This is a genomic window from Bacillus swezeyi (assembly GCF_030908325.1).
In the GTDB taxonomy this organism is placed as follows: Bacteria; Bacillota; Bacilli; order Bacillales; family Bacillaceae; genus Bacillus; species Bacillus swezeyi.
On the sequence record NZ_CP133085.1, the window covers coordinates 745,001 to 802,375 of the forward strand.

Here is a 57,375-nt window from a genome sequence, read left to right on the forward strand (position 1 = left end):
CACGCTTCGGATATGGAAGCCATGTATGAAGAAATGAGCAAACTGGCGAAACTATATCGAATGGATTTAATCGGCGGTGATACCGTCTCGACCAAAGGACAGATGGTGATAACCGTTACGGTGATCGGCGAGATCAAAAAAGGCAAAGCTTGTCAGCGAAGCCACGCACAACCGGGAGATGTCGTTTTTGTGACAGGAGAACTGGGTTCATCAGCTGCGGGCCTGTCGTTTTTATTGGAGAAAACACCGATAAAGGATAAGGCCCAGGCGCAGTATTTTATCAATCGGCATAAAAGACCGACTCCGAGGGTGGAAGCCGGTTTGATCTGTTCACGCTATCACCATGTGGCGCTTAACGATATCAGTGACGGACTTGCCAGCGAATTAAATGAAATTGCTGAAGCAAGCCGTGTTTCCATTGACATATATAAAGATTTAATCCCCGTACATTCGGATTTACATACACTGCATACCAGGTGGGAAGAGTGGGTCCTGTTCGGCGGCGAAGATTTTGAGCTAGTCGGTTCGATTTCAGGCGACCAGTGGGAACATTTTTATCAAGACTGCTCCGTTCACCGAATCCCGATTTATCAGATCGGCCGCATTCATCAATCTGGAGATGCACAAGTTTTCTATCATAACGGACAAGACTCCGTTCGGCTAGAGAAAAAAGGATACAATCATTTTAAACAAGACAGGTGACATAAAGGTGAAAACAGTAGAATGGAAAACGACAGAACCTGAACAAACAAAGGATATTGCCAGATTGACCGCCAGATATGTTCAGCCTGGGGATGTCATTACATTGGAGGGCGATCTTGGAGCCGGCAAAACGACCTTTACAAAAGGGTTTGCGGAAGGACTCGGCATTCAGCGGGTTGTCAGCAGTCCGACCTTCACCATCATAAAAGAATACCGTGACGGTGCTCTTCCACTGTATCATATGGATGTCTACAGAGTGGAAGATGAGGCGGAAGATCTCGGATTAGATGAGTACTTTGAAGGAGAAGGAGTCTGCCTCGTGGAATGGGCTCATCTGATCGATGAGCAGCTTCCAAAGGATCGCCTTGAAATTGTCATAAAACGGCTTGGCGATGATGAACGAAAGCTGACCTTTTCTCCAAAAGGCAGCAGGTACGAAAATCTTTGCAAGGAGATAAGTAAACATGACGATACTTGCGATTGATACATCAAACTTAACACTTGGGGCTGCTTTAACCAGAGATGGAAAAGTGATAGCCGAGCATATATCCCATCTGAAAAAAAATCATTCTGTCAGGGCGATGCCGGCAATTGATGAGCTTCTTAAAGAATGCGGACTTCAGCCTGGCGATCTGACCAAAATTGCCGTGGCGAAAGGACCGGGATCTTATACCGGGGTTCGGATTGGCATCACGATCGCAAAAACGCTTGCATGGTCGTTGAATATTCCGGTTGCGGCCGTTTCCAGCCTTGAAGTGCTGGCTGCCAACGGCCGTTTTTTCCCCGGCTTGATTTGTCCGTTGTTTGATGCCAGGCGCGGGCAGGTTTATACAGGACTTTATCGCTATGATGACAATAGCAGACTTCAGGCTTTAGAAGAGGATCAAAATATTCTGTTTGAAGATTGGCTTAAAAAGCTGAAAGCAATGGAACAGCAAGTCCTGTTTTTAGGCAATGATACTGAAATACACAGGGACTTGATCAAGCAGATACTCGGCGAGCAGGCTGTGATTGCAGGGCCTGCCCTTCAGCTTCCTCGGCCTTCTGAATTGGCGTTGATCGGAGAAACTAAAGAGCCTGAACCTGTACACGGCCTTGTTCCAAACTATATTCGCCTGGCTGAAGCGGAAGCCGTATGGCTGGAAAAACAAAAGTGAACGGGTGAAGCCATGAATACTCAAATGGTCATACGCGATATGGCGCCAAAAGATGTGGATCAAGTGTTTGAAATTGAAAGAATCTCTTTTTCATCTCCGTGGAAAAAAGAGTCTTTTCACCATGAGCTTGATCACAATATGTATGCGCATTATCTTGTTCTCGAAATAGAAGACCAAGTCATCGGCTACTGCGGGATCTGGATTGTGATGGATGATGCACAGATTACCAACATTGCTGTGTCACCTGCATACAGAGGCCGCCATTTAGGGGAAGCTCTTCTAAAAGCCGCCATGAAGCTGTGCCGGATGAAGAAGGCAGTCCAGCTTTCTTTAGAGGTGAGGGTATCAAATCATATTGCGCAAAGCTTATATCAAAAACTCGGTTTTCAGCCGGGAGGAATTCGGAAAAATTACTATACTGACAATGGAGAAGATGCATTATTAATGTGGGTGAGACTAAATGAATCATAAACAAGATCTGTATGTATTGGGAATTGAGACAAGCTGTGACGAAACCGCCGCCGCCATCGTTAAAAACGGTACAGAAATTGTCGCAAACGTAGTTGCGTCTCAAATTGAAAGCCATAAACGATTTGGGGGAGTCGTCCCTGAAATCGCGTCCAGGCATCATGTGGAGCAGATGACGATTGTGCTGGAAGAAACCTTTTCACAGTCGGGAATGACTTTTGATGATATGGATGCAATTGCAGTAACCGAAGGACCCGGCCTTGTCGGCGCTTTGCTGATCGGCGTAAATGCTGCAAAAGCGCTGAGTTTTGCCCGCAATATTCCGCTGGTGGGCGTTCACCATATTGCCGGACATATTTATGCCAACCGGCTTGTCCGGGAAATTGATTTTCCGACGCTTGCGCTAGTCGTCTCAGGAGGACATACCGAACTCGTGTATATGAAAGAACACGGATCATTTGAAGTCATTGGAGAAACGCTCGATGATGCGGCAGGCGAAGCGTATGATAAAGTGGCAAGAACAATGGGTCTGCCTTATCCGGGAGGCCCGCACATTGACAAACTCGCTCAAAAAGGCGAAGCAAACGTGCCATTGCCGCGCGCATGGCTTGAAGAGGGGTCGTATCATTTCAGCTTCAGCGGCCTCAAATCGGCGGTTATCAACACGCTTCACAATGCTTCACAAAAGGGAGAAACCATTCCCCCGGAAGATTTATCCGCGAGCTTTCAAGAAAGTGTCATTGATGTCCTCGTGACAAAAACGGAACGTGCTGCAAAGGAATACGGCGTCAAGCAAGTATTGCTTGCAGGAGGGGTTGCCGCAAACAAAGGGCTTAGGACGGCTCTTGAGAAGACATTCAGCAGCTATCCGGATATTCAGCTCCTGATTCCGCCCCTTTCGCTATGCACAGATAATGCGGCGATGATTGCAGCTGCAGGGACCGTCGCTTTTGAAAAAGGCATCAGGGGAAGATATGATATGAACGGCCAGCCCGGCTTAGAACTGACTTCCTATTAGAACCTCACAAAAAGTGGGGTTTTTTTACGAAATACATGTTACTAACATATTATTAACATGTATCCACAGGCCTGTGTATAATATTTTAAAGCTTGTTCTATAGAGCTTTTTTACCTGTTAACATTGTGTATAAACATTATATTTTTGTGGATAATGTGGGTAAAACGCTTTCTTTGTTTTTAACAAAGGGTTTGTTTTGTGGACAAAAAACCGCTTCATTCCAGAAGCGGTTTTTGGATTTATTCATTTGTAGAAAGTGCTTCCCATTCTGATAATAGCTGTTCGAGCTCATCATTCAATTCTTCATTTTCGGCGTGGATATCCTGGACTTTTTCATGGTCTTGAAAGATATCCGGTTCGCAAAGAAGCTCTTCGTTCTGTTCAATTTTACCTTCGATGGCCGTAATTCTTGTTTCGATTTCTTCTATGCGGCGCTGACGCTGGCGTTCTTTTCTTTTCCACTCTTTTTCTTCTTCATAGCTGCGTTTTGTTCCCGCCTTTTCTGATACAGATTGATTCCGCTCTTCCGCTTGTTGTTTTTCCAATTCTTCAAGCTCCAGCTGCTGTGCTTTTTTTTCTGTATAATAATCGTAGTCCCCTAAATATTCTTCGACTCTTTCAGGAGAAAGTTCAAATACTTTTGTTGCGATGCGGTTGATAAAATAGCGGTCATGAGAGACAAATAAAATCGTTCCCGGATATTCGATCAAAGCGTTTTCCAATACTTCCTTGCTGTCTAAATCGAGATGGTTTGTCGGCTCATCAAGAATGAGAAAATTGCCTTTTTGAAGCATCAGTTTCGCAAGTGCGAGCCGTGCTTTCTCTCCGCCGCTTAAAGCGTGTACCGGCTTTAACACATCATCTCCAGAGAACAGAAAGTTGCCGAGACAGGTTCGGATATCTTTCTCATTCATTTCCGGATAGTCGTCCCAAAGTTCGTCAAGCACGCGTTTTGACGAGGTCAGCTCAGTCTGTTCCTGGTCATAATAGCCGATGGAGACATGTGAGCCTGTCGAAATCGATCCCGTTACAGGCTTCAGCTTCTGAACCAGCGTTTTTAACAGAGTGGATTTGCCGATTCCGTTCGGGCCGACGAGCGCCACGCTTTCCCCGCGCGCAATATGAAAAGCCAATGAGCGGAGGAGCGGGGGCTGATCCTGATAGCTGATCGTCAAATCCTCAACCCGGAGCACATCGTTTCCGCTTTGTCTTGCAATGTCAAAGCGGAAGGACGCCGACTTTTCATCTCCCAATGGTTTGTCCATGACTTCCATTCGTTCAAGCTGTTTTCTTCTGCTCTGCGCGCGCTTTGTCGTTGAAGCCCTGGCTAAATTGCGGTCGACGAAGTCCTGCAGCTTGGCGATTTCGTCCTGCTGCTTTTCATAAAGCTTCGTTTCTTTTTCAAGTTGTTCCGCCTTCATTTTAAGATAAGAGCTGTAGTTTCCGCTGTATTTTTTGCTTTGGGATCGGGAAATCTCATAAACCTGGTTGACAACTTTATCGAGAAAGTACCTGTCATGGGAGACGATTAAAATCGCTCCGCTGTAGTTTTGCAAATATTGCTCCAGCCATGTCAGCGTGTCGATGTCCAGGTGGTTTGTCGGTTCATCGAGAATGAGCAGATCCGGCTTTGTCAGAAGCATTTTTCCGAGAGCAAGCCTTGTTTTTTGCCCTCCGCTCAAGTCCTGTACGCGGGCCGAGTCGTCAAATCCGGCAAATCCAAGCCCGTGCATCACTGATCTGACTTCAGCTTCATATTGATAGCCGCCTTTGTCTTTAAACTCCTGCTGCAGTCTGTCATATGTTTTCATTAAGGATTCCAGCTTGTCTGGATCAGCGTGCGCCATTTGTTCTTCTATTGAACGCATCTCTTTTTCCATCTTTTTCAGAAAATCAAATACCGACAGGAGCTCTTCTTTAATTGTCAGCTTGGAATCAAGCCCTGAATGCTGATCAAGATAGCCCATCGTCAAATCCTTCGGCTTGATGATTTCTCCTTCTTCATAAGACAGCCGTCCGGCAATAATTTTTAAAAAAGTAGATTTTCCGGCACCGTTGCGTCCGACGATTGCAATCCGATCCCGTGATCTGACTTCCAGCTTTATATTCGTTAAAATAGAATCGGCTCCAAATGATTTTGAGAGCTGATTGACTTGTAAGATCATCATGATATTTCACCTCTTGTTTGCTAGTTTAAGTGTAGCCTATCAGATAGCAGTCAGCAAACAATTAAGCGGGGTCTGGAAGATTTTAACCAAAAGAAAAAGACAGAACGAAGAAAATAGTGTATGATCGTTATAAGGAGAGTTATGATCATGAATGAATTTACACACTTTAATGAACAAGGCAGAGCCAAGATGGTTGATATAAGTGAAAAGGGAGCTTCAGTCCGCACTGCTGTGGCCATTTCAAGCGTGTCAATGAACAGAGACGTGCATGAAAAAATCAAGAATCAAGAAATGGGAAAAGGCGATGTTTTGGCAGTGGCGCAAGTGGCCGGCATCATGGCTGCAAAACAAACATCAGTTATCATCCCGATGTGCCATCCGATTGCCCTCAAGGGAGTCGATATTGCCTTTCAATGGGAGGAAAAAGAACAGAAAAGCATTTTGCACATTCAGTCTAAAGTCAAGACAAAAGGGAGCACAGGTGTGGAAATGGAAGCGTTAACTTCTGCTTCCGTATGTGCGCTTACCGTCTATGACATGTGTAAAGCGGCGGATAAGGGAATGGTGATAGGCCCGACCTGTCTTGCAGAAAAGACAGGCGGAAAAAACGGTGACTATAAAAGGGAAAAAGCTGATGTAGACATGGAGGATCGCTTATGAACATGGATCATTCAAAAATTCCGCAAGCGACAGCGAAGCGGCTGCCGTTATATTATCGTTTTTTAAAAAACCTTCATGCATCCGGGAAACAGCGTGTATCATCCGCAGAACTGAGCGATGCCGTAAAGGTCGATTCCGCGACAATCCGCAGGGATTTTTCGTACTTTGGCGCGCTCGGTAAAAAAGGGTACGGCTACAATGTCAATTATCTGCTGTCCTTTTTCAGAAAGACGCTTGATCAGGATGAAATGACAAACGTAACGCTCATTGGCGTGGGAAATTTAGGGACAGCCTTTCTCCATTACAATTTTATCAAAAACAATAATACTAAAATTGCAATGGCTTTTGATATCAATGAGCACAAAATCGGGACGGAAGTTGGCGGTGTTCCCGTCTATGACTTAAACAAGCTTGAAGAGCATATGACAGATGATATACCCGTCGCCATTTTGACGGTTCCGGCCCAAGCCGCGCAATCCATTACAGACAGGCTTGTTGCGCTGGGCATTAAAGGCATTCTTAATTTTACGCCGGCTCGTTTGAATGTGCCGGAACACATTCGGATTCATCATATAGATTTGGCGGTTGAACTTCAGTCACTCGTGTATTTTCTGAAACATTATTCAATGAATGAAAAGTAAAACGGGAAACTTAAAAATAAAGGAAAGGGGGCAGGCTTTATGCCGATCGGTCCTGGAAGCTTTATTTTAATCGTCGTGGTGGCGCTTTTGATTTTCGGCCCGAAAAAACTTCCCGAGCTTGGAAAAGCGGCGGGAAATACGTTGCGGGAATTTAAAAATGCAACAAAAGGGTTAGCAGATGACGATTCCGATAAAAAGAAAGAAGATCAGTAGGATAGGATGACATTTATGAAGGGAAAAGAAATGTCGCTGGTAGAACATATCACAGAACTTCGAAAACGGTTCGTGATCATTTTTTTCTTTTTTGCCGTTTTTGTTGCAGCAGGCTTTTTTTTGGCAAAGCCGTTGATCATTTATCTGCAGCAGACGGATGAGGCGAAACGGCTGACGCTTAATGCGTTCAAGCTGACAGACCCTTTATTTGTGTATGTGCAGTTCGCCTTCATTATCGGCGCTGTCTTGACTTCGCCGCTTATTTTATATCAGCTGTGGGCTTTTATCAGCCCGGGGCTGTATAAGAAAGAACGCAAAGTGACGCTCAGCTATATTCCGGTATCGATCATACTCTTTTTAGGCGGCATTGCCTTTTCTTACTTTATTTTATTTCCGTTTGTCGTTGATTTTATGACGAGAATCTCCGATGATTTGCATGTAAATCAAGTCATCGGAGTACATGAGTATTTTCAGTTTCTGCTGCAATTAACGCTTCCTTTCGGCTTATTGTTTCAGATGCCTGTGGTCATCATGTTTATTACAAGGCTCGGACTGGTGACGCCCATGTTTTTGGCAAAGATCAGAAAGTATGCTTACTTTGTTTTGTTTGTCATTGCGGCGCTCATCACACCGCCCGAGCTTTTGTCTCATTTAATGGTTTCAGTGCCTTTATTATTCCTATATGAGGTCAGTATCGTGATTTCCAGAATATCTTACAGGCAGGCGCAAAAAACAGTTATCCAAGAGGAAAATCAAGCGTTTTTAAAAGACCAAATCAAATAAAGAGCCATCCTCATATTCCGAGAATGGCTCTTTTCTATCAGTACAGGGTTATTGATCTTTTCGTTTCAGTTTGCTCGACAAGGCGAACATTTTAAAGGAAATGCTGATATTATAGGCAGCGAAAAGCATCAGAAGAATGGTGTAAAAAGACCACATGTTTCCCGGTGAGGTAGCTGCCAGATATGTAAACAGCACGCCTGTCAACAAATAAATCAATCCCCAAAACTTAGGGCTTCTCATCATAAAAATCCTCCAATAATCAACTGCAATTTCTCCAATCGCTCCAAATATTCTTCAATCGGCCCTCGGAAAGTCTGCAGCAAGACAACAAGCGTATTCATGGCGACATGGGCGAAAATGGGAACGATAATCCGGTTTGTCCTGACGTATAAAAAGGCGAATGTGAATCCCATTGCCGTGTAGATTAAAAGGTGTGAGAAATCCATATGGACAACCGAGAAGATCACGGAACTAAAGAGAGCGGCGATGAAAAAATTAGTTTTTTCGTAGATCGCGCCGAATATAATCTTTCTGAAAATGATTTCCTCAAGGATCGGACCGAACACAGAAGAGACAAACATCATCAGCGGCAATGTGCTGATGATTTCCATGATGCGCTGTGTATTTTCCGATTCCGGGTTGACCCCGAACAAGTTCATTTCGATCGAAGCGGCAATCGATTGGGCAAACAGGGCAAGAAAAACACCGCCGACAGCCCATCCGATAGATGCTCCAACAGATGCTTTCGAACCGTTGCGAAGCGTTGTTTTCGGCACCGTCCTCAGGATCAGCAGCACGATGACAAGGCAGAGGGGAAAGGCGATGACCGACCACACGCCTGTCAGTGTAAGCTTTGCTTCGGCGGGCGCCATGCCTCTTCCCACGCCCAAAAAGTACAGCAGGGGAAGGCCGACAGCAGCCGACAACTGCATGAGGACATATGTCAAAATAATAAACCAATATTGTTTTCTCAAGCCGTATGTACTCCTTTTCTAAAATGTAATACAGACTATGTTTATTGTAACACACCTCTTTTTAAATTATAGGGCGATAAGGATGAGCATTAAAAAATGTAAGCGCAAAAAATTTTAATCTTATCACTTGAAATTGCCTGGGAGATTCTTTATTATAATAATTGTGTTAGCACTCAACAGATGCGAGTGCTAAAATTACATATGAAAATATTGAGGAGGTTGTTTCATTGTTAAAGCCATTAGGTGATCGCGTTGTCATTGAGCTCGTTGAGTCTGAAGAAAAAACTGCTAGCGGAATCGTACTTCCTGACTCCGCAAAAGAAAAACCCCAAGAGGGTAAAGTGGTTGCTGCCGGTTCAGGCCGTGTATTAGAGAGCGGAGAGCGCGTTGCATTAGAAGTTAAAACAGGCGACCGCATCATCTTCTCAAAATATGCAGGTACCGAAGTGAAGTATGAAGGTACTGATTACTTAATCTTGCGTGAAAGCGACATTTTAGCTGTTATCGGCTAAGACATAAATAAAATCAAATCTTTACACAATCCTGAGGAGGTTTGAATAACATGGCAAAAGATATTAAGTTTAGCGAAGAAGCCCGCCGTTCAATGCTGCGCGGTGTAGATGCATTGGCGGATGCAGTAAAGGTAACTTTGGGACCTAAAGGACGCAACGTCGTTCTTGAGAAAAAATTCGGTTCTCCACTTATCACAAACGACGGTGTAACCATCGCGAAAGAAATCGAACTTGAAGATGCTTTTGAAAACATGGGTGCAAAGCTTGTTGCTGAAGTTGCGAGCAAAACAAACGATGTGGCCGGTGACGGTACAACAACAGCGACAGTTCTAGCCCAGGCGATGATTCGCGAAGGTCTTAAAAACGTAACAGCCGGAGCCAATCCTGTGGGCGTCCGTAAAGGAATTGAGCAGGCTGTTGCCGTGGCGGTTGAAAGCCTGAAAGAAATCTCTAAACCAATCGAAGGCAAAGAGTCCATCTCACAGGTTGCTGCGATTTCAGCGGCTGACGAGGAAGTCGGAAGCCTGATTGCAGAAGCGATGGAGCGCGTCGGCAACGACGGTGTCATCACAATCGAAGAATCCAAAGGCTTCACGACTGAGCTTGAAGTGGTTGAAGGTATGCAGTTCGACCGCGGATATGCGTCTCCATACATGGTGACGGATTCTGATAAGATGGAAGCGGTTCTTGAAAATCCGTACATCTTAGTGACAGATAAGAAAATCACAAACATTCAAGAAATCCTGCCGGTGCTTGAACAAGTCGTTCAACAAGGCAAGCCGTTGCTTCTGATTGCTGAAGACGTTGAAGGTGAAGCTCTTGCAACACTTGTAGTCAACAAGCTTCGCGGAACATTCAATGCAGTAGCTGTTAAAGCTCCTGGATTCGGGGACCGCCGCAAAGCGATGCTTGAAGATATCTCTATTCTGACAGGTGCAGAAGTGATCACAGAAGATTTAGGCCTAGACCTTAAATCAACTGAAATCGGCCAATTGGGACGCGCTTCTAAAGTCGTTGTCACAAAAGAAAACACAACAATCGTTGAAGGCGCCGGAGATGCAGAACAAATCGCGGCACGCGTCAACCAAATCCGCGCTCAAGTTGAAGAAACAACTTCTGAGTTCGATAAAGAAAAATTACAAGAGCGCCTTGCTAAACTTGCCGGCGGTGTAGCTGTCATCAAAGTCGGTGCTGCGACTGAGACAGAACTGAAAGAACGCAAGCTTCGCATCGAAGACGCCCTGAACTCTACTCGCGCTGCGGTAGAAGAAGGAATCGTATCAGGCGGAGGTACAGCTCTTGTCAATGTATACAATAAAGTAGCTGCTCTTAATGCTGAAGGCGACGAACTGACTGGTATCAACATCGTTCTTCGCGCTCTTGAAGAGCCGATCCGCCAAATCGCGCACAATGCCGGTCTTGAAGGATCTGTCATCGTTGAGCGCCTGAAAGGCGAAGAAATCGGTGTCGGCTACAACGCTGCAACTGGCGAATGGGTCAACATGATCGACAAAGGCATCGTCGACCCGACAAAAGTGACACGCTACGCTCTGCAAAACGCAGCATCTGTAGCAGCGATGTTCCTGACAACTGAAGCAGTTGTCGCTGACAAGCCTGAAGAAAACAAAGGCGGCGGCGCAGGAATGCCTGACATGGGCGGAATGGGTGGCATGGGCGGCATGATGTAAGCCCCCAGCCGCTGAAACCCCTTGAGAAATCAAGGGGTTTTTTCTTTTTTACTCTATCAATCGTTTAAATTCCCGAACAGAGCCCGGTGTTGCAATGTGTTTTAAAAAAGTGATTCACAGTGAAACATTTCAAAATACCGCTGAAATTGAGGGCAGATCTGTATAAGCATTACGCTATTTGCTGACAAAATCCGTCATTATGGAGGTGGCAAACAAAAATTGCCCGCCCGTGAGTGAGCGATTCAAGCAAGCTTGCGGTATTTCGCAAAAAAGTCCATAACTTGCTCGGGAATAAAATCGTTTCAAAAATAACGACATCCACGAAGCAAGACGAGAAATTCTGCAGGGACTATCTTGAAAAAAGGTTCATCCAAATCTGAAGTCAAAGAGTTGCAAAAACGTCTGATTGCTGCAAGCTGAGGGACGATGCCCATGGCTCTTACGGAAACGAAACTGTATAAGCCGTTAAAGCCCTTTAAAAGAAATCCGGAATAGCGGTTGATGGCATTTATGGCCCGGCAACCGAAAAAGCTTTTCAGGACATTGAAGAGAAAAAGTCACCTTCAAGCGGTAAAAATCATCTTACAAGTTGCCGACCGGAATCTATAAAGTGGAAAACCTGATGATTAAAGGAACAGCTGTGCGGCAGTTTCAGGAGGTGCTCGCTGCTCTTTATTTCTATCCAGACAAAGGAGCCAAAAACAACGGCACAGATGGTTATTACGGGCTGAAAACGAAAGCGAAACTTGAATCGTTATTGAAATAAAAATGGCCCCTGAGGATTCAAGGGACTAGTAAGTGATTATAAAGCTTTGATATTGTTTTCTATTTTTTGAGTAACTTGTTTAAGCCAAATCAATGGAGATACTTCATAACTAAGGAAATCTACACCATCGGCAGCTTCCTCTATAAAATCATTCTTGTCTTCTTCTGAATACGGACTGTTCATAAATTCGGTTAGAGCAATTACATCGTCTTCTTGTTCCTTTTTGGATACCTCATCTAAATACTCTTCAAGTGCTGACTCTGGAGATTCAATGTCTTGATGGAAAATCCCACTTAGAAATTGATAGACAGGATCAGAAATTTTTATTTCAATCATTATTATTCACCTCTTTTTTGACTTTGCCGATTTCTTCTGATTGCTTTTTTAATTGTTCCACGTTTGGTCAATTGCATGATGCAACGCCTGAACGTCAAGGGTCTTCATGGCATTCTCCTCTAATACTAAAGTGACATATAAGGAAAGAGTTTCCTGTTTCGTGGAAATATATTGGTGGGGAAATCCTTAGCATCCATGAAAATGAATCATAAGATTCAGGATAAAAAACCTATATAAGAAAAAGAGGAAGACCTGTACTGAAGGTTAGAAGAACTGACCATCACCAACTAACTCAAAACCCTCTAGTACAAACAATCCTTTTGTTTTGTCTTGGGCATGTCATTTATTCACCTTCTTTTCGCCGTTTAATTGAACTATGTTCAAAACTGTTTGAGATCTTGTGAGGGAATGCGATGAAAAGAGAGCAGCAAATGCCGCTTCTCTTTAAATTACATTAAAAAAGAATAAAATTTTAGCATAGAAGATTGTTTTAGCTGTTAGGAATAAATGCAGCTGCGGTTTTGCTGTCTACTAAAGGTTCGGCAATCACCGAGTTTTGGATATGAAAAAAGCCTTCAAAAGACATTGGAAATCTTCTTTTTGAAGGCTCTTTTGCGGGAAAAACAAATTCCTGATTCTATTCCAAAATAACATAATTTCGTAACAACCCATATTTTTATGGGGATTTATTTAGATTGTTACAACAAATAATTATATTTTCCTGCATTATTGTAACAATCAATGATTTTCTAGTCATTAAGATTCATTTCACTTATGATGACAGCGGTTTCGTTTGTTTTGGCAACCGTTTTCAAAATGCGCTATAACAAGGAAATTTTATAATTCTTTATTTTTTTTTAACCTATTTGTCCTATGTTGACATACATATTCAAATAAATTTAAATAAAAAGTATTAAGGATGCCTAAACGTTAAAGAACATTTTTATATACTCAAATTTAGATTTGCTGATTTTAATAGAACTCCTTTTGATGGAGGTTCATTATATGTCATTTGCATACTTTCTAATTCTCTTATGAAAAAGGCATGTTAATTTGGACTCCATATTCACGAAAGGAGTATTTTAAATGAAGAGTATTCAAAGTCGTTTATTGTTCATGCTGCTTACTTTTATTATCCTGCCGTATTTTTTTTCCGTTTTTTTGATTTATGAATATACGAAAAAAAGTGTTGAAGAGCACGAGCTTGAAGTTAGTCATGATCAAATGGAGACATTGTCGGAGGAACTGCAGCAATATTTTCATGATAAGATCAATCTTTCATATAATTTATATCGAACTCCTGATTTATACCGAATTTTTCAAAATGGCTTTGAAGATTCCATTTATTTTAATCCGATTGCTGTTGAAAAAAGCATCGAAACTTTTTCTCTCATGCGAAACGAAATTCGTCAGGTCCGCTTTTATATTGATAAGGATAAAGAATCGTTTACTGTTTACAATACGATGGTCAGTGCTCGTAAACCTCAACCAGATTTATTAAAGGAACATTCAATTCATAAACTTTATCACTCTAACTTAAAGTATATGATTGAGCCTCCGCATCGAATTGAGAACTATAATAATGCCGCAATTATTCCAGAAGCGGATACCACAATGGTGATGACGATTCATCATAAATTGGTAGATGTGCTTTCAAACGAATTTCTCGGAATCATTACGATTGATTTCGATTTAGATGGATATGCACGTATATGCAAAAGTATTGTTCATCATGAAGAAGAGTCCGTATTACTGCTAGATTCAAATCATCGTGTCATGTATGCAAGTAATCAAGCACTTATAGGTAAGCCCATTCCTCCTGATTTACTAAAGATAATCGATACAGCTGAAAATGTTGGGGAAGAAGATATTATCTTATCGAAAACCTTATCAAAACCACTAAATCAATGGAAACTAGTCAAGATAACTCCTAGTCACGTATTATTTCATGATGTCAGGCAGACCGCATATACTAACATACTTGTTGGGATCGGAGTAGGATTGCTGGGGTTAATGATGATAAGTATTATTACTTACAAAATTACGAGTCCAATTAAACTTCTTAGCAGGAAAGTGGAATCAATTGAAGGCGGAAATACGGATATCCCTTTTGATGACAGCAGAGAAGACGAAATCGGCCTTTTAGAAAATCATATGAAGGACATGATGGACCGAATTAATCTGCATATTGAACGTGAATATAAACTGGAAATTGAAAATCGGAAAAACCAATTCAGAGCGCTCAAATCCCAAGTTAACCCGCACTTTTTATTTAACGCATTACAATCAATAGGGGCGGTCGCCTTAAGAGATCAATCTCCTAAAGTTTACCAATTGGTCACGTATTTATCGAAAATGATGCGGTACTCTATTCGGGCAGATCAGTGGGTATTGGTTCGAGAAGAAGTGGAGTATATTCAATCATACTTATTTCTTCAAATGGAGCGTTTTGGAAGCGGTTTAAATTATTCTATTCAAATAAACGAAACAATCCTTGCTATGAAAATTCCAAGTATGATTCTTCAACCGCTCGTTGAAAACTTTTTTAAACACTGTTATGAAGAAGGTTTCTATCACTCACATTTAAACATTTATGGAGAAATCCAAGGAGAATTGTTACATCTCGTGGTAGAAAATGACGGGCCCAGTATGACACATGAAGAGCTGCAAACATTAAGGGAAAAGATCTATACGGCTTCTGATGAAGGAACGTATTCCCGCGAGCATATCGGTTTGAAAAATATTCATGACCGACTAGTTCTAAATTATGGACAAGATGCTGGATTAGAGCTGGATCGGAAGCAAGGACACGGATTTTTCGTTCGACTCATGATTCCGTTAGATTCAAAGATTGCAAATGAAGAGATTGTTTCATAGTCATCCAAACAGAAAATGTTTACTCGTATCTTGTAAGGAGGATGAAAAAAATATGAAGGCTCTAATTGTAGATGATGAATTTAATGTGCGTGATGTCATCCGTCATTTGGGACAGTGGAAAAAGTACGGTATTACTGATATCTTCGAAGCAAGTAATGGAGAAGAAGCAAAAAAAGTTATTCAAAGGGAGAATCCGGAGATCGTCTTTACAGACGTGAAAATGCCTGGAATAAGCGGTATAGAATTAATGGAGTGGTTAGATGCCATGTCTTATCCTGGAAAAGTCATTTTAATCACAGGTTTTGACGATTATTCATATATGCGTAAAGCAATTAAGTGCGGCAGCTTTGATTATTTATTGAAGCCGATTGAAGCTGATGCATTTAATAAAACGTTGGAGGAAGCTGTTAAATGCTGGGCAAGTGAAGAGAAGGATCGTCAATATAAAGAGACCGGTGTTTATGAAGATGTTAAAAGGCTTCGTATGAATCAGTTAGTTACAGAGGCTTGCAACGGTGAACCTTTTGACATGAATGAAATTGCTTTATGTCTTCCCTCAGCTGATGAGTACGATCTTACACTCATTTCCTTTTATCAAATGCACCATTCTGATCCATACATTCAAAGGCTTGCTGATCAGCTTGTCGATCAGGGACTTGGAAATGCATTTACGCTTCAGGATGATCAAAGTCTTTGTTTAGTTATGACTGTACAGGGCGAATGGTTATCTGTTGAAGAATGGATTAGTCATGAATTTGATATCCCTGTTCGTCTTGTTACTGGTCAACCAATAAAATCATTGGAAGAGATCCCGAAATCGTTTCAGTCTTTACAAAAAGCAGTGGAAGAGCAAAACTTCAGATCGATTCATCGTTTAAATGATCTGGATGACGCCTGTCGCATGAAGGATATTGTTTCTTATGTTGAAATGCACTACATGAAGGAATTGAGTTTGGAAAAACTATCAAACCGGTTCTTTTTGAGTCGTGAGCACATATCAAGAAAGTTCAAACAAGAAACGGGAATGACTCTGTCCAAATACATCATGAAACTTAGAATCGATCAAGCAAAATGTTGGTTAAGTGAAACGGAAGAAAGTATTTATTCCATTTCCTTAATGCTTGGCTATCAGGACGAGAAATACTTTTCAAAGTTATTCAAAAAGGTCGTTGGCATGACACCTTTTGAGTACCGCAACGACGGGAAGAAGCTCAAAGTTGGAAGTAGATAATCCACCTTTTTCATATCTTTTGAGTGAACGATTGGGGTGAATCGATGAAAAAAGGGATATTTCACATGTTTTTAGTTGGCATACTCAGCCTATCTCTTTCGGAATGTCAGACGAAGATGAAGAAGGTATCGGAATCAAAAGAACCGGAACTTGCGGAGGAAAAAATCATATTAAAGGTTCGAAATCCGAAAGTAGAAATATCTACGCAGTTCGAACAAATGGTAAACGCTTATGAAAAGAAAAATCCAAACGTAGATATTCAGATTCACACCGTGGGCGGGGCCGCCGATGACCTTTCTGACCTGAAAGCACAGATGGCTGCCGGTAACGGTCCTGCTATCTTTACAAACACCGGATACGAACATGCCAAACACTGGAGTGAATATTTGGAGGATCTTACGGACCAGCCATGGGTCGAACATGCATATGAAGATACGTTAACCCCAATGAAGTTGAATGGGAAAATTTATGGAATGCCATTTAATCTCGAAGGATTCGGATTCATTTATAATAAGGATTTATTTCATAAGGCAGGCATTGATACGTTGCCGAATACGCTAACTGAATTAATAGAAGCGGCGGAAAAGTTGAAAAAAGCAGGGATTACTCCTTTTGCAAACGGTTATTATGAAGGGTGGAAATTGGGTGACCACCTATTGAGTATTGCATTTGCAAAACAAGAAGATCCAGTTGCTTTTATAAAAGGCCTAAATGACGAGACGAGAAAAATTGAGAACAATCAAACATTCAAAGATGTGATCAAGTTGCTCGATGTAACAACAAAATATGGAAACGATAGTCCGCTCGCAACAGATTACAACATGGAATTGAATTTATTTGCAAAGGGACAAGCAGCGATGATACTACAAGGAAACTGGATTCAGCCGATCATTGATCAACTATCACCAAATATGAACATAGGAATGCTGCCAATACCAATTAATGACGAGCCTAACAATGATGCCTTAGTTGTCGGTGTTCCGAATTACTGGGTTGTAAACAAACAAGCAACACCAGAAAAGAAAAAAGAAGCGAAAAAATTTTTAAACTGGATGGTTTCTTCAAAACAAGGAAAAATGTTTATGACAGAACGTTTGAAATATATTCCTGCGTTTGAAAACATAGAGACGGACCATTTAGGACCGCTCGCGGATGAAATTATCCGTTACTCAACAGCGGGAAAGACGTTATCTTCCAACTGGTTTCATTTTCCTGTGGGAGTAAAAGCTGAATTTGGCACTGCAATGCAGCTTTACGTAGGAAAACAGCTGAATCGTGAGCAATTGCTGCAAGAGTTTCAGAAGTCCTGGGATAATGCTGCAAGCCAATAATTCGCCTTCATCGTATAGAGATTCACATTCAAAAGTTGATCAATCCGCTGATTAGCTCTTTATAAATGCCCGCATTTTTTGCAGGCATTTTTTTAATAATCTGCCGGAAAGCACGAGATCAATTTAAGACAACATTCTAATCAATATAAGCCATATCCATAGAATTTGACCTAAACTATAATGAAATTTGTAAATGAAACACGGTCTGAATGCTGCTAGATTTCTAGTAAACATTCATAAAAAAATTAAGGGAGGAAGAAGATGAACATCAAAAGTCTTGTTAAACAAGCAACAGTCGTTACGCTTGGTACAGCAATTCTAGTAGGCGGAGGGGCACCGCTCTCGCTTGCAAAACAAAAAGACACATTGGATCACAAAGAAACGTATGGGACTTCTCAAATCACTCGTTCAGATATGTACAACATCATCAAACAACATGATGATCCAAGATTTGAAGTACCTCAGTTCGATGCATCCACAATTAAAAACATTCCTTCAGCAAAAAAGTATGATGAGAATGGCAAGCTGATGGATATAGACGTATGGGACACTTGGCCGCTTCAAAACGCTGATGGAACAGTGGCAGAATATAAAGGCTACCATATCGTTTTCGGTTTAGCAGGAGACCCTGACAATGGAAGCGACACTTTTATATACATGTTCTATAAAAAAGTTGGCGATGATTCACTTGATAGCTGGAAAAATGCCGGCAGAGTATTTAAGGATAGTGATAAATACGCTGCAAACGATCCGTATTTAAAAGATCAAGCTGAAGAATGGTCAGGATCTGCAACTTTAACGTCTGACGGAGAAGTTCGCCTATTTTACACAAATCGCCATCCATGGGATGGAGAAAAACACTTAGGTAAACAAACGTTAACAACAGCTCAAGTGAATCTATCTCAACCAGATGCTGATACACTAAAAATTAAAGGTGTTGAAGATTTTAAATCGATCTTTGAAGGTGGAAACGGTAAAGTTTATCAAAATGTTGATCAAGCTTTCAGTGAAGATAATTTCATGAATAACCATACATTGAGAGATCCTCATTATATTGAAGATAATGGCCATAAGTATCTTATTTTTGAAGCAAATACGGGAACAGAATATGGTTATGAAGGCGAAGAATCACTATACAATAAAGCTTACTATGGCGGAAGTAATAAATTCTTCCAAGCTGAAAAGAATAAGCTGTTAAAAAGCTCGAAAAAAGAGCTGGCTACTTTAGCAAATGGTGCAATAGGAATCATTGAAATCAATGATGATTATACTTTGAATAAAGTAATGAAACCATTGGTTGTGTCAAATACAGTAACAGATGAAATTGAGCGTCCGAACATCTTTAAAAAGGATGGCAAATGGTATTTATTCACAAGCTCAAGAGGATCTAAAATGACAATTGACGGTATTGATGACGAAGACATTTACTTGTTAGGTTATGTGTCCGATTCCTTAACTGGACCATACAAGCCACTCAATAAAACCGGACTTGTATTACACCATGATCTTGATCCTTATGACATTACTTGGAATTATGCTCATTATGCGATCCCACAAGAGGATAGCGATAATGTGGTTGTAACAAGCTACATGACAAACAGAGGTTACTTTGAGGACCATCACTCTACGTTTGCACCAAGCTTTTTACTTAATATTAAAGGACCAAAAACATCTGTTGTAAAAGATAGTATCCTTGAACAAGGACAAATCACAATTAACGAATAATGTTATAAAAAAAGAAAGTGTCAATCATGATTGGCATTTTCTTTTTGCTTTGACTTTTTTTTGAGGGCGGTGAGAATGATTGGACAAACGAGTAAAAAATAAAAGGAGATATAAGCCGTTGGTTTTTTTGATTACGAGCTTACTGATCATGACTGCCATCGGATTAGTGAATCACTTTGTCTTTAAGTCTCGTGAACCAACAGTTGAGCAACAAACGGATAAGTCACAGGAATCGACTCATACACATAAAAAGCCCTCATACCGTGCAAAATACCACTTTACTACACCAGACAACTGGAAAAATGATCCTCAGAGGCCGATCTATTTGGATGGAAAATATCATTACTATTATCTCTATAATGGTGATTATCCAAATGGAAATGGAACTGAATGGCGACATGCCACATCAGAAGATTTAGTGCACTGGAATGATGAAGGGATAGCCATTCCAAAATATACAAACGAAAATGGAGATCCATGGTCAGGATCAGTCGTTATTGACAAGGAAAATACAGCGGGGTTTGGAAAAGGCGCTCTCATTGCGATTGTGACACAGCCCTCTAAGGATGGAGGCCAGCAGGAACAGTTTTTATGGTACAGTAATGACCACGGAAAAACATTTACCTCATATAGTGACGATCCTATCATGCCAAATCCGGGAACAAAAGATTTTCGAGATCCGAAAATCATTTGGGATGATAGTAGCCATAAATGGATCATGGTCATGGCGGAAGGAACAAAAATAGGCTTTTATGAATCTCACAATTTAAAAGATTGGAATTATATGAGTAGTTTCGTTACGGAACATATCGGAATCGTAGAGTGCCCTGATCTTTATGTAATGCGAGCCAATAACGGGACATTCAAATGGGTGCTTGGTGTTAGTGCAAATGGTAAATCGCGAGGCAAGCCCAATACTTACGCCTACTGGACCGGAAATTTTGATGGAAAGGAATTCTTTCCGGATCACCACGAACCTCAATGGCTGGACTATGGCTTTGATTGGTACGGCGGAGTGACGTTTGAGGGTGGAAAGGAAAAAGAAAAATACAACAAACGTTATGCCTTTGCGTGGATGAATAATTGGGATTATGCCCATCAAACACCAACAATGCAAGAAGGGTTTAACGGAATGGACTCGATTGTTCGCCAAATTGAACTAAAGCATGACAAAGACAATAATTATCATCTAGTCTCTCAACCAATTAACGCTTTAAATAAATTAACAAAGGCTACAGATACCTATGAACAAATTGAAGTAAACGGCTCAAAAACACTTCATGTAACCGGTGATGTATACCAGTTGGAGACGGATATCTCTTGGTCAGAACTGAAAAATGTAGGTTTAAGGCTTCGGGAATCAGCGGATCAAGAACGCCATGTCGATGTAGGCATTTTTGCAGAAGGACATTATTTTTATGTCAATCGATCATTAACAAACCACTCTGACAAAAATAATCAATCGGTAGAAAGCACAACACCATTTGATGCTGGTAAACGGCAAGCTCACTTAAAGATTATTGTTGATAAAAGTAGTATTGAAGTCTTTGTCGATAATGGAAGGTTCACACATTCAAATTTAATATACCCAAAATCAGATGATCAAGGAATCACCTTTTTCTCCGAAGGCGGTACAGCGATCTTTAAAAATGTGACAATCAAACATCTTGGTTCGATTCATTAAGATGACCAAACTGGTTTTTTTAGATGGAGAAATGAAATATGTCGAACGATTTATGAATGGGTAAAGCTTTTTTAAACACTATTTAGTGTAAGCCCGGTTCCACACAAGAACTGCACCCTGTCAAGTAGACAGTAAAAATAAGCAAAACACACTAAACGGCTTTAGCCCTTTATTCTACTGGGCTGAGGCCGTTTGTTTTTTCTTGTAAACGATTATGGTTGTATTCATCAATATCATGTTGAAGCTGCTCAAATGTCTCGTACGAATTGCAATGTATTTCTCACATTCTAATTTTCCCCAAAACGACTCGATAGGGCCGTTGTCAATACAGCGGCCGACGCGGGACATGCTCTGCGTGGTGTTTGCTTTTTCAATCATCCTTCTGGAACTGGTGCGATGTGTTTTGCTTCACCCTGACATACTTGGCTTAGGCTTAAAACACTAAAGCCTCTTACGAGTTCAGTGGGATTCTTGAGAGGCTTTATTTGTTTTTCACTGGTTGTAGTATATAAAAAGTACGAATGTGGTTGAGATAAATTCGAAAATTGAGCAAACCTATATAACCGCGAAATTATAGGCTCCAGTTCAGATCCTCAAAAAGATGCTGCCTTGGTTCAGAAAGCCTTCTCTTCGATTGATGGTAATCTTAAAGAAATAGAACTTTTTCATACAGATCGTGGAAATGAATTTAAAAATCAAGCCATAGAAGAGCTACTTGAAGCCTTTAGAATTGATCGTTCTTTGAGCATGAAGGGCTGCCCTTATGATAATGCGGTCGCTGAAGCTACATAGATTAAGACAGAGTTTGTCTATGGAGAAACATTCGAAAGCCAGAAACAATTAATTAGACCTGGCCTTATTTGATTATGTTCACTGGTATAATCACATCCGAATTCATGGAACTCTAGGCTATCTCAGCCCAATCGAATTCAATAAGAAACACCTTAACAAGATTGTCAAGTTTTGTGTTGACAATCCAATCGGGGTCATGGAAAAAGGCTGGGTATGGAGCCCTATACTCAGCCTTTTTCTTATACAATATGAACTTTCAGGCCGTTTTCTGTAAAAATATCAACCATCGCATTTTCTGCTTTTTCCTTATCCGGTCCGTGAACCTCCAGCTTATAATCGTCCTTATCAGATAACGACACACTTAATCCTAAGAAGCTTTTGACGTCAATGACTTTGTGGGGAGTATGTAACACAATACTCGAATCAAACTTGTTTGCCGTATGAACGATGTTCAGCACTTTCCTGCTTTCTTTTGAACCTGTTTCCAATCCCTTTGCAACATTCAGCCCGGCATTCATTTTTTTCTCATCCATTCCAATCAACCTCTCTTTTATTTTTCCCTCTGTGAAGATCCCCTGTGAATTTCAAGCGAATTGGTTGATCTATGTTGAGCGGCATTTCCAGCAACAGTTCAGAGTGTTATAGAAGTATATTTATTATGTTCAAAACGAGGGTGAATTTTCAAGAGGATCTTTGGAATTTATATAATTAGGCAAATAAGGATAATAAAAAAATAAGTAAGGTTATATATTTATCCAAAATATATTCCTATAATTATGACCAAGCTTTCTTAAGAAATCCGCATTTTGTAAGGGGATACATGTAAGGGTCATGGTCACAATGGAGCCACTTTTGCAATGATAGAAAGGGCCTGACCAAATCAAAAAGACAGGTTTTTATTATAAATAAATCGACACATGGAGGGACTGCAGATGATCAATTTAGGTATTCGAGCACATGACCTTGAACGTTTACCTTTGGAACAATTAGTCGAAACGGTTTCCGGAAAAGGGTTAACATCCGTTCAGCTGGCCTTGGCAAAATCGATTGGGGAGGAAAGTACGGAAACAGGCAGTTTGAGCCCGGGCTTCGCTCATTACGTCGGCAGGACTTTTTCGGACAGGAATGTTCAGATTGCCGTTCTTGGCTGTTACATCAATATGATTCACCCTGATCATGACGAAAGAAGAAAAGCGCTGGACCGGTTCAAGGAGCATATCCGGTATGCCCGTGATTTCGGATGCAGCATTGTAGGGACGGAAACGGGGAATGTGCATCCGGAAATCGTGTACACAGAAGCGAACTTTCATGAACAGCCTTTTTTGGACGTCGTACAAAGTGTTCGTGAGCTTGTAGCAGAAGCCGAAAAATTCGGTGTGATTGTCGGAATCGAAGGGGGAGTCAATCACCCGATCTATTCCCCGGCCGTCATGAAGAGGCTGTTGGATTGTGTGGATTCTAATAATCTGCAAGTTATTTATGACCCCGTCAACTATTTGACCGTCGAAAACTATGAGCAGCAGGAAGCGATCATTCAGGGAGCGTTTGAACGGTTCGGGAACCGGATCGCGATTATGCATGCGAAAGATTTCCGGATCGAAGACGGTACACTCCAGGTCGTCCCGGTCGGGAAAGGTCTCTTAAACTACGATGTGGTGTTTAAATATATGAAGAAAAAGAAACCGTTCGTCAACATTTTGATGGAAGAGACGAAAGAACCGTATATCAACGAAAGTATCGACTACTTAACAAACAAATACAAGAACGCATAAAACCAATAAAACAAAAAAAATACAGCTGTTTTTTTTTGAATAAAGCACAAAATATTTTTACTTATGTTGATTGTTTTTTGAATTATCTTTATAATGAAAGCGCAGTCAAAAAAATCAGAATATAAAAAACAAGGGATCATGGAGGTAAAGATGATACAGAGTGAAGTGAAACTGGAAAAGGAAACCGTACTGGAACACATAGATTCCCTTATAGAAAACCTGGCGCAGATAAAAGATGACACTGGTGAATTTCTCTTAAACTTTGATGGACTTGTGGTAGATGATAAAAGCTGGCATGTCTGGAATTGGCCGCAGGGTGTGGGTTTGTATGGGATTTACAACTTGTATAAGCTGACGAAAAATGAAAAGGCTTTAAAAACAGTAAAAGAATGGTTTGAAGCGAGGTTTAAAGAAGGGGTCCCGCCGAAAAACGTCAATACGATGGCTCCGTTTCTTACCTTAGCCTATATGTATGAGGACACTCGCGAACAAACCTATGTCCCTTATTTGGAAAAGTGGGCGGATTGGGTCATGTACGATATGCCTCGTACCAAAGAGAACGGTTTGCAGCATATGACCTATGGTCCGCCGAATACCGAACAGTTGTGGGATGACACGTTGATGATGACGGTGTTGCCACTGGCCAAGATTGGTCAGCTGTTGAACAAGCCCGAATATATCGAAGAAGCGAAAAGGCAGTTTTTGATTCATACGAAATATTTATGTGATCCAAAGACAGGTTTATGGTTTCACGGCTGGACATTTGAAGGGAACCACAATTTTGCTAATGCTTTGTGGGGCAGGGGCAACTGCTGGATCACCATCGCTATCCCTGAAATCATTGAAATGCTGGACTTGAAAGAAGGGGATTTCTTCCGGGAGTTTCTTCTCGAGACTATGAATCGCCAGGTCGAAACGTTAGCTGAACACCAACATGAAAGCGGTTTATGGCATACGCTGATTGACGATCCGGATTCCTATTTGGAAGCATCCGCAACGGCTGGATTTGCGTATGGAATATTGAAGGCGGTCCGAAAACGCTACATTGATGAAAAATATGCAGAAGTCGCCCGCCAGGCGATTCAGGGTGTCGTAAACGAAATCAATGAAGACGGAGCCGTTCAAAAAGTTTCTGTTGGAACGGGGATGGGGGACTCGCTGGAATTCTACAAAGAAATTAAGACGACGACGATGCCGTACGGGCAGTCTCTGGCCGTTTTGTGCCTGACGGAATATCTGCACACATATATCTGATCAGATTCTCAATCCTTACACGAGTCATGATGGTGGTCCGTGTAAACCTTTAAAACTTACAGGGGAGGAAAGAGCATGAAGAGGAATGTCATCTTGTTGTTAGTAGGTGCATGTATCCTTACGCTGATCACGGGTTGCAGCTTGAATGCAAAAGCGGGTGATCAGGTCGTTTTACGTTTTGCTTATGCCAGTAATGCACCGCCTGTCAAAGAGGCGATGGCAGAGTTTGGTCGGTTGCTTGAAGAGAAAACAGATGGTGAAGTCACCGTCAAATATTATCCGGACTCGCAATTGGGCGGGGAACGGGAATTGATTGAGTTGACCCAGACAGGGGCGGTCGACATCACCAAGGTCAGTGGATCTGCTCTGGAAAGTTTTTCTGACCGCTATTCGATTTTTTCCATCCCGTATTTATTTGATGGAGAAGAACATTTCTACAATGTCATGGAAAATGAAGAAATCATGGAGCCGATTTATCAATCGACTTCCGATCTTGGGTTTGTCGGATTGACATACTATGATTCTGGCCAGAGAAGTTTCTATATGAAAGACGGCCCTCTGGAATCCCCGGAAGATATTAAAGGGAAGAAGATCAGAGTGATGCAGAGTGAGACGGCCATTGAAATGATCGAACTGCTCGGCGGTTCCCCGACACCTATGGGCAGTGGAGAAGTGTACACCTCTTTACAGCAAGGGATTATTGATGGGGCAGAAAATAATGAATTCGTCTTAGTGACAGCTGGCCATGGAGAAGTGGCGAAGTATTATTCTTATGATCAGCATACGAGAGTGCCTGACATTGTGGTCATGAATGAAGCCACGTTGAATAAATTGACACCTGAACAAAGGGAAGCGGTTCATGAAGCGGCGGAAGAATCAACGGAATACGAGAAGAAAGTATGGAAAGCGGCCGTTGAAAAAGAAAAGCAGCTGGCGATAGAAGAGCACGGCGTAGAATTTAATGAAGTGGATAACACACCTTTTAAAGAAGCCGTACAGCCCCTTCACGACGAATTCAAAAATAATGAAGAGTTCAAGGGTCTGTATGAAGCGATACAAGAAATGAGCGGTCAATAAGTAAGGGGGGAATCAAATGGAAACAGTGAAAAAGTACGTGGACAAAATATTCTTGGGTGTAACGGCTACTTTGTTTCTTATTATGGTAGCGGTTACAACGTGGCAGGTCATTGCCCGTTATGTTCTGAGCAACCCGAGTACTATCACGGAGGAGTTTATACGATTCAGTCTGATCTGGCTTTCGATGTTAGCCGCCTCGTATGTCGTGGGAAAAAGGAGTCACATCGCCTTCACGATGATCAGTGACCGGTTCAAAGGAAAGAACAAAGTAGTGTTAGAGCTTTTTATACAATCCGCCTTTTTACTCTTTTCGTTGGCCATCATGACCTATGGTGGAGTGAAAGCCATCTCGATTACGATGTCCCAGCTGTCCCCTTCCTTAGGGATACCGATGGGATTCGTGTATCTGTCCCTGCCGGTATCAGGTTTGCTGATCACGTTCTACAGTATCGTCAATATGGTTCAGTTATTAAAAAAAGATAAAACTCCGGCTATAGAAAAAAGGGATAGTGTGGAATACGAAAAAGCAGGTGAAGTTCTATGATCTTACAGGCTAGCTTAATTTTGGTCCTTGTCTTTGCAGTTCTTCTGGCGGTAGGTATACCGATAGCAATCAGTATTGCCGTTTCGTCTTTAGCTACCATCTTACTGATTCTGCCTATCGATATAGCGGTTTTCTCCTCAGCTCAAAAGATGGTAGCCAGTATCGACAGCTTTTCTTTGATAGCGGTTCCATTTTTCATTTTATCCGGAATTATTATGAATAACGGCGGGATTGCTGCGAAGTTGGTGGACTTTTCTAAGCTGTTGGCGGGGAGGGTTCCGGGTTCTCTTTCCCATACGAACGTTATCGGAAATAGTCTGTTCGGTTCGATTTCCAGCTCTGCAATCGCTGCCTCCACGGCGATCGGTGGGGTCATGGTCCCGCTGCAGGAAAAAGAAGGGTACGACCGGAAATTTGCAGCGGCCGTCAATATTGCCTCAGCTCCGGCTGGAATGATCATCCCTCCAAGTACCGGTTTCATCATTTTCTCCCTCATCAGTGGAGGTACTTCGATCGCAGCTCTATTCATGGGCGGATATGTCATCGGTGTCCTCTGGGCTCTCGCGATTATGATTGTTTCTTACATCATTGCAAAGAAAAGAAAATATCCGGTTGTGACCGAGAAAACCAATTTGAATGTAAAAAAAATCGTTTGGGAAGCTGTTCCGAGTATCCTGTTGATTTTTATTATTATCGGTGGAATACTGACTGGTGTGTTTACGGCAGTTGAAGCATCAGCTATTGCTGTCGTGTACTCTTTCATTTTGGCTTTCTTCTTTTATAAGACGATCACGTTGAAACAGCTGCCACATGTGATGGCCCAGGCCGTTGAAATGACAGGAGTGATCATGCTTCTGATTGCTGCTTCTTCTTTAATGTCATTTGCTATGGCTTTCACAGGTATTCCGGCAGCGCTGAGCAGCCTGGTGTTAGGCATTTCTGATAATCCGATCATCATTTTGCTTGTCATGAACCTTGTCCTGCTGTTAATCGGTACGGTCATGGACGTAGCGCCGGCGATTCTGATTTTCACCCCGATTTTTATGCCGATTGCTACAGGTATTGGTATAGACCCTGTTCACTTTGGAATCTTCTTCATTCTCAACTTGTGTGTCGGTACCATCACACCTCCGGTTGGAACAGGACTCTTTGTAGGATCTAGTGTAGGGAAAGTGAAGATTGAACAAGTACTGAAGCCGCTCCTTCCATTCTATGCAGCGATTTTCGTTTTACTTTTGCTAGTCACATACTTTCCGCAAATCAGCTTGTTCTTACCGAACCTGCTGGGATTATAACGCATAAGCACACCGCGTGATCAATCATGGTGTGCTTTTCATAGACTTTCTTTAATTGACTGAATTTTCTTTTATATTTTCAACCTATTTGCCATAACAAAGGGATAGCCGTTTGCAACTGTTCCAAATAATGAAAAAAGGTGATGAAACATGTATTTGAAAAAATCTTCTCTTGTTAAAAAGGTATGTATGATCGCTTTAGTCGTCCCTCTGCTGATGACGGGGACGTTCAGTGCTTCCGCCTCTGATTGGAAAAAAGACGAGGGAACAGGAAATGGTGCAGGTGTGCAGTTGGAATATCTCGACCGGGGACTGGTTGCGGCGTCTACATCTGAAGGGATATTCCTGAGCTGGAGGTTGTTGGCTGACGAAGTGACCGGTTCTTCCGGCACAGGTCTGACGGGTTCAACTTTTCACGTCTATCGTAACGGAAATAAGATTGCCACAGTGGAAGACAGTACGAATTATTTGGACAAGGACGGGACCGATCAATCGGAATATTATGTATCCGCTATAAGGGACGGGAAAGAAATCGACCAAAGTTCATCCGTTTCTCCATGGGAAAATCAGTATTATGATCTTCCGCTTGTGAAACCGGAAGATGGGACGACACCTGCTGGAGAAACTTATACATATTCCGCTAACGACATGAGCGTAGGGGATGTGGATGGCGACGGACAGTACGAATACTTTGTGAAATGGGATCCATCAAACTCGAAAGACGTCTCCCAGGTAGGCTATACCGGAAATACATACATCGATGCCTATGAGCTTGACGGAACCCTCCTTTACCGCCTTGATTTAGGAGTGAATATCAGGTCGGGGGCGCATTATACACAGTTCTTAGCCTATGATTTTGACGGAAACGGAAAATCAGAATTGATGCTGAAAACGGCTCCCGGTACAAAGATCATCCAGTACGATGAGGCGGGGAATGTAACATCGGAGGAATTCATCACGATGCCTGAAGAAGACAGGAAAAATGGCTACAGTCATAAGGATGATTACCGGATGAGCAGTGATGATTATTATGAGCACGTTGTAGAGATGTTCATGAACTGGCATGAGCACGAGGAAGTGACAAGTGGTCATTGGCCGGAGACGCTTGAGGAAGCTTTCGGAATCGAGAAACGGTACAGCTATCCGTTATCAAGGGAAGATGCGGAAAGTCTGACGGATTACTTCATGGATGAGTATGCTCCAAGTAGAAGCAGCCGTAACAACTTAAGGAAATTTGAAGGCTTCATAGTGGAAGGGCCTGAATATTTGACCGTATTCAACGGGGCGACGGGTGATGCAATGGACACGATCCATTACAAACCGGGACGCCAAGATGATGGTCTTATGTGGGGAGACTATGCGATGTCGAGAATTGAGCCCGGTAACCGGGTCGACCGTTTTCTCGCCGGAGTCGGTTACCTCGACGGGGAACAGCCTTACGCCATTTTCGCGCGTGGTTACTACACTAGAGCTGCCCTTGTGTCTTACAGCTGGGATGGAAAGCGCATTGAGGAACACTGGTCGGTGGATAGTGGCTGGACTCCGATGAGCAACCCTTTCAATGACCGGCCCCATGATCAACCAGGGAAGGATGATGAATTTGCCTCTCTCACCAATCAGGGATTCCACTCATTGAGTGTGGCGGATGTGGATGGTGATGGCAAACAGGAAGTGATCTATGGAGGAGCCGCAATCGATCACGATGGTACGTTGAAGTACAGTTCAAAGGATACATTGCCGGCCCAAAGTGCAGCACCGGGGACCGTCGCTAAACTGGGACATGGAGATGCGATGCACGTGACGGATATCGACCCGGACAGACCGGGATTAGAGATATTCTCTGTTCACGAAAATGGTGCCAATGCTCCGTATGGATATGTTTTACGTGACTCCGGGACAGGTGAAGCGATTTATGGCGGCTATACAGGGAAAGATACTGGCCGCGGAATGATCGGAGACATTGACCCTGATCGGAGAGGCTTGGAAACATGGGCGGTTGGAGTATGGACGGCAGATGGTGAACAGATCAGTACGGTAGCACCGGGTACAAACATGAACATCAAGTGGTCTCCGGATATGACGACACAAATCGTTACAGGTGCATTGGAGAACACGCCTTCCATTGAGGACTGGAAAGAAGGTAATCTGCTGACGGCTTCAGGTACGTTGACCAACAATGGTACAAAAGGAAACCCCGCTCTTGTAGCCGATCTATTCGGTGACTGGAGAGAAGAATTGCTGTTGAGAACAGAGGACAGTTCTGCCATTCGGATGTATCTCAGTACAGAGGTGACGGATCACAAATTATATACATTGATGCACGACCAGCAATATCGGGTGGAAATCGCAAGACAAAACTCTGCGTATAATCAGCCCGCCTACACCAGCTTCTATTTCGGATCGGATATGAACTGGGATAGCGTTCCTGTTCCGGATTTCTCGACTTCCGGTGTCCTGTCGGTGTTACAAAACAGGATGAATGAATATGAGGAAAGCGGAGAACTGACGGGTCCTTTACTCCATCAGTTAACGAACACGTTGAAACAGGTCAGGCACCATTTTGAAAAAGGATCGGAAAAGCAGGCGCTCAAATTTTTGAATAAGTATGAGGAACGGCTTAAAGATGAAACGAAGCAGAAACACATCTCTCTTCAGGCTAAAAGAAACTTGACCTATTATGTTCAACTCTTAACCGATCAGTGGGAAAGGAAGGGGAATAAGGAGGGCAAAGGAAGATAAAAAATCCGGGAGGTCGCCTTACAGATGACTGGGGGCGGCTTTTCTATTGACCATACAGAAAGAGTGGATGCCAATTATTGTGTAACCGGTGCCCGTATGACCTTTACGGAAGTGTGAGTTTGTATATGTTCCTTTTTGTTCGTTTATATATTATAATGAGGGAGTGTGAAGGAATAAGGAGGATAAAATGATGTTATCTATTGAACGATATGAAACCATTTTAAATAAATTGGAAACGGACAAAGCGGTCAAAGTCTCTCAGCTAAGCCAATTGCTTGGTGTAACGGAAAAAACCGTCCGAATTGATTTAGAAGCTTTGGAGAAAAAAGGGTTATTGAAGAGAATTCATGGTGGTGCAGTGTTGGAAAACAAGGAGGGGAAAATCTTACCTGTCAGGGAGAGGCAGTCCAGCCATACAGAAATTAAGGACGCTATCGCAAGGGAAGCGGTAAGGCTGATTGAACCACATGAAACGATTCTGATGGATGGAGGAAGTACGACGAGTGCGATTTCGGAAAGGCTCGGCAACTTCCCGGTGACCGTGATTACAAACGATATCAAGATCGCGCACATTGTTCATGATAAAGAAAATGTTCAGCTGGTCGTACTAGGAGGTACCCGGATCCATCATTCTTCTTCATTGCTTGGGGATCAGGCTACAGAAGCTTTGAAAAGGCTGAGGGTGAATCGTCTTTTCTTTGGAACGACAGGCTTTTCTATTGAACATGGTTTAACCGTACTCAATAGCCTGCACGCTGATTGGAAAAGGAAGATTATAGATTGTGCCGATCATGTCACCCTCGTAGCAGATTCTACGAAGTTCGAAAAAGTAGCTTTGGTGCAATTTGCCGAGATAACAGATGTTAACGAACTTATAACGGACGATCAATTAGCCCACTCTGCCATAAAAGAGATAGAGAATAAAGGGGTTAATGTGAGGGTTGCAACGAAATAATAGTGGATTAATAGTATGGGTAGATTGAATTTTTCGGAATCAAATGATAGAATACAAACTGTAATAAACATTTATGAACAAAAGAGGACTTTCAATTCGGGGAGGTAAATCATTTGATAGAATCGCTTTTTTCTTTAAAAGGAAAAGTTGCATTAGTGACGGGTTCCAGCAGAGGGCTTGGACAGGGGATTGCGGTCGGTCTTGCAAAGGCCGGCGCAGACATTATTGGTGTAAGCTCTGGAAATGGTAAGTCGGACACGAAGGATCTTGTTGAGGGTTCAGGATCGAAATATTATGAATTAACGGCAGATCTTACGGATCCTGAAGCAGCCAAACAGCTGGCTTCAGAGGCTGCCTTATTGACTGGAAATGTGGATATTTTAGTCAACAACGCTGGGATCATCCGGCGCAATCCTGCAGCGGAGCATTCTGATAAGGATTGGGAGAGTGTCATCAACATTAACCAGAACTCCGTTTTCTATTTATCCCGTGAAATCGGAAAGCATATGCTGGAACGTGAATCTGGAAAAATCATTAACATCGCTTCTATGCTATCTTTTCAGGGAGGTTTGACCGTTCCGGGATATACCGCCAGTAAACATGCTGTTGCCGGAATCACGAAATCCTTAGCTAATGAATGGGCAAGTAAAGGCTTAAATGTAAACGCTATCGCTCCGGGATATTTTGCGACAGACAATACAGCGCCGATTCGTGAAAATCAAGAGCGTAAATCCTCTATTGAAGCAAGGATCCCTCAGGGGCGGTGGGGAACGCCGGAAGATTTGCAGGGAGCAGCTATTTTCCTCGCGTCTGATGCGGCGAACTACATGAATGGTCACATCCTTTGCGTTGATGGCGGATGGATGAGCTCTTAATCGATCACTTATTCAGTATTCAGAAAAAATAAGGAAGGTGAATGAAATGGAAATAAGATACACAACCAATCCAACAGATTTCAAAAAGTACGATGGAGAAAGAATCCGGAACGACTTCTTAGTTGAAAACCTATTCGTTCAGGGTGAACTGTACATGGTGTACTCCCACTATGATCGCTTGATCACAGGCGGAGCTGTACCAACAGACCAGCCTTTGAAGTTAGAAGATAAAGAAACGTTGAAAACAGAGTATTTCCTAAAGCGTAGAGAGGTCGGTTTTATCAATATCTCGGAAAATCCTGGCAAAGTCACGGTCGATGGTGAATCGTATGAATTGAATAAGCGTGACTGCCTCTATGTCGGAAAAGGTAATAAAGAAGTATCTGTGGAGAGTGTTGATGCTTCTAACCCTGCCAGATTCTATATTGTTTCCGCTCTAGCTCATACCAACTACCCGACTAAAAAGTTAGCCATTGAAGAAGCGACGCCTGCGCACTTGGGTTTAGATGCTGAATCCAACCGCCGTACGATTTATAAGTACATTCATGGTGATGGTATCCAAAGTTGCCAGCTGATGATGGGCATGACGCTTCTTGCTCCGAACAACATGTGGAATACGATGCCGCCGCACGTGCATGATCGCCGTATGGAAGCGTACTTATACTTCGATATGGACGAAGAATCCCGTGTATTCCATTTCATGGGCAAGCCGGATGATACCCGTCATATAGTGGTCAAAAATGAACAAGTGGTTCTTTCTCCGCCTTGGTCGATCCACTCCGGTGTCGGTACAAACAATTACACCTTTATCTGGGCCATGGCCGGAGAGAATTATACATTCGATGATATGGATCATGTGAAAATGGAAGAGCTGAAATAAAGGTGATCAGGGAACCATCAGAAGCGGGAGGTTCTCTCCCTCTTCTGGTGGGGATTTTTCAATCTGACCATTGGAAGATCAATAAATACGATGACCAGGAGCGAAAACCTGGATGTTATAACACGGGGTGAAAGTATGGTTCTATTCAAGCCGGATTCGACAGGTCCGCTCAGATATATAGATTCGTATAGAGAAAACAGTGGGCGGGGCGGAGACGAATGTGGTTATTGCCCTGACAAGGCTCGGTCACCAGACGGGCTGGATAACTCGGTCAGGATGAATTCGGGCTGTATGTACGGAATGTCATCCGTGGAGAAGGGGTAGACACTTCTCGCGTTGTTTTCGATGACCAGGCTCCTACGGCTGTATTTTTTAAAGAAAGAATGACCAATCAAGGATCCGAACATTTACTATTACCGGAATCATTCAGCCGCCAGTTTTCTATCTCCTGATGATTTGGACGAAAACTATCTCCAATCGGCCAAATACCTTCATTTGACCGGAATCACTCCAGCTTTAAGTGAAAGCTGTAAAGAAACAGTGGATGAAGCGATCAAGCCGGTAAGAAAACATGAGAAGACCATTATTTTCGACCCGAATATACGTTTGAAATTGTGGTCTAAAGAAAAGGCCAGGCAAGTACTGATGGAAATTGCCGGGCAGGTGGATATTGTGTTACCAGGCATAGAAGAGGGAGAACTTCTGACTGGGTCCAGTGACTTTGAGAAAATCGCCAAAGTTTTCTTAAATCAGGGAGCGAAAGTTGTCGTAGTCAAGCTTGGAAGTGAAGGAGCGTATTTTGCCACAGAAAGTGAGAGGGCATATGTTTCAGGATTCCAAGTAGGCGAAGTAGTGGATACGGCTGGAACTGGAGACGGTTTCGCAGCAGGTTTCATCTCAGGGTTATTACGTGGATAGGGCTATGCGAAAGCTGTCAAGTTCGGCAATCGGATCGGAGCTTATGCTTTATCTGAGGAAGGAGATATGGAAGGCTATCCTTTCTGGGGGCAAGCTAATCCTGACCAATCTCAGCGAATAATTTCTCGTTAAAATGTGTGCGTTGATCAATAAAGTTACTCTACTCAATCGTTAAGTAGAAAGTGGTGTCGTGGCTGTTATCCGTAAAGTCCCCGAACATGCTGTTGAACAGGTATGGAAAGTCTGATTAAAGGCGGTGTAAATGCGCTTGAGGTAACCGTCGATGATCCGAATGGACTCGCTGCCATCCAAAATTGACGACTGTCTTCAAAGGTCAGGCAATCATTGGAGCAGGAATCGTCCTGGATAGTGAAACGGCAAAACAGGCGATCGATAGCGGAGCTGAATTCATCGTAAGCCCGGTGTTAAACGAACACGTTGTGAAAACGACGCTTCGATATGGCAAACTATCTGTTCCAGGGGTCATGACGCCGACGGAGGCCATTACGGCTTATGAGATGGGAGCCGACATGGTGAAAGTTTTTCCGGCCTCTTCTGTAGGGGCTTCGTTCATTAAGAACATGAAAGGGCCGTTCCCCCAAATCCCGACCAAATGCGGCAGACTTTATAATGGCTGGAGCAGTTGCGATTAGTGCAGGCGGGAACCTTGTCAATCATACTTTAATTGCAGAGGCGAATTTTGCTGAATTTGAACAAATCGCTACATCCTATACCGAAGCTGTAAAAAAAGCGAGATCATAATCCTTCTTTTCCGTAGAGAGGACGAGTTGCAAAATTTACAGGCCTCTCGTGTTGACTACCATAAGGGAGAGGGTGAACGAATATTGTCAGCGGATATCCTTCATCAGCTGCTTCAGGAAACGGATGAAGAAAAATCACTGTTACAGCAAAGTAAACAAGTGAAAAAAGACCTCTACACAAATAGGGGGGATTTTATTATTCAAAGTGAGAAGCTGATGGACTCAGATAAAATGATCATGATCAGGAAACATGCAAGATATGCGGATTTTCCGAAGCATAAGCATGATTATATCGAGATGAATTATGTGTACAGCGGCAAACTCGAGCAAACCGTAGGGGAGACCCCGATCCGGCTGAAACAAGGTGAATTGATTCTGCTCAATCAGTTTATTGAGCATGAAATAAAAGCATGTGAGCGAGAGGATATCATTATCAACTTCATCATCCGCCCCAGGTTCTTTGAATATATTTTTACCTATTTGACGACCGATAATACAGAGAATACGATGAATGATTTCCTGATAAACAGCCTCTTTGAACATACACAGAATGGACAGTTCCTTTATTTTGCCGTCTCTGAAATGGAGTCCATCCAGGCGCTCGTCAAACGGGTGATCAGAGAAATTATGGAGCCGAGCCTCTTGTCTCAGTCCTCGATCAAGCTATATATGGGTTTACTCATAATTGAGCTCGTCAAACATTCTGATAAACTGAAAAAGCTTAACGAGTGGAACCTTGAACACCAGATGATCATGAAAGCCTTAAAATATATCGAAGACCATTACCGGATGGCCAATTTATATGAGCTGGCAGAAGAATTGAATCAAACCCATTATTGGCTCAGCAAAAACATTAAAAAAATCACGAACAAAAACTTTAAAGATTTATTACAGGAGAAACGATTAAGTGTAGCGGTGAATCTATTAAAAAACAAGCATCTTTCAATTTCCTCCATCGTGGAACAGGTAGGGTATGACAACATCAGTTACTTTTACCGGATTTTCAAAAAGAAATACGGAGTCACTCCGAAACAGTACCGCGACCAATTTGGAGATCTAGAAGTGTGGCGATGAATCATGTGCTCCGCTTCTTTTTTAATGCGCCAAATAAAGATAGAAAACGGGTTGAAAAGAGGCGCGATTCCGAATCAGGGGCTGGCTGTTCAATACATCCCATCTTCTTTTCTATTGCAAATAAGGATAATAAATGAATGAATGAGGTTATTTTAAAAAACGTGTGAACCCTTTATGATAGACATAGTTAGCGCTTACATAAAGAGGTGATGATGTGAGTAAATACAGTATAGCCGTGGACATAGGAGCTTCCAGCGGCAGGTTAATGGCAGGCAAGATGGAAGAGGACAGGTTAACCCTTCAGGAAATCCACCGTTTTGAAAATAAGATAAGCAAAAACGAAGCGTTTTTCTGTTGGGATATCCAGAAGATTTTTCTTGAAATCAAAGCCGGGATAAAGAAGTGTCGTAAGGCTGGAATAGATCCCGTAAGTATCGGAATTAATACGTGGGCTGTTGATTTTGTCCTGTTGGATGAGAATGATGAATTGTTGACGGACGCTGTCTCCTATCGTGATCCAAGGACAGATGGGATGATGGAGGAAGCCCTTCAAATCGTGAGTAAGGAGAAACTGTATTTCGAAACCGGCATCCAGTTTCAAAAATTCAATACGATTTATCAGCTTTATTACTTGAAAAAGAATCACCCGGAAATATTGGATAAGGCAAAATCCTTTCTCATGATTCCGGATTATTTGAACTTTTTACTAACGGGTGTGAAAGCCAATGAATATACGAATGCCACATCCACCCAGTTGGTGAATGCCTTTACGAAACAGTGGTACAAGGAATTGATGGAACAGTTAGGCATTAATCCTTCCATGTTTCACGAAATAAAGCCTCCTAAAACAAAGCTTGGCCCTTTGAGAAAAGAGCTGGCTGACGAATTCGGTTTTGATATGGAGGTCATTTTACCAGCAACGCATGATACGGGATCAGCTGTCCTGTCTGTCCCGTCTGCCGATGAGACGATTTATCTTAGCTCAGGGACGTGGTCTCTCATCGGAGTTGAAAATCGATTTCCGATTTGTGTCCCAAAGGCAATGGATTACAACTTCACGAATGAAGGGGGAATCGATTATCGTTTTCGCTTCTTAAAGAACATTATGGGGCTTTGGATCATCCAGGAGGTCAAGCGGAATTACCATGATCACTATTCTTTCGCGGACTTTGTAGACTTAGCCCATGAGGCCAGGCATTTTACATCTAAGGTAGAGGTGGACGATCAACGCTTTTTAAACCCTGAAAATATGGTGGAAGAGATTCGGAAGTACTGTGCAGAAACGGATCAGGTCCCTCCTTCAACGCCGGGAGAAGTCGCTAAATGCGTGTTTGACAGTTTAGTAGATCGTTATAAACAAGCGATCCGGCAAATTGAGGAGATTTTTGAAAAAGAGTTCTCCACGATCAATGTGATTGGTGGTGGATGCCAGAATGAAATGCTCAATCAGCTGATTGCAGATTCGACGGGGAAAGAGGTGCTCGCCGGACCGGTAGAGGCTACGGCGATCGGAAATATCGTTTCACAATTACTCTCCCTCGAGGAATTGGACAGCATCGATCAGGCCAGGAACCTTATTAGACGATCCTTTCCTATTAAACAATACGTAAAGGTTTCCGCATAAAAAAGGAGGAATGGACATGACCATTAAAGAAAATTTTGAATGGGCGAAAAAAGAGTATGAAAAATGGGGCGTCAATGTAGAGGATGCCCTGGAAAAATTAAAGAACGTACCGATTTCGATTCACTGCTGGCAGGGGGATGATGTCGGAGGGTTTGAAGTGAATCAACAGGAGCTTTCGGGAGGAATCGATGTGACTGGAAATTACCCGGGTAAAGCATCGACCCCGGACGAACTCAGAAGAGATTTGGAGATGGCGCTTTCCCTGATCCCGGGTCACCATCGGATCAACCTTCACGCGATCTATGGAGAAACAAAAGGAAAAGTGGTTGAACGGGATGAACTGAAGCCCGAACACTTTGAAAACTGGGTCAATTGGGCAAAAGATAATAGACTTGGCCTGGATTTCAATCCCACCCTGTTCTCTCACCCGAAAGCGGATGACGGGTTAACGTTGTCCCACCCGGATCCATCTATCCGAGACTTTTGGATTCGTCACTGTATCGCCAGTCGTAAAATTGGAGAATACTTTGGAAAAGAGTTAGGAACACCTGCCCTGACGAATATATGGATCCCTGATGGTTACAAAGATATTCCGAGTGACCGCCTGACGCCAAGGAAACGATTGAAGGAATCATTGGATGAGATTTTCGCCGATGAGGTCGATGAACAATACAATGTGGATGCTGTAGAAAGTAAGCTGTTCGGAATTGGATCGGAAGCCTATGTAGTGGGTTCTCACGAATTCTATATGGGATACGCCTTGAAGAACGACAAATTATGCTTATTGGATACAGGACACTATCATCCTACAGAAGTCGTATCGAATAAAATTTCGGCCATGCTATTATACAGCGATCAGGTCGCTCTCCACGTTTCCAGGCCCGTAAGATGGGATAGTGATCACGTGGTCGTTCTGGATGATGAACTGAAACAAATCGGAATGGAAATTGTCCGAAATGATGCGCTGGATCAAGTCCGTATAGGGCTGGACTTCTTTGATGCAAGTATTAACAGAGTCGCAGCCTGGACGATTGGTACACGAAATATGATCAAAGCTTTATTATATGGTTTGCTGCTCCCGAATGATCATTTGAAGGAATTGCAGGAAGCGGGGAATTTCACGGATCGTTTAGCCTTGATGGAGGAGTTCAAGACGTATCCGTTCGGTGCCATCTGGGATTATTATTGCGAGGAAATGAATGTTCCTGTCAAAGAAACATGGTTGAATGATGTCCGGCAATATGAAAAAGAATTTCTATCCAAGCGATTCTGAAAAACGAGTTCGCATTGCTTTTCTATATAAAAACATCCACCACTGAAGTGGTGGATGTTTTTTTGAAACAAGAGAAAAGGGATAGATTTCAGGCGAAATTTCTATCCCTTTTCCTTCAAATGACTTCCTGTTGAGAAACTGTATCGACTACTGTGACCTCTACACCTTTTTCTTCCAGCTGTTGCAGGACGGAAGGGGAGGCGTAATGATCTGTAATCACCCTGTGAATGATATCTAATTGATCGATGCGGGAGAAATCCTGAACGCCAAATTTGCTGTAATCGACTAAAACATACGTCCGTTCTGCACTATTCACCATCGTTCTTTTTATGATGGCCTGATGTTCGTCCGATTCACTCATCCCTCGTTCGATATGAAGCCCTTTGCATGAAATGAAAGCTTTATCAACAAAATACGTTTTTAAAGAAGCTTCGGCTAAAGGGCCAACATAAGAGAGTGATTTAGACAATAATGTTCCGCCTGTTGAAATGACCGTAATCTCTTTCTTATCGCTCAATTCCAGAGCTACTTTTATGGAATTGGTGAGGACGGTTAGGGGTTCATCAGGTAAAGCTTTAGCCATGTACCAGGCTGTTGTGCTGGCGTCTAATATGATTTTATCCCCAGCTTTAACATGCTTTACAGCTTCCAGAGCGATCTGCTTTTTTTCTTTGACATTTATGATTTCACGTTTAGTATAAGGGATTTCTGATGAATCGGAAGGTTGAAGGCTGACGGCTCCCCCGTGACTTCTTGCCAACTGTTTATTCTTTTCCAGCTTTTCTAAATCCCTTCGGATGGTTTCTTCTGTAACGGAGAAAATTTTACTCAATTCCGAAACCCTTACACTTTCCCGTTCATTGACAAGTTCAACAATTCTTTGTTGTCTTTCAGCTATTAGCATTTACACACCAACTTTCTATAGATCGAGGAAAATTGCCTGTTTGATTTTAAGGATAGCATATATGATTGATGAAAAAATCTCTTCTTTACTCGGTGAAGTACTTTTCAGGAGGGTTTACAGCAAATCGTTTAGCAAGATCCTTTAATTCCTGATCTGTAATCATTTGTCTGATTCCGTCTTTGTGAGTACTTGTCAGCATATAGATGTGCGCTGCTTTTTCAACGGTTTCGAGTAGTCCGAATGCTTCTGATAAGGATTTACCTGCACCGAAAATTCCGTGATGTGGCCATACTACAAGCCGGAAGTCCGTCATCTTATCAGCCGTTTTCCTCCCGATTTCATCCGTGCCTGGAACCATCCACGGCAGGATCCCAATCCCTTCAGGAAAGACACCGAGACATTCTGTGCACATCTTCCAGAGTGTTCTTGTAAAAAGGACTTCATCCAGTTCATGGTTGAAGGTCATGGCAATCAAATGTGTAGTGTGGGAATGCATGATGACCTTATGGGAGGGATCTTGTTTCAAACGGGTGATATGGCTCATGAAATGCGATGCCAGTTCGCTTGTAGGCGAAGATCCATCACGCAGTCCCCATAATAATTCTATACTTTCACCATCGGAACTGACACGTATAATTCCGAGACATTCTTCCGGGGTTTCCCGAACATGCCTGAAGTATTTTCCGGACCCTGTCACGATAAAGTATTTACCGGCAAGTTCAGGGACAGGAAAAGCTAAATCTATAGTTCGCAATACATGATTCACATTTAAGCAGTTGGAGACTTCCCCCTCCTCCAATAAGCAGCTGATATTTCCGCCATTTAACTCATCCCATCCACGATTCCACATGTCATACGTATTATTCATCATATCTTGTATAAAAGGTGCGTCTAAAATGGTTTGATTCACTTTTACTTTGTTAATTACACTCATCTTGTAAATCCTTTCCGCTAACTAAGCCTTTATTTATTTTTGACCTCCTGTAATTTTCTTTCTACATCGGCTCCTCTTGAAAAAAAGCACCCGTATATGGACACACCTCAACAGCTTCCGGCTAAAAAGCATTCCTTTCTTCAAAAAACTACGGAAAGATGTTTTATGAAGTTTTGGAACCCATCTGGATGAAGTGCTTTCTTTTACCACAACCTGTAATATCTATCTCCATGATAACCTTGATCATCCCTCGAAATCAACAAAAACAAAAGTAAAAAAAGGTCATTATTTGTTTTTTTGTTGCAATTAATAGATAGACTCCATTATCCTTTCTTTGCAACAGGATGAGATCTGATGATCGCTGGTTAGTCATTCCCGTAGAGAACGCTCGAACTTCTAGCGTCTGCCATACATTCCTTTTACTTCAGGTGAAAAACTTCTTGTAAATCAAATGAAACCGGACTGTGATCCGGATGCGTTTCCATCACAGGACTCATATACTCCCACCATTTTTGATTAATTTCTGTCTCCGCCATTTCACTCCATAGCTGCTCATCCTTGATCTCAATGTACCAATACAGTTCGCTCGTCTTTGGGCTCAGAAAAATAGAATAACTTTTCACGCCGTGCTTACGAAGTTCTTCTATCATCTCAAGCCCGATTTCCTGATGCCTCTTTTCCGTATTCTTGTTGTTGGCCGGGATAAACTTTCATCATAAATGCTTTTCTCAGCATATTTTCGCCTCATTTACTTTAGTCCCATTGCTGCATGGATTCTTTGAAGGTTACCTACATATTAAAGTCACACACCCTATAAGTCAACATAAACAAAAGAAAATAAAAGTTATTTCTTTGTTTTTGTTGACTTATTTCTTTTGTAATTTTATGATAATAAAAGAAATTCCAATTCAATAAAGGGTGGAGGATAACATGAAAGAAGTGAAAGCGTTAACAATGGAATATCAAATGTATATTGATGGCGAATTTGTTGATTCGAGTAATCAGGAAACGATTGAAGTCACAAACCCTGCAACCGAGAGCGTCATTTCTACCGTGCCAAAAGCAACCCTGGAAGATACGCAAAAAGCCATTGAGTCTTCCGAACAAGCACAAAAAGAATGGAGAAAAAAATCATCCTCTGAGAGGGCAAAATATCTATTTGCGATTTGTAATGAGCTTCGCAACAATGTGGACGAGTTAGCTGCTGTCATTTCGGAAGAGATGGGGAAAACATTTGACCTGGCGAAGGTTGAAGTGAGTGTAACGGCAGATTATTTCGAATACATTGCTGGTTGGGCGCGCAAGTATGAAGGGGAAATCGTTCCGAGTGACCGGGAAAACGAAAACATTTTAATTTACAAACAACCGATCGGAGTAGTGGCCGGGATTTTACCGTGGAACTTCCCGTTCTTCCTCATAGCAAGAAAAGCAGCACCAGCTCTATTGACCGGCAATACGATTGTACTTAAGCCGAGCAGTATTTCTCCTAATAATGCTTTGGAATTTGCGAAAGTTCTTGACAAAGTAGGGCTGCCGAAAGGGGTCATCAATATTGTCACAGGAGCAGGCAGCGTAGTAGGCGAAGAACTTTCCAAAAACCCAAAAATCAGCATGATCAGTCTGACTGGAAGTACAGATGCCGGAGCGAAAGTGATGGAGAAAGCATCTCAAAACATTACAAAAGTTTCGTTGGAATTGGGGGGAAAAGCACCATCGATTGTCATGGACGATGCGAATATTGATTTAGCCGTTAAATCAGTCATAGACTCCCGTGTGATTAATACCGGACAAGTATGTAACTGTACAGAGCGTGTTTACGTTCATGAAGACGTATCAGAGGAATTTATAACAAAAGTTACAAAAGCTATGTCTGAAGTGACCTTTGGTGATCCATTAGAAAATAATAATGTGGACATGGGACCACTTTCCAGCGAAGATGGCTTGAAGAATGTGGAATATATGGTAGAACGTGCTGTTAAAGGAGGCGCCAAAGTCCTTACAGGCGGAAAGCGGGTGGACGGTACAAAAGGTTATTACTATGAACCGACTGTATTGGTCAACGTTGATAACAGTATGGAAATCATGCGCGAAGAAATATTCGGACCTGTTTTACCGATTTCTACTTTCTCGACGTTAGATGAAGCTATCGAGCTTGCTAATGATTGTCAATATGGTTTAACTTCAGCTATTTTTACACAGGACATCAATCATGTGATGAGAGCAAGCAACGAATTGGAATTCGGTGAGACTTATGTCAACCGTGAAAGTTTTGAAGCTATCCAAGGATTCCATGCGGGTTGGAAGAAATCGGGTATAGGCGGAGCCGATGGGAAACATGGTCTGGAAGAATTTTTGCAAACTCATGCCGTCTATATCCAATATTAATAAATGGACTTTTTATATGAGCCTGTCGGAGAAAACCCGACAGGCTATTTATTTTGTCTCTTACATACTCCTGCTGTTCGGGGCTCTGGCATTTTTGCTACAGCCACGGTAACAGAAAAGCCAATTGTAAGATAAAAGTCAATCTCAGGAACCGTACAGAGGATTATGCAGAAATATAACATTCAATGCCAAGTTAATGTAAAAAGAAAGTGTACATCGCGGGTGAAAGTAAGTTTATTGTGCCCAATCTTCTTAAGCGAAATTTCAAGGTAGATCGTCCCAGGGCGTTGTGACCTACCAAACTGTTGCTGATGCCCATAAGTTGGAATATAAGAAAGCAGAACCTCTATTATCTGCAAAAAAGTCTGTATTCGCATAGTAAATGACTTGACGAATACCACTTTAATCACATTCTCATGACTGATTTTTGACTGGATATTGCTCATGAACATTTATATGACAAAGTAGGTCGGATTCTAAAAATCCGACCTACTTTTGTTTTTTCGATGAAAAAGCTGGCTATTAGGACCTTGTCAGGTCCCTTTGCCAGCTTGTTTAGATTCATAGCAGCGAACACAAACATCGTCTGTAGGACAATTTTTTCTTCTTACCCCTCAGGGTTGTCCAGCGAGGCCCTGCTTGTGTTTTAAGTCCGCAAAAACACGTTCAATCGTTTTTTTGTGTTTGGCATAGATTCGTTTATTCTTCTCCGTATGCCGAAGATGATCAGCGTCATCTAAATGATCCTGCCAGGTGTGCCGATGAATCGTCTTTCGATGATTTCGGCTAAATCCGGGGACACTGAATCTCCAAATGGTTCAATAAATCAATAAAGACGCTGCATGCTTGGAATGGCATCAAGAATGCCGATATAATTTATGCTGGACAGAAAATTCGTATCAGGTAAAAAGCAACCTAAAAAAGACAAAAAAAGAGTTGGATGGTATCAGGTAGCAATCCTTTTGCATTCAACTCTAATTTTATTTTCTGGTTATGTTAAGTAACTCTATGGAAAAGAGACTAGTGCTTAAATAAAGTCTTTTTATCAAGGGAAATTTCAGAACTATATTTTTTATTTCCTTGTCTCCACTTGACTTGAACTGTCATCTTATGCCCATCTAATTGAGATTCTTCTAATTCTGCTAAAAACGAAACGGATTTTTCTTTAGATTCGCCATTATCAAAAGTCCCGCCAGAATAATCCTTCATAGGTGTTTCAGTTTTATCATTCAGAGCAACTTCATTATCAAATTTAACCACAAGTTGTTCTAAATAAGTTTTGCCAATATTTTTTTTATGTCCGATCCAGTATAAAGCTCCACTATATCCAGAGGCAATTTCACCTTTTTTAATAGTTACTTCCCAGTTTTGATCCTTACTTTTTCCTTCCCATTTTGGGTATTCTAACTTGTAATAATAGAATAATTTAAATCCGAAAAATAACACTAAAAAAATTACAAAAACACTCGCCATAAAAATAAAAGGTCTTGAATACTGTTTAATCAAAGAAAATCCTCCCAAAAAGATAATTTCTTTTTCCTTTAAGAACAAATAATATATACATTGTATTATATTTCTAAAAAAAGGAGGAAGAAATAAAAAAATAGCACTAAGTTTCTCTGTTTTAAGCGCCTAAAACTATGGGGGCAAGAACTTATTCGACATCATGGACCACTGTTTCAGATTTTTATGGATACTGGGCGGGTACAAAAAAACAAAAGGTTTATAATTTAACAAGCCCTAAACAGGCACCTAAATATGTAAAAAAGGTGATGTTATACGAATTCGCTCAAAATCATCCAAAAAATGGGTTCTTATTGGTATTATTTATGATGTATATAAAGGATATCCTTTGTCTAAAGCCCGAAGAAATACATGAAAGAATCACCTCCTGTTCATACTATGACGGGAGGTATGCGGACTTATGATGCAACTATGGATAACTGGTTTTTTGTTATTGGCTCAACCCGCCGGGGTCTCAGACAGCTTAACGGTCACCCAGCAAGGGCAGACGATTGCTGTTGTGGACCGTGAGGACTTTACAATGCCGCTTTCCGGCACTCCAATGATTGATGATGAAAAATACAGTCAATTCATCGAACGGCTTGATCAGAAAATTTACCAAGCCCCCAAAAACGCCGAAATCAATGACTCGGGAAGAATCGTCCCTGGAAAGATAGGTTACAGGCTTTATCGACAGGCGTTTAAGGAAAAATTTTATGCCTATTTTTTTGGACATGGCCCCTCAAAGGTAGAAGCGCCGGAATTGAACATTTATCCGAAAGTGGACAGCGAATTGCTTTCCCATATCCGGACACAGCAGATTGGTCAATACGTAACTTATTTTAATTCCGGCAATAAAAGCCGCTCACACAATATTTCGCTTGCCGCACATGCAATTGACAATCATGTTGTGTTCCCTAATGAGACGTTTTCATTTAACCAGGTTGTCGGGATGAGAACTCAGGACAAAGGGTATATGCGTGCTCCTATTATCGTTAAAGGCGAGTTGTCTGAAGGAGTTGGCGGAGGGATTTGCCAAGTATCTTCAACATTGTTTAATGCTGTCGATCGTGCAGGGCTGAAAATCGTCCAGCGCTATTCCCACAGCAGACGCGTACCCTATGTTCCATCCGGACGCGATGCGACGGTAAGCTGGGGCGGTCCCGACTTTCGCTTTCAAAATAAATATAATCAGCCGGTGCTGATTCGTGCAAAGCGATCTGGAGGAAGTATGGTTATCACGCTTTACTCTTCTGATGTGGTTAACAAGGAACTGCGAAAAGTTCCAAAAGCCCCATCCCAGTTACCAAAAGAAATCAATGCTGAGCTGTAATGACATTCTTTCCAGCTCCATCACGTAGAGCCGTCTTTAAAACAGGCGGCTCATTCCGGTCTTGTTTGAATGATTGATTTTGACTTTTTCTGGAGACCGTTTTTTGACCAGTATTTTCACATACTTTATATTTCCTTTATTAACCTAGTTTCAATACATTGCGTTTGTTTAAAGGCTGAACTGGACGGTGATTATCAGGGAAGATTTGTTGAAATGCCTGGATTTGTTTTTTTGACATTTCAATGGACTGTTCAAAAATATACCATTTGACTTTTTCCGTACAAGGAGGTGTCGTTAACGATCCATTATAATGAAAAGCCGTTTTTTCTTGAGGGAGCAGTCGTTGTAAATCAACCTGTTCATTTAAAGAAATATCCTTCACTGTTTCTTTTTTCGGCAGCACATCCCAAATAGATGCAAGCTGTTGATTTTCTTTTCCTTCTTGTATCATAACGCCAAGGACGGCAATCTTTCCGTTTTCGTCTTTATGTACAAGGTGCAGCTCCATAGCATAGCTTTTGCCGTTCAGTTGATGTTCACTCGGAGTATGGAAATGAAATTGAACGAGCTTATACTGATGTCCTTCAATGAAAATGCTGCTGCTCTTTGCTCTTGCATTAGCTTGTATGGTATGACCGTTATTGACAAGCGTAAAAGGTGCAGATTCATATTGAATCTGAATGTTATCTAAATGTCGATCCGTTTTGACTTGTGAGACATCAATATGAATTGGAGATTGTTCACTTCCGTTGATACATGCGGAGTTTGCTTGTTTCAATTCTCCCCAGTGTTCAGGTCCTGCTTCTTCTTCATATGACCAATGAACCTCTTCATTTGTATGATGGCTTGCTGACGTTATTTTCGAGCAGGCGCCTAATGACAAGCTTAAAGATACTGCCAAGAATGAATAAATGAGTTTCTTGTTCATCTACATCTCTCTTTTCTAATATTTTTGCCTTCATATCAAATAAAAATGCTAATGACAAAAAAAGCAAAACATTATTTTACAAATAAACGCTTACAAATAGATTGTGAGAAAAGGTTCTTTTTTAAAAAATATCAGATAGAGATTGATCAAGGCTTATCCGATTGGCTGTTGCCTTTCTGAGATGGATAGTTCGTGATGAATAAAGACATTGCTTTTTTCACGATAACTGGTTCTGATGAACCATTCTTGTCCAACCAAACAGGCTGTAAAGCATTCAGGTGCGTAATGTATGAATATGATTGACTTACTGAACAGTTATTTATCTCTCATTCATTCTTTTTCAGCATAAAAATAGTAAGGCTTGCACTTGTAATCTCGCAAAAAGAACAACATTCTCCCTTTTTTGTGTTTGATTTACTCTTTTTAGCAAAAGTTCAAATGACTGATATACAAAAATAAGAAACGTCTCTATAGTTAAATTTGAGGTCCTCATCGTGTATTAAAAAAGAACCAAAACACCATCTGCAGATGATGTAAAAGAAGCGGCAGCAGTTCTGTTTTCATTCAAATACCAAACTTCTGGAGGTTTTAAGAAATGAAGAAATTAGCAGGGGTAGTTTTGTTAGCAGGTTTAGTAGTGGGCGGATTAGGACAGGCTTTTCCCGTAAAAGCTTCTGCGGCTGAGGTCGTTCATAAAACGATCGTTGTCGAAAAAGGGAAGACTTATGATGGAAAAGGCAAGCATTTTAAGGCTGGTTCTGAGCTTGGAGACGGCAGTCAGAGGGAAGACCAAAAAGCGATTTTCAAAGTGGAGGATGGAGCGACGCTTCAAAATGTCGTGCTTGATGCACCGGCTGCAGATGGCGTACACACTTATGGGAACGTTTCGATTAAAAATGTTGTGTGGACTGATATCGGCGAGGATGCACTGACTGTTAAAAAAGAGGGAAATGTGACAATCGACGGCGGATCTGCAAAGAACGGAGATGACAAAGTATTCCAAATCAATCATCCGAGCACATTTACGGTGAAAAATTTCACTGCTGATAACGCCGGGAAGTTCATTCGCCAAAATGGCGGCACCACTTTTAATGTCAAAGTGTACATTGACAAATGCGCCATCACAAACATGAAAGAAGCCATTTTCAGAACCGACAGCACAACAAGTTCTGTCACGATGACAAATACAAAATACTCTCATGTCGGCAAGAAGTGGATGGGCGTAAAACATATTACAGAAAAAAGTAATCAGGAATTTTAATTTTTCCGTATTTTTGACCCCTGCTAGATAGCGGGGGTTACTGCTTGGTCAGCTTCCCAAACCGGTTTATTGTATGTTCACACAATGTCCAAAAAACCACTTTCCTCCATATGTTAGTATGGATAATATATAGCAGGAATTTAAACGTACGGAGATGATCAAATATGACGTGGGTTTTCGTGACGCTGTTGACTCTCATTAGTCTTCTTAAAATTTTAGTGACATGTCTTCCAAGCGGTGCTGTCGAGTGGATCACAAGCAAATTTCAAGTGCACTCAAAACTGGATGCCGCGAATGCCACTGTAGCCTTTGACGGCAAACGTCTGGAAGGGCAGGACAAAAATCAATTTATTCATGATTTTAACGATGCCGTATTTATGGAGCGTTATTACATATATCCAGGAGACGAGCATTTATATTTGCATCCAAAGAACAGCGGGAAGCCATTTATCATTGATGCAAAAAAAGGCAAACATGATGTCAGACTGTTCGTGTACAAGTACAGCGATCATATTGATGTAGTTAAACAATACAAGAAGAAAGTAGCCGCCTATTCTCTCTCTTCCGACAGTCTCCAAAAATGTTCTGTAGTGGCGGCGGGGGATTTGATATAGGAAGACAGCAGCAGGAGCGGGCATAATGCCTGCTTTTTCTATTTCAACAAGTTAACAACATATTCACATATAAGAATTGCAAATGGATGGCCGTGTCGTGAACCGATTTTATAAAAAACAGCGGGATTCTATAATTAACAAAAAATTCGTCCGGCTAAGGAGAAAATATAATGAAAACAAATATCCATCATCTCAACAATGTGAATCCACAATACATAAAAGAAATTGTGGATTTATGGAATGAAAATGCGCTGGAAACGGCGGAGTGTGAATTGGACGAACAAGATAAAGAAATGATCCGAAAGCAGTTAAATCAATATATACAATCAACATACGGCGCGGTTTTTATCGTAATGAATGAAAAACGCGGGACGATTGGATACGGTCTTGCTTCGATGAAGCAAGATTTAGTCGGCAATATACTGACCGGTCAAATAGATGAAGTCTATATGACTCCTCAATATCGGAGAAAGAAATTAGGGAAACAATTAGTCGGCGAACTCATCAGCTGGTTTCATCAACAGGATGTTTCTTCAGTCCATGTTTATGTAGATGTAGAAAATGAACCGGCATTGCATTTTTGGGAGGGCATCGGCTTGAACAGGGCGTTTTATATCCTTTCCAAACATTAGAAGGCTTGAAACCCCTTTTTTATTGTGAAGGGGCTTTTTTGATGAGCTGAGGGGAATTATTCTTGGGGGAGTTAACCAAATCCGCCACCTCATAAGCCTCCATTTCATCTGATGGATAGGGTTTTAAAAGGCTCTCCAAATATTCAATGTCTTGATTTGCAGGATGAAGCCATTCTTTTTCACCATCGCGGTTAAGAATGACCGGCATGCGGTCGTGAATGTCCTTCATTAAATCGTTTGGTTTTGTGGTGATCACCGTGCATGTGTAGACGGGTTTGCCATTAGCAGGCTGCCACTTCTCCCATAGGGCGGCAAACGAAAACAATCCATTTGATTTAAGCTTGATCCTCATCGGCTGCTTTGTCTTAGCATCAATACGTTTCCACTCGTAAAAGCCGTCAGCCGGAATGATGCATCTTTTGCTGACAAGCGGCTTTCTGAAGCTTGGCTTCTCAGACAAAGTCTCGGCACGGGCGTTGATCATGTTGTAGCCGATTTTCTCATCCTTTGACCACGGAGGAATGAACCCCCACTGCAGACGGCCTAAACGGTTTTTGGAGCCGTCATTGATGACAGCTAGGATTTGCTGAGAAGGAGCGATATTATAGCTCGGCGTATATTCTTCTTTGGCGATCATTTGATCAATGGCAAAACGAGCGATGATATGATCGAACTCTGAAAACAGTGTGAATCTCCCGCACATATGAATCACCCTTTTTGATGTTTATTCTATCATTTTCATCATTTGAAATGAATATTCACGAGTGTGCTTGAATTAAGATTAAATGGAATTTTAAACATAGTAAAAAGTGTGGTATCTTGGAGGCAAAAATGGTAGGGGAGTATATGATGAAGAAGACATTGTTGATGTTATCAGGATCTGTGGTATTGACTTATTTTACATTTAATTTGCCGCTCGCAGCCATTTATAACAGCGGTTTGTTTGAGGTGCTGACGTTTTGGCTGTTTGTCATTTTTTTATTCTCCTTTGAACGGGAAATGTTTGATCGGGAAGAATAAAGGATTCCTCTCCATCATAAATAGGATGGGCTTAAAACAAATATACACTCGGTTGGATACATATAAAAATGATTGGGTAATTAGTGGATAGAGGATATATAACAGGGACCTTTTAAAAAATGGACGGGAATTAACCAAAAGATGAAAAGCCTTTCGAATAAAAAAGGCTTTTCATCTTCTGTTTTTTAGGGTCGATTTTTCAAACATAATGGATTCTTTTTTTTGTATTGGTGTACATTTTTTTTGAAAAAAAGTATTTGTCCATACACTAAATGATCATAAAACGATCATGCAAAATGTGTCATGGGATTTTCTCTTTTTCATGTATTTGTTCTTGCATTAACATTCAGTTAGTTTAAGAACATGATCATCATTTTTTTACTTCTGGTTTATTTCAAATTCATTTATTACCTCCTTTGTTGCTCCAGCAATCAGTTCATCATTGTATTCAGCATCCTTTTTATCACGACTGGAAAGTATGGCAAGAACGATTGGACATCCATTCGGCAGAAAAATGATAGCAATGTCATTTCGGGTTCCGTATGATGCAGCTCCAGTCTTATCAGCCACTTCCCAACCTTTCGGCACTCCGGCACGAATTAATGAATCCCCAGTGGTATTTCGCTTCATCCAATCTATCAAAAGCTCGCGTTTCTCAATTGGAAGTGCATCTCCAAGTGTGAATGCCTGAAGACTTGTCGCAAGCGCTCTTGGTGTACTAGTATCGCGAGTCTCTCCTGGTTGAACATCGTTTAACTCAGTTTCAAATCGTGTGGGATTCGTCACATGGTCGCCAATTTTTCTCAGTGCCTTTTTTAATCCCTTAGGTCCATTCAATTGTTGAAGGATAAGATTCATTGCAGTATTGTCACTGTATCGAAGTGCAGCATCGGAAAGTTCTTTAAGTGTCATTCCTGTGTTAACATGTTTTTCTGTGATTGGACTATAGCTTACAAGATCATCATGTGTATAAGTAATGTTTTGGTCCAGGTCTTTTATTGATTTCTGTTGTAAAAGTGCCCCTACAGCTAAGGCTTTAAGAGTAGACGCGAATGCAAAACGCTCATCTGGCCGATAAGTGACTGTCTGATTAGTACCAGTATCTAATGCAAATACACCCAGTCTTGCATCAAATTGATCCTCAAGTTTTGCAAAATGATGTTTAACCTCAGTTTCCTGATTCTTTGGTTTAAGTTGAGCGCCCTGAACATGATGACTTGAACATCCAATAAATGCTACACATGAGAGAAGCAACGCAGGTGCCATTTTTTTGATTTTCAAAGCGCTGAACATTTTGTTCAATGATGACTTCATATCAAAACCTTCTTTCCAAAATTTTGTTTATTAAGCTATACATGTGGCTGAAAGTAGTACCTATGGTTTCATTTTACAGACTGAACTGTGCTCACGAAAGCATCAAAGTTACTACAATAGCAACGCAACTCCTAATGCTCCAATTGCGTGATATGAAAAAAGATAAAACCTTTATTACAACAATGAACGCGCTGAACATTTGCGCAGCAGCCGACTTTAAAAAAGTCGCGAATGCCCTGATCGGTCTGCAGGTCGGGGCTGTTGAAGTGAATATGATATGAAATTTTGGGACGGCGTGAAGCGCGAACTCGATGTGTGGAGCGTGGTTCAGGGTACCAGGCGATGGCCCGGGATATCGGAGAAAAGCGAATGATGGAATGGATCGACAAGATTTTTTACGGCCACCGAGATATTAGTGAGGCATTGATCAGTTCTAGCTGAGCAGCACACTGCAAATTTCTCAATCGAACAAATCGGCCTCATGGAGATATTTTATAAAGAAAAGCTTCCTTTTGATCAAGACGTTATGGAAGCAGTAAAACGTATGATGATCCAGGACGAAGGAGACGATTTTACACTTTACGGCAAGACGGGCTCTGGCTCCGGTGTGGGCTGTTATGTCGGTTTTATAAAAACGGGAGGCCCGGCATACCGCTTTGCAACGAATATTTTCGGGACAGACAGAAGCTAAAGAGATCACCATGAACATTTTAAAGAAATACCGGCTGAGCTCCTGAACATTGTTTCAGGAGTTTTTTATATACAAATAGCCGATAAAGCCCCTGCAACAGCCATGGTAAAGCAATCCTCGCCGTTTATTTTCGCGCCGTTTTTAACGAGCACATGCAAGATCCAGTTCAGCGCGGTCCGGTCGGCTGTTTTGCCAATCAGTTGTTTTGCTATTACATAAAAGGCCATTTTCCATATTGAGAATGAAAGACAACATAAAATAAAGAGCAAAACAAATTTGCCAAGCAAAGTAAGCATTCATGATCACTCCGGCGATTTGAATGTTTATTTTCATTTAACTAATGACGTCTATATTGTGAAACCAACGTGTTTTTGAAGCCATCATAAAATGGAAGGCATATATATGAAAATGGCCCTTTCAACAGAAGTATTATATTGACTACCCGGTCAGCAAACATTACAATTTTTACTAACCAATTGATCAATAAACGAAAAGGAATGATTTCTTTGCCTTTGCAGCTTTATGAAAAAGAACAAATACTTGATGCCTGTCTGGGAGTTTTTGCCCGCCATGGATATTCAAAAACTTCGACCGGGATGCTGGCGGAAGCGGCCGGCATCTCAAAGGCGCTGATATTTCACCATTTCAAAAGCAAGAAGAATTTATATCTGTCTGTGCTCGATGATTGCATTGAAAAATTGAAGGCGCATTTGTCATTGGATGATCTGTCGCAATACAAGGATTTTTTTGCGGCGAAAGAAAAAATAAGCTTGGCGAAGCTTGGATTTTTCCGGAATTATCCTGATATTTACAAGGTGACGATGGATGCTTTTTATTCACCGCCTTCTGAGCTGAAGGATGATATAGCTGAAAAATACGGGGAGCAATTTGCTGTAAGAAACCGCTTTTTGAAACAGCTATTTGAACAGGTGCCTTTAAAGGAAGGGGTTGATCGTGACGAAGCATTTGAATTGGTCATGGTGATGATGGAGCATTTTGAACAAAAGTTTTTATCAGAGGTCCGGGCAGAACATGATTTTGATCCGGCCTATAATAGACGTCTCCTTGAAGAAAGAAACCGTTTTTTGAATATGATTCGTTTTGGGATTGAGCGATGAAAGAAAGGGGAGGGTGCCTTTTGCGAAAATATGTACTGGGCTTTCATGAGGTCGATAAAACCGATTTGCCGCTTGTTGGGGGAAAAGGGCTGAATCTCGTTGCGCTGTCAAAGATCGAAGGCATTCAAGTACCGGCGGGTTTTTGCGTTACTACTGAAGCTTATCAACACGTGATTGACGGCCATCAGGAGGTCGGCGAATTGCTTGATCAGCTGTCTGTTTTAAAGGTGAAAGACAGGAAGCGGATCAGTCAAATCAGCCAAAAAATACGCGATGTAATCGAAAGGGCGGAGATGGCTGACAATCTCGAAAAAGAGATTATTCGCTGCCACACAAAGCTTGGCGAGGATGAGGCATACGCGGTTCGCTCAAGTGCTACGGCTGAAGATCTGCCGCATGCTTCTTTCGCAGGGCAGCAGGACACCTACTTGAATATCGTTGGGAGAAGAGCGATTTTGCAGCATATCAGTAGATGCTGGGCTTCATTGTTTACGGAGCGCGCCGTCATCTATCGGATTCAAAACGGTTTTGACCACCGCAAAGTTCAATTAGCTGTCGTGGTTCAGAAGATGGTATTTCCACAGGTCTCGGGCATTTTGTTTACGGCTGATCCCGTCACATTCAACAGAAAAGTATTATCTATCGATGCAAGCTTTGGATTGGGGGAGGCGCTCGTATCAGGGCTTGTGTCTGCCGATAACTATAAGATCTGCGAAGGGGAAATTGTTGAAAAGACGGTTTCAGCGAAAAAAAACGCGGTCTACTCATTAGAAAGCGGCGGTACAGAAGAACGCGAGATTGAGATCAATCAGCAGAAAAGCCAAACACTGACGGATGAAGAGATTTTGCAGCTGGGGAAATGGGGACGGAGGATCGAGGCTCATTTTGAGTCGCCGCAGGATATTGAATGGTGTCTGGCTGATGGTGTGTTTTACTTTGTCCAGAGCCGTCCGGTGACAACATTATTTCCTCTTCCGAAAAAGAACGATGACAGGCTTCGCATCTATATGTCAGTAGGACACCAGCAAATGATGACAGAACCGATCAACCCGCTCGGGATGTCCCTCTTCGGAATGATCTCGGATACTGAAATGACACGTGCCGGCGGAAGGCTCTTTATTGATTTATCACATGATTTGGCATCTTCCATTGGCCGGAAGATTGTCCTCGGTTCGATGGGCAAAAACGATCCGCTGATGTACAGCTCACTTTCTCATTTTTTGAAAAGAAAGGAGCTTGTCAAAAAATTACCCAAAGGAAAACGGATGTTTACGTTAGGTTCTGAAGGAATGCCATGGTCTCTTCCAAAAGAGGCGCTGAAGATTTACCGGAAAAACGACACGGGGATCGTCAGCGAGCTTATGTCTAAAGCAGAGGCGTCTGTAAAAAATGCTGAACAACGAATGCAAAACGTCTCCGGTGAAGCGTTGTTTGAAGTCATTGAAGAAGATCAAAAGGAGCAGAAAAAAGTCCTCTATGATTCACGGAGCATGGCCGTCATCATGGTTGGTTTGTATGCGGTGTATTGGATCAATAAAAAAATGGAGAAATGGCTGGGGGAAAAGAGTGCGGCCGATATTCTTTCCCAATCGGTTTCGAACAATGTCACATCCGAAATGGGTCTGGCGCTCCTGGATGTAGCTGATGCTGCCAGACCATACCCTGAGGTACAGAAATATTTTGAGCACGCCAATGATGAAACCTTTTTTGAAGATCTAGAACGGTTTGAAGGAGGAGCAGCCGTCAGCCGGGTTTTGCGGGAATATCTTTACAAATACGGCATGCGCTGCACTGGGGAGATCGATATTACTAAGACCCGCTGGAGTGAACGGCCTTCTGCGCTTGTCCCGTTGATTTTGAGCAACATCAAAAATTTTGAGCCGGGGGCGCGTGCGGCCAAGTTTGAGCAGGGAAGGCTTGAGGCAAAACAAAAGGAGAGGAACCTTTTAAGCCGTTTGGAGCAATTAAAAGGGGGCAGACAAAAGGCGAAAAAGACAAAGAAGATGATCAGTGTTCTGCGGAATTTTATCGGCTATCGGGAATATCCAAAATATACACTGATCAAGCGCTACTTTGTCTATAAGCAAGTATTGATGAAAGAAGCCGCTGTTTTGCAGGAAAAGAAGCTTATTCAAGCGAAAGAGGATGTCTATTATTTATCCTTTAACGAATTCAAGGATGCTGTGAGCACAAATCGCCTCGATTACGAGGTGATCAAAGAAAGGAAAGCGGAATATGAACACTATGAAAAATTGACGCCTCCGCGGCTGATGACATCTGAAGGCGAGGTCATAACTGGAGAATACGGCAGAGAGAATCTCCCTGAAGGAGCGCTGGCGGGCATCCCTGTTTCATCAGGGGTCATCGAAGGAAGAGCCAGAGTCATTTTAAAATTAGAGGAAGCTGATATCGAAGAGGGAGATATCCTTGTCACGCCATTCACAGATCCGAGCTGGACGCCGCTGTTCGTCTCTATCAAAGGCTTGGTGACTGAGGTGGGCGGACTCATGACACATGGCGCCGTCATTGCCCGGGAATACGGACTTCCAGCCGTTGTCGGAGTTGAGAATGCCACGAAGGATATTAAAGATGGGCAAAAGATAAGGATCAATGGTTCGGAAGGTTATATAGAAATTTTGGAATAGTCGTAAGTAGTCAGCGCAGCTTGATGCTGCGCTTAATTTTGATAAAGGTCTGCAGACGACATCCATTCCATCAAGTGCTGATAAGGATAATAGGTCGTGCCCTTCAATTCGATTTTAGGGATGTCAGGATATTTGTGGAGCATTTCTTTCGTTTCTTCTTTGCTTAAACCTAAATAATATTGCAAATCTCTTTCTTTGATTAAATGAGGGTACCCGGCGACATTTCCTTTTGGGTTTTTGAAATTTTTCAATCCGTCGCCAATGAAATAGCCCAAAGCCGCTAAACCCAGACCCAGCCAAAAAAAGCCCGTCTCCATTTTGACCATCCTTTTCATTTTCTGTGTTGATTGTAATACGAGAGCCCGCACAAAAAAGTTTCATGCTCCCTATCAAAGGTCAGAGCATGATTCCAATATTTCTTTAAGGACAACGGCATGATTGTGAACCTCATCTTTTGCGCCGTAAAGCAGGGTAAGGTTTTCTTCGCGCGCCATGTCCCTTAATTCCTTGAGCTTGGCCTGCTTCAAAGCGTCCTGTTTGATTTCGTCTTTGTATGCCTGCTGAAAAGCAGCGAATTTTTTCGGATCATGATCAAACCATTTCCTTAAATCGGGGCTTGGGGCGATCTCTTTCATCCAATCGTCAAGCTTCGCTTTTTCTTTCGAAATTCCGCGGGGCCATACCCGATCAATTAAAATGCGGCGCCCTTCTGATTGGGGGTTTTCGTGATAAATTCGCTGGAGAATAATCGGCACCTGGATCACTCCTTCCATTTCCGATTAATGGGTATATTTATATGATAAAACGGCTGACTGAAGGGGACAACCCATACGCCCGTCCTTATTTGAACAATAAAATGCCAAAAGGGGCTTTTCTGCAGCGCTTTTGGCATTGTCGATTTATTCGATGGAATGTTTTAAAGAGTTGTACATTTGGCTGACGCTTTCATCAATTTCGTCTCTTGACATGCGCAAGGCTTTTTCAGATATGGCATAGCCGATTTCGAATCGCCCTTCTTGAAGTCCATTGAAGATCGCATCGGCGAATTCATCTAAAGGTGCGCCGAAATCATGCAGTCCGACACCGCCTAAATCTGTGTTAACTGCAGGAGGGGCGACTTCAATAACCTCAACAGCGGCATCCGACAGCTGATGTCTTAGACTCATCGTAAAGGAGTGGAGCGCGGCTTTCGTCGAAGAGTAGACCGGGGCAATCGCCATCGGCGTGAACGCCAAGCCTGACGTCACATTGATAATGGCAGCTTTCGCATTTTTTTCTGCAAAATACTGTGCAAAGAGCATAGCCAGGTGAATCGGCGCTTCCATA

The 57,375-nt window shown here is 42.1% G+C and carries 57 protein-coding genes and 4 pseudogenes (2 of these 61 only partly in view); 43 read left to right on the forward strand and 18 right to left on the reverse strand.

Annotated elements, in window-relative coordinates; all coding sequences use genetic code 11:
* The 5 genes in view from thiL to tsaD are tightly spaced (at most 12 nt apart) and all read left to right on the forward strand, a layout consistent with a single transcriptional unit that may run on beyond the window.
* Nucleotides 1-702, forward strand: partial view of a thiamine-phosphate kinase gene (gene thiL / locus RBH91_RS03435; RefSeq protein WP_307893481.1) — the 3' portion only. It extends 282 nt beyond the left edge of the window; 702 of the gene's 984 nt are visible here — the last part of the coding sequence; the start codon falls outside the window, past its left edge; it ends in the stop codon at nucleotides 700-702.
* A gap of 7 nt (nucleotides 703-709) precedes the next feature.
* Nucleotides 710-1,186 carry a tRNA (adenosine(37)-N6)-threonylcarbamoyltransferase complex ATPase subunit type 1 TsaE gene (gene tsaE, locus RBH91_RS03440; protein WP_076762778.1) on the forward strand — a complete coding sequence of 159 codons (477 nt, stop codon included), beginning with the start codon at nucleotides 710-712 and terminating at the stop codon, nucleotides 1,184-1,186.
* A complete protein-coding gene (gene tsaB, locus RBH91_RS03445; RefSeq protein ID WP_307893482.1) occupies nucleotides 1,167-1,859 on the forward strand; it encodes a tRNA (adenosine(37)-N6)-threonylcarbamoyltransferase complex dimerization subunit type 1 TsaB in 693 nt (230 codons plus the stop codon). Before tsaE ends, tsaB begins: the two co-directional genes overlap by 20 nt.
* 12 nt (nucleotides 1,860-1,871) lie before the next feature.
* Nucleotides 1,872-2,330 carry a ribosomal protein S18-alanine N-acetyltransferase gene (gene rimI / locus RBH91_RS03450; RefSeq protein WP_307893483.1) on the forward strand — a complete coding sequence of 153 codons (459 nt, stop codon included), beginning with the start codon at nucleotides 1,872-1,874 and terminating at the stop codon, nucleotides 2,328-2,330.
* On the forward strand, nucleotides 2,320-3,345 hold the full coding sequence (gene tsaD / locus RBH91_RS03455; RefSeq protein WP_307893484.1) for a tRNA (adenosine(37)-N6)-threonylcarbamoyltransferase complex transferase subunit TsaD: 1,026 nt from the start codon (nucleotides 2,320-2,322) through the stop codon (nucleotides 3,343-3,345). Before rimI ends, tsaD begins: the two co-directional genes overlap by 11 nt.
* Nucleotides 3,346-3,584: 239 nt before the next feature.
* On the opposite strand, the gene RBH91_RS03460 is transcribed toward tsaD, so the two are convergent.
* Complete coding sequence (locus tag RBH91_RS03460; RefSeq protein ID WP_307893485.1) at nucleotides 3,585-5,513, reverse strand: ABC-F family ATP-binding cassette domain-containing protein; 1,929 nt, start codon at nucleotides 5,511-5,513, stop codon at nucleotides 3,585-3,587.
* Between the two features lie 147 nt (nucleotides 5,514-5,660).
* On the opposite strand from RBH91_RS03460, the gene moaC reads away from it, so the two are divergent.
* The 4 genes from moaC to tatC are packed head-to-tail and all read left to right on the forward strand — an operon-like array spanning nucleotide 5,661 to nucleotide 7,810.
* Nucleotides 5,661-6,173 carry a cyclic pyranopterin monophosphate synthase MoaC gene (gene moaC, locus RBH91_RS03465; protein WP_076762768.1) on the forward strand — a complete coding sequence of 171 codons (513 nt, stop codon included), beginning with the start codon at nucleotides 5,661-5,663 and terminating at the stop codon, nucleotides 6,171-6,173.
* Nucleotides 6,170-6,814, forward strand: coding sequence for a redox-sensing transcriptional repressor Rex (locus tag RBH91_RS03470; RefSeq protein WP_076762767.1), 645 nt, complete (start codon nucleotides 6,170-6,172; stop codon nucleotides 6,812-6,814). The genes moaC and RBH91_RS03470 overlap by 4 nt, the downstream gene beginning before the upstream one ends.
* A gap of 39 nt (nucleotides 6,815-6,853) precedes the next feature.
* Entirely contained in the window at nucleotides 6,854-7,027 is a 174-nt protein-coding gene (locus tag RBH91_RS03475) for a twin-arginine translocase TatA/TatE family subunit (RefSeq protein ID WP_076762766.1), read from the forward strand.
* A gap of 6 nt (nucleotides 7,028-7,033) precedes the next feature.
* Complete coding sequence (tatC, locus tag RBH91_RS03480; RefSeq protein WP_094777356.1) at nucleotides 7,034-7,810, forward strand: twin-arginine translocase subunit TatC; 777 nt, start codon at nucleotides 7,034-7,036, stop codon at nucleotides 7,808-7,810.
* A 48-nt stretch (nucleotides 7,811-7,858) separates the two neighbouring features.
* Here tatC and RBH91_RS03485 read toward each other — a convergent pair whose 3' ends face one another.
* Both RBH91_RS03485 and RBH91_RS03490 read right to left on the reverse strand, forming a co-directional pair.
* The gene (locus RBH91_RS03485) at nucleotides 7,859-8,050 is read right to left on the reverse strand and encodes a YdiK family protein (protein ID WP_076762802.1); all 192 of its coding nucleotides are present in this window, start codon (nucleotides 8,048-8,050) and stop codon (nucleotides 7,859-7,861) included.
* Nucleotides 8,050-8,784 carry a CPBP family intramembrane glutamic endopeptidase gene (locus tag RBH91_RS03490; RefSeq protein ID WP_307893486.1) on the reverse strand — a complete coding sequence of 245 codons (735 nt, stop codon included), beginning with the start codon at nucleotides 8,782-8,784 and terminating at the stop codon, nucleotides 8,050-8,052. The genes RBH91_RS03485 and RBH91_RS03490 overlap by 1 nt, the downstream gene beginning before the upstream one ends.
* A 227-nt stretch (nucleotides 8,785-9,011) precedes the next feature.
* Between RBH91_RS03490 and groES the strand changes: the two genes are divergently transcribed.
* The 3 genes and pseudogenes from groES (at nucleotide 9,012) to RBH91_RS22575 (ending at nucleotide 11,750) form a co-directional block, all read left to right on the forward strand.
* Nucleotides 9,012-9,296, forward strand: a complete 285-nt coding sequence (groES, locus tag RBH91_RS03495; RefSeq protein WP_003179248.1) for a co-chaperone GroES — start codon at nucleotides 9,012-9,014, stop codon at nucleotides 9,294-9,296.
* A gap of 50 nt (nucleotides 9,297-9,346) precedes the next feature.
* A complete protein-coding gene (groL, locus tag RBH91_RS03500; protein ID WP_076762763.1) occupies nucleotides 9,347-10,984 on the forward strand; it encodes a chaperonin GroEL in 1,638 nt (545 codons plus the stop codon).
* 94 nt (nucleotides 10,985-11,078) lie between these two features.
* A pseudogene (locus RBH91_RS22575) lies at nucleotides 11,079-11,750 on the forward strand (peptidoglycan-binding domain-containing protein).
* A gap of 36 nt (nucleotides 11,751-11,786) precedes the next feature.
* Here the strand turns inward: RBH91_RS22575 and RBH91_RS03510 are convergent.
* Complete coding sequence (locus RBH91_RS03510) at nucleotides 11,787-12,086, reverse strand: contact-dependent growth inhibition system immunity protein (protein WP_307893488.1); 300 nt, start codon at nucleotides 12,084-12,086, stop codon at nucleotides 11,787-11,789.
* Nucleotides 12,087-13,172: 1,086 nt separating this feature from the next.
* On the opposite strand from RBH91_RS03510, the gene RBH91_RS03515 reads away from it, so the two are divergent.
* The 5 genes from RBH91_RS03515 to RBH91_RS03535 all read left to right on the forward strand — a co-directional run bounded on the left by RBH91_RS03515 (nucleotide 13,173) and on the right by RBH91_RS03535 (nucleotide 20,934).
* Complete coding sequence (locus RBH91_RS03515; RefSeq protein WP_307893489.1) at nucleotides 13,173-14,963, forward strand: cache domain-containing sensor histidine kinase; 1,791 nt, start codon at nucleotides 13,173-13,175, stop codon at nucleotides 14,961-14,963.
* Between the two features lie 52 nt (nucleotides 14,964-15,015).
* On the forward strand, nucleotides 15,016-16,194 hold the full coding sequence (locus RBH91_RS03520; protein ID WP_076762760.1) for a response regulator: 1,179 nt from the start codon (nucleotides 15,016-15,018) through the stop codon (nucleotides 16,192-16,194).
* Nucleotides 16,195-16,238: 44 nt separating this feature from the next.
* Nucleotides 16,239-17,525: an ABC transporter substrate-binding protein gene (locus RBH91_RS03525; protein ID WP_307893490.1), complete on the forward strand. Its 1,287-nt coding sequence runs from the start codon at nucleotides 16,239-16,241 to the stop codon at nucleotides 17,523-17,525.
* Between the two features lie 261 nt (nucleotides 17,526-17,786).
* On the forward strand, nucleotides 17,787-19,250 hold the full coding sequence (locus RBH91_RS03530) for a glycoside hydrolase family 68 protein (RefSeq protein WP_307893491.1): 1,464 nt from the start codon (nucleotides 17,787-17,789) through the stop codon (nucleotides 19,248-19,250).
* A 148-nt stretch (nucleotides 19,251-19,398) separates the two neighbouring features.
* A complete protein-coding gene (locus RBH91_RS03535) occupies nucleotides 19,399-20,934 on the forward strand; it encodes a glycoside hydrolase family 32 protein (RefSeq protein ID WP_307894650.1) in 1,536 nt (511 codons plus the stop codon).
* Between the two features lie 169 nt (nucleotides 20,935-21,103).
* Here the strand turns inward: RBH91_RS03535 and RBH91_RS22580 are convergent, their stop codons facing one another.
* A complete protein-coding gene (locus RBH91_RS22580; protein ID WP_404802490.1) occupies nucleotides 21,104-21,211 on the reverse strand; it encodes an IS3 family transposase in 108 nt (35 codons plus the stop codon).
* Nucleotides 21,212-21,486: 275 nt separating this feature from the next.
* Between RBH91_RS22580 and RBH91_RS03545 the strand changes: the two are divergent.
* Nucleotides 21,487-21,859: pseudogene (locus RBH91_RS03545) on the forward strand (IS3 family transposase); the annotation flags it as partial.
* A 106-nt stretch (nucleotides 21,860-21,965) separates the two neighbouring features.
* Here RBH91_RS03545 and RBH91_RS03550 read toward each other — a convergent pair.
* On the reverse strand, nucleotides 21,966-22,259 hold the full coding sequence (locus RBH91_RS03550; RefSeq protein ID WP_239693559.1) for an HPr family phosphocarrier protein: 294 nt from the start codon (nucleotides 22,257-22,259) through the stop codon (nucleotides 21,966-21,968).
* A gap of 399 nt (nucleotides 22,260-22,658) precedes the next feature.
* Here RBH91_RS03550 and RBH91_RS03555 point away from each other — a divergent pair, with 399 nt between their 5' ends.
* The 15 genes from RBH91_RS03555 (at nucleotide 22,659) to rhaA (ending at nucleotide 38,767) form a co-directional block, all read left to right on the forward strand.
* Nucleotides 22,659-23,498, forward strand: a complete 840-nt coding sequence (locus tag RBH91_RS03555; protein WP_307893492.1) for a sugar phosphate isomerase/epimerase family protein — start codon at nucleotides 22,659-22,661, stop codon at nucleotides 23,496-23,498.
* 150 nt (nucleotides 23,499-23,648) lie between these two features.
* The gene (gene bglB, locus RBH91_RS03560) at nucleotides 23,649-24,752 is read left to right on the forward strand and encodes a beta-galactosidase BglB (protein ID WP_307893493.1); all 1,104 of its coding nucleotides are present in this window, start codon (nucleotides 23,649-23,651) and stop codon (nucleotides 24,750-24,752) included.
* Between the two features lie 75 nt (nucleotides 24,753-24,827).
* Nucleotides 24,828-25,829: a TRAP transporter substrate-binding protein gene (locus tag RBH91_RS03565; protein WP_307893494.1), complete on the forward strand. Its 1,002-nt coding sequence runs from the start codon at nucleotides 24,828-24,830 to the stop codon at nucleotides 25,827-25,829.
* Nucleotides 25,830-25,845: 16 nt separating this feature from the next.
* Nucleotides 25,846-26,373 (forward strand): TRAP transporter small permease, encoded by a 528-nt coding sequence (locus tag RBH91_RS03570; RefSeq protein WP_307893495.1) that lies wholly within the window; start codon nucleotides 25,846-25,848, stop codon nucleotides 26,371-26,373.
* Complete coding sequence (locus RBH91_RS03575; RefSeq protein WP_307893496.1) at nucleotides 26,370-27,668, forward strand: TRAP transporter large permease; 1,299 nt, start codon at nucleotides 26,370-26,372, stop codon at nucleotides 27,666-27,668. The genes RBH91_RS03570 and RBH91_RS03575 overlap by 4 nt, the downstream gene beginning before the upstream one ends.
* Nucleotides 27,669-27,818: 150 nt before the next feature.
* Nucleotides 27,819-30,407: a rhamnogalacturonan lyase gene (locus RBH91_RS03580; protein WP_307893497.1), complete on the forward strand. Its 2,589-nt coding sequence runs from the start codon at nucleotides 27,819-27,821 to the stop codon at nucleotides 30,405-30,407.
* A 190-nt stretch (nucleotides 30,408-30,597) separates the two neighbouring features.
* The gene (locus RBH91_RS03585; RefSeq protein ID WP_076762752.1) at nucleotides 30,598-31,362 is read left to right on the forward strand and encodes a DeoR/GlpR family DNA-binding transcription regulator; all 765 of its coding nucleotides are present in this window, start codon (nucleotides 30,598-30,600) and stop codon (nucleotides 31,360-31,362) included.
* A 116-nt stretch (nucleotides 31,363-31,478) separates the two neighbouring features.
* Complete coding sequence (gene kduD, locus RBH91_RS03590; RefSeq protein ID WP_307894651.1) at nucleotides 31,479-32,237, forward strand: 2-dehydro-3-deoxy-D-gluconate 5-dehydrogenase KduD; 759 nt, start codon at nucleotides 31,479-31,481, stop codon at nucleotides 32,235-32,237.
* 46 nt (nucleotides 32,238-32,283) lie between these two features.
* A complete protein-coding gene (kduI, locus tag RBH91_RS03595) occupies nucleotides 32,284-33,117 on the forward strand; it encodes a 5-dehydro-4-deoxy-D-glucuronate isomerase (protein ID WP_307893498.1) in 834 nt (277 codons plus the stop codon).
* A 405-nt stretch (nucleotides 33,118-33,522) separates the two neighbouring features.
* Nucleotides 33,523-34,035, forward strand: a complete 513-nt coding sequence (locus tag RBH91_RS03600) for a sugar kinase (RefSeq protein ID WP_307894652.1) — start codon at nucleotides 33,523-33,525, stop codon at nucleotides 34,033-34,035.
* Nucleotides 34,036-34,349: 314 nt separating this feature from the next.
* A complete protein-coding gene (locus RBH91_RS03605) occupies nucleotides 34,350-34,688 on the forward strand; it encodes a bifunctional 4-hydroxy-2-oxoglutarate aldolase/2-dehydro-3-deoxy-phosphogluconate aldolase (RefSeq protein WP_307893499.1) in 339 nt (112 codons plus the stop codon).
* A complete protein-coding gene (locus RBH91_RS03610; protein ID WP_307893500.1) occupies nucleotides 34,666-34,797 on the forward strand; it encodes a hypothetical protein in 132 nt (43 codons plus the stop codon). The genes RBH91_RS03605 and RBH91_RS03610 overlap by 23 nt, the downstream gene beginning before the upstream one ends.
* Before the next feature lie 26 nt (nucleotides 34,798-34,823).
* Complete coding sequence (locus tag RBH91_RS03615) at nucleotides 34,824-35,870, forward strand: AraC family transcriptional regulator (RefSeq protein ID WP_307893501.1); 1,047 nt, start codon at nucleotides 34,824-34,826, stop codon at nucleotides 35,868-35,870.
* A 214-nt stretch (nucleotides 35,871-36,084) separates the two neighbouring features.
* Nucleotides 36,085-37,494: a rhamnulokinase gene (rhaB, locus tag RBH91_RS03620; protein ID WP_307893502.1), complete on the forward strand. Its 1,410-nt coding sequence runs from the start codon at nucleotides 36,085-36,087 to the stop codon at nucleotides 37,492-37,494.
* Nucleotides 37,495-37,510: 16 nt separating this feature from the next.
* Complete coding sequence (gene rhaA, locus RBH91_RS03625) at nucleotides 37,511-38,767, forward strand: L-rhamnose isomerase (protein WP_307893503.1); 1,257 nt, start codon at nucleotides 37,511-37,513, stop codon at nucleotides 38,765-38,767.
* Nucleotides 38,768-38,882: 115 nt separating this feature from the next.
* Here rhaA and RBH91_RS03630 read toward each other — a convergent pair whose 3' ends face one another.
* The 3 genes and pseudogenes from RBH91_RS03630 to rhaM form a co-directional block, all read right to left on the reverse strand.
* Nucleotides 38,883-39,671, reverse strand: coding sequence for a DeoR/GlpR family DNA-binding transcription regulator (locus RBH91_RS03630; RefSeq protein WP_307893504.1), 789 nt, complete (start codon nucleotides 39,669-39,671; stop codon nucleotides 38,883-38,885).
* A gap of 85 nt (nucleotides 39,672-39,756) precedes the next feature.
* Nucleotides 39,757-40,605, reverse strand: coding sequence for a rhamnulose-1-phosphate aldolase (rhaD, locus tag RBH91_RS03635; protein WP_307893505.1), 849 nt, complete (start codon nucleotides 40,603-40,605; stop codon nucleotides 39,757-39,759).
* Between the two features lie 419 nt (nucleotides 40,606-41,024).
* Nucleotides 41,025-41,340: pseudogene (gene rhaM / locus RBH91_RS03640) on the reverse strand (L-rhamnose mutarotase).
* 195 nt (nucleotides 41,341-41,535) lie between these two features.
* Here rhaM and aldA point away from each other — a divergent pair.
* Nucleotides 41,536-42,990: an aldehyde dehydrogenase gene (gene aldA / locus RBH91_RS03645; RefSeq protein ID WP_307893506.1), complete on the forward strand. Its 1,455-nt coding sequence runs from the start codon at nucleotides 41,536-41,538 to the stop codon at nucleotides 42,988-42,990.
* Between the two features lie 442 nt (nucleotides 42,991-43,432).
* Here aldA and RBH91_RS03650 read toward each other — a convergent pair.
* Nucleotides 43,433-43,778, reverse strand: a pseudogene (locus tag RBH91_RS03650) (transposase); the annotation flags it as partial.
* Between the two features lie 232 nt (nucleotides 43,779-44,010).
* On the reverse strand, nucleotides 44,011-44,463 hold the full coding sequence (locus RBH91_RS03660; protein WP_083696832.1) for a DUF4944 domain-containing protein: 453 nt from the start codon (nucleotides 44,461-44,463) through the stop codon (nucleotides 44,011-44,013).
* A gap of 451 nt (nucleotides 44,464-44,914) precedes the next feature.
* Here RBH91_RS03660 and RBH91_RS03665 point away from each other — a divergent pair, with 451 nt between their 5' ends.
* Nucleotides 44,915-45,826 (forward strand): VanW family protein, encoded by a 912-nt coding sequence (locus RBH91_RS03665; protein WP_076762743.1) that lies wholly within the window; start codon nucleotides 44,915-44,917, stop codon nucleotides 45,824-45,826.
* A gap of 139 nt (nucleotides 45,827-45,965) precedes the next feature.
* On the opposite strand, the gene RBH91_RS03670 is transcribed toward RBH91_RS03665, so the two are convergent.
* Nucleotides 45,966-46,754: a carbonic anhydrase gene (locus tag RBH91_RS03670; protein ID WP_307893507.1), complete on the reverse strand. Its 789-nt coding sequence runs from the start codon at nucleotides 46,752-46,754 to the stop codon at nucleotides 45,966-45,968.
* A 595-nt stretch (nucleotides 46,755-47,349) separates the two neighbouring features.
* On the opposite strand from RBH91_RS03670, the gene RBH91_RS03675 reads away from it, so the two are divergent.
* The 3 genes from RBH91_RS03675 to RBH91_RS03685 all read left to right on the forward strand — a co-directional run bounded on the left by RBH91_RS03675 (nucleotide 47,350) and on the right by RBH91_RS03685 (nucleotide 49,261).
* Complete coding sequence (locus RBH91_RS03675; RefSeq protein ID WP_307893508.1) at nucleotides 47,350-48,015, forward strand: pectate lyase; 666 nt, start codon at nucleotides 47,350-47,352, stop codon at nucleotides 48,013-48,015.
* Nucleotides 48,016-48,179: 164 nt separating this feature from the next.
* Nucleotides 48,180-48,629 (forward strand): YfmQ family protein, encoded by a 450-nt coding sequence (locus RBH91_RS03680; protein ID WP_307893509.1) that lies wholly within the window; start codon nucleotides 48,180-48,182, stop codon nucleotides 48,627-48,629.
* Nucleotides 48,630-48,799: 170 nt separating this feature from the next.
* Entirely contained in the window at nucleotides 48,800-49,261 is a 462-nt protein-coding gene (locus RBH91_RS03685) for a GNAT family N-acetyltransferase (protein WP_307893510.1), read from the forward strand.
* 19 nt (nucleotides 49,262-49,280) lie between these two features.
* Here RBH91_RS03685 and RBH91_RS03690 read toward each other — a convergent pair whose 3' ends face one another.
* Complete coding sequence (locus tag RBH91_RS03690) at nucleotides 49,281-49,964, reverse strand: SOS response-associated peptidase (protein WP_076762739.1); 684 nt, start codon at nucleotides 49,962-49,964, stop codon at nucleotides 49,281-49,283.
* Between the two features lie 146 nt (nucleotides 49,965-50,110).
* Here RBH91_RS03690 and RBH91_RS03695 point away from each other — a divergent pair, with 146 nt between their 5' ends.
* Entirely contained in the window at nucleotides 50,111-50,281 is a 171-nt protein-coding gene (locus tag RBH91_RS03695; protein ID WP_307893511.1) for a hypothetical protein, read from the forward strand.
* 378 nt (nucleotides 50,282-50,659) lie between these two features.
* On the opposite strand, the gene bla is transcribed toward RBH91_RS03695, so the two are convergent.
* Nucleotides 50,660-51,595, reverse strand: a complete 936-nt coding sequence (bla, locus tag RBH91_RS03700; RefSeq protein WP_307893512.1) for a class A beta-lactamase — start codon at nucleotides 51,593-51,595, stop codon at nucleotides 50,660-50,662.
* Between the two features lie 134 nt (nucleotides 51,596-51,729).
* Between bla and RBH91_RS22590 the strand changes: the two genes are divergently transcribed.
* Nucleotides 51,730-51,876, forward strand: a complete 147-nt coding sequence (locus RBH91_RS22590; protein WP_404802467.1) for a hypothetical protein — start codon at nucleotides 51,730-51,732, stop codon at nucleotides 51,874-51,876.
* A gap of 200 nt (nucleotides 51,877-52,076) precedes the next feature.
* Nucleotides 52,077-52,286 (forward strand): penicillin-binding transpeptidase domain-containing protein, encoded by a 210-nt coding sequence (locus tag RBH91_RS22595; protein WP_404802468.1) that lies wholly within the window; start codon nucleotides 52,077-52,079, stop codon nucleotides 52,284-52,286.
* A gap of 65 nt (nucleotides 52,287-52,351) precedes the next feature.
* Here the strand turns inward: RBH91_RS22595 and RBH91_RS03710 are convergent, their stop codons facing one another.
* On the reverse strand, nucleotides 52,352-52,582 hold the full coding sequence (locus RBH91_RS03710; RefSeq protein WP_076762735.1) for a hypothetical protein: 231 nt from the start codon (nucleotides 52,580-52,582) through the stop codon (nucleotides 52,352-52,354).
* Between the two features lie 210 nt (nucleotides 52,583-52,792).
* On the opposite strand from RBH91_RS03710, the gene RBH91_RS03715 reads away from it, so the two are divergent.
* Nucleotides 52,793-53,404 (forward strand): TetR/AcrR family transcriptional regulator, encoded by a 612-nt coding sequence (locus RBH91_RS03715; RefSeq protein WP_404802492.1) that lies wholly within the window; start codon nucleotides 52,793-52,795, stop codon nucleotides 53,402-53,404.
* Nucleotides 53,405-53,424: 20 nt separating this feature from the next.
* Complete coding sequence (gene ppsA, locus RBH91_RS03720) at nucleotides 53,425-56,049, forward strand: phosphoenolpyruvate synthase (protein WP_307893514.1); 2,625 nt, start codon at nucleotides 53,425-53,427, stop codon at nucleotides 56,047-56,049.
* A gap of 32 nt (nucleotides 56,050-56,081) precedes the next feature.
* Here ppsA and RBH91_RS03725 read toward each other — a convergent pair whose 3' ends face one another.
* From RBH91_RS03725 to RBH91_RS03735, 3 genes are all read right to left on the reverse strand, one after another.
* Entirely contained in the window at nucleotides 56,082-56,366 is a 285-nt protein-coding gene (locus RBH91_RS03725; RefSeq protein WP_076762733.1) for a DNA-binding protein, read from the reverse strand.
* Between the two features lie 72 nt (nucleotides 56,367-56,438).
* Nucleotides 56,439-56,804 carry a DUF488 domain-containing protein gene (locus RBH91_RS03730; protein WP_148958333.1) on the reverse strand — a complete coding sequence of 122 codons (366 nt, stop codon included), beginning with the start codon at nucleotides 56,802-56,804 and terminating at the stop codon, nucleotides 56,439-56,441.
* A 144-nt stretch (nucleotides 56,805-56,948) separates the two neighbouring features.
* On the reverse strand, nucleotides 56,949-57,375 hold the 3' portion of the coding sequence (locus RBH91_RS03735; RefSeq protein WP_307893515.1) for an SDR family oxidoreductase. Its footprint extends 338 nt past the window's final position; 427 of the gene's 765 nt are visible here — the last part of the coding sequence; its start codon lies beyond the right edge, outside the window; its stop codon occupies nucleotides 56,949-56,951.

What these genes read in the sequence shown, in the direction of transcription:
- rimI (WP_307893483.1), top strand. Translation starts at nt 1,872, where the DNA reads ATGAATACTCAAATGGTCATACGCGATATGGCGCCAAAAGATGTGGAT.
- RBH91_RS03665 (WP_076762743.1), top strand. Translation starts at nt 44,915, where the DNA reads ATGATGCAACTATGGATAACTGGTTTTTTGTTATTGGCTCAACCCGCC.
- RBH91_RS03530 (WP_307893491.1), top strand. Translation starts at nt 17,787, where the DNA reads ATGAACATCAAAAGTCTTGTTAAACAAGCAACAGTCGTTACGCTTGGT.
- RBH91_RS03470 (WP_076762767.1), top strand. Translation starts at nt 6,170, where the DNA reads ATGAACATGGATCATTCAAAAATTCCGCAAGCGACAGCGAAGCGGCTG.
- RBH91_RS03630 (WP_307893504.1), bottom strand. Translation starts at nt 39,671, where the DNA reads ATGCTAATAGCTGAAAGACAACAAAGAATTGTTGAACTTGTCAATGAA.
- RBH91_RS03670 (WP_307893507.1), bottom strand. Translation starts at nt 46,754, where the DNA reads ATGAACAAGAAACTCATTTATTCATTCTTGGCAGTATCTTTAAGCTTG.
- RBH91_RS03570 (WP_307893495.1), top strand. Translation starts at nt 25,846, where the DNA reads ATGGAAACAGTGAAAAAGTACGTGGACAAAATATTCTTGGGTGTAACG.
- RBH91_RS03710 (WP_076762735.1), bottom strand. Translation starts at nt 52,582, where the DNA reads ATGCTTACTTTGCTTGGCAAATTTGTTTTGCTCTTTATTTTATGTTGT.
- RBH91_RS03555 (WP_307893492.1), top strand. Translation starts at nt 22,659, where the DNA reads ATGATCAATTTAGGTATTCGAGCACATGACCTTGAACGTTTACCTTTG.
- RBH91_RS03565 (WP_307893494.1), top strand. Translation starts at nt 24,828, where the DNA reads ATGAAGAGGAATGTCATCTTGTTGTTAGTAGGTGCATGTATCCTTACG.
- tsaD (WP_307893484.1), top strand. Translation starts at nt 2,320, where the DNA reads ATGAATCATAAACAAGATCTGTATGTATTGGGAATTGAGACAAGCTGT.
- RBH91_RS22595 (WP_404802468.1), top strand. Translation starts at nt 52,077, where the DNA reads ATGGAGATATTTTATAAAGAAAAGCTTCCTTTTGATCAAGACGTTATG.
- RBH91_RS03580 (WP_307893497.1), top strand. Translation starts at nt 27,819, where the DNA reads ATGTATTTGAAAAAATCTTCTCTTGTTAAAAAGGTATGTATGATCGCT.
- RBH91_RS03525 (WP_307893490.1), top strand. Translation starts at nt 16,239, where the DNA reads ATGAAAAAAGGGATATTTCACATGTTTTTAGTTGGCATACTCAGCCTA.
- aldA (WP_307893506.1), top strand. Translation starts at nt 41,536, where the DNA reads ATGAAAGAAGTGAAAGCGTTAACAATGGAATATCAAATGTATATTGAT.
- RBH91_RS22590 (WP_404802467.1), top strand. Translation starts at nt 51,730, where the DNA reads ATGCTCCAATTGCGTGATATGAAAAAAGATAAAACCTTTATTACAACA.
- bla (WP_307893512.1), bottom strand. Translation starts at nt 51,595, where the DNA reads ATGAAGTCATCATTGAACAAAATGTTCAGCGCTTTGAAAATCAAAAAA.
- groL (WP_076762763.1), top strand. Translation starts at nt 9,347, where the DNA reads ATGGCAAAAGATATTAAGTTTAGCGAAGAAGCCCGCCGTTCAATGCTG.
- rhaA (WP_307893503.1), top strand. Translation starts at nt 37,511, where the DNA reads ATGACCATTAAAGAAAATTTTGAATGGGCGAAAAAAGAGTATGAAAAA.
- RBH91_RS03475 (WP_076762766.1), top strand. Translation starts at nt 6,854, where the DNA reads ATGCCGATCGGTCCTGGAAGCTTTATTTTAATCGTCGTGGTGGCGCTT.
- tatC (WP_094777356.1), top strand. Translation starts at nt 7,034, where the DNA reads ATGACATTTATGAAGGGAAAAGAAATGTCGCTGGTAGAACATATCACA.
- RBH91_RS03680 (WP_307893509.1), top strand. Translation starts at nt 48,180, where the DNA reads ATGACGTGGGTTTTCGTGACGCTGTTGACTCTCATTAGTCTTCTTAAA.
- RBH91_RS03660 (WP_083696832.1), bottom strand. Translation starts at nt 44,463, where the DNA reads ATGGCGAGTGTTTTTGTAATTTTTTTAGTGTTATTTTTCGGATTTAAA.
- RBH91_RS03585 (WP_076762752.1), top strand. Translation starts at nt 30,598, where the DNA reads ATGTTATCTATTGAACGATATGAAACCATTTTAAATAAATTGGAAACG.
- RBH91_RS03695 (WP_307893511.1), top strand. Translation starts at nt 50,111, where the DNA reads ATGAAGAAGACATTGTTGATGTTATCAGGATCTGTGGTATTGACTTAT.
- RBH91_RS03520 (WP_076762760.1), top strand. Translation starts at nt 15,016, where the DNA reads ATGAAGGCTCTAATTGTAGATGATGAATTTAATGTGCGTGATGTCATC.
- RBH91_RS03535 (WP_307894650.1), top strand. Translation starts at nt 19,399, where the DNA reads ATGACTGCCATCGGATTAGTGAATCACTTTGTCTTTAAGTCTCGTGAA.
- RBH91_RS03685 (WP_307893510.1), top strand. Translation starts at nt 48,800, where the DNA reads ATGAAAACAAATATCCATCATCTCAACAATGTGAATCCACAATACATA.
- kduI (WP_307893498.1), top strand. Translation starts at nt 32,284, where the DNA reads ATGGAAATAAGATACACAACCAATCCAACAGATTTCAAAAAGTACGAT.
- RBH91_RS03460 (WP_307893485.1), bottom strand. Translation starts at nt 5,513, where the DNA reads ATGATGATCTTACAAGTCAATCAGCTCTCAAAATCATTTGGAGCCGAT.
- tsaB (WP_307893482.1), top strand. Translation starts at nt 1,167, where the DNA reads ATGACGATACTTGCGATTGATACATCAAACTTAACACTTGGGGCTGCT.
- RBH91_RS03610 (WP_307893500.1), top strand. Translation starts at nt 34,666, where the DNA reads ATGGCTGGAGCAGTTGCGATTAGTGCAGGCGGGAACCTTGTCAATCAT.
- bglB (WP_307893493.1), top strand. Translation starts at nt 23,649, where the DNA reads ATGATACAGAGTGAAGTGAAACTGGAAAAGGAAACCGTACTGGAACAC.
- RBH91_RS03690 (WP_076762739.1), bottom strand. Translation starts at nt 49,964, where the DNA reads ATGTGCGGGAGATTCACACTGTTTTCAGAGTTCGATCATATCATCGCT.
- RBH91_RS03550 (WP_239693559.1), bottom strand. Translation starts at nt 22,259, where the DNA reads ATGGATGAGAAAAAAATGAATGCCGGGCTGAATGTTGCAAAGGGATTG.
- moaC (WP_076762768.1), top strand. Translation starts at nt 5,661, where the DNA reads ATGAATGAATTTACACACTTTAATGAACAAGGCAGAGCCAAGATGGTT.
- rhaD (WP_307893505.1), bottom strand. Translation starts at nt 40,605, where the DNA reads ATGAGTGTAATTAACAAAGTAAAAGTGAATCAAACCATTTTAGACGCA.
- RBH91_RS03510 (WP_307893488.1), bottom strand. Translation starts at nt 12,086, where the DNA reads ATGATTGAAATAAAAATTTCTGATCCTGTCTATCAATTTCTAAGTGGG.
- RBH91_RS03725 (WP_076762733.1), bottom strand. Translation starts at nt 56,366, where the DNA reads ATGGAGACGGGCTTTTTTTGGCTGGGTCTGGGTTTAGCGGCTTTGGGC.
- RBH91_RS03675 (WP_307893508.1), top strand. Translation starts at nt 47,350, where the DNA reads ATGAAGAAATTAGCAGGGGTAGTTTTGTTAGCAGGTTTAGTAGTGGGC.
- RBH91_RS03515 (WP_307893489.1), top strand. Translation starts at nt 13,173, where the DNA reads ATGAAGAGTATTCAAAGTCGTTTATTGTTCATGCTGCTTACTTTTATT.
- RBH91_RS03575 (WP_307893496.1), top strand. Translation starts at nt 26,370, where the DNA reads ATGATCTTACAGGCTAGCTTAATTTTGGTCCTTGTCTTTGCAGTTCTT.
- RBH91_RS03485 (WP_076762802.1), bottom strand. Translation starts at nt 8,050, where the DNA reads ATGAGAAGCCCTAAGTTTTGGGGATTGATTTATTTGTTGACAGGCGTG.